Genomic DNA, 57671 nt, shown 5'->3' on the forward strand with positions numbered 1-57671 from the left:
TTTTACTCTTCAAGTCCGTTATCAAAAGTCTGGAAACTGGTTCCTATTTTTCTAGTACTCTTTTAATAGACTGAAAATAAGCGAAAAAGTTGCGAAATTGAGAGATTTCAAGCTTAATAGAGTCTCGTAACACAAACTATTAACATAAAAAAAAGCCCAGCAGAATGCCAGGCTTTACCAATCTATTTATTCTACAAATAATCTGTTTGCTTCAGCATCCGATGCAACATCACAGCAGCTTGTGCACGAGTGGCATTACCCTGAGGTTGGAACTCACTTGTGGTCATTCCCAAAATAATCCCCGATTGCACAGCTTTAGCTACGAATTCTGCACTTTGATTCTGAATTTTGGACTTATCCTTAAAGCGAGCCAGTGTTGAGGCAGAAGTGCCGCTTAATGTAATAGGATGTTTGGTGTATTCCATTGCCCGAATCATCATGATTGCCATCTGCTCACGAGTGATATTATCGTTAGGCCGGAAGGAGCCATCCGTGTTCCCTGTAATAATACCAGCCTTAGCTGCTGCACCAATATAGTCTCCAGTTTGTGTAGAAGGCTGCACATCCCGGAAGCGCTGTGCGGTCTCTCGATCGCCTAGCAAACCGAGTCCCCGGCTAAGCATTACTGCAAACTCTGCACGGGTAATCTTTTTTTCTGGACTAAATGTAGTCCCATAACTGCTATCGATAATAGTTTTTGCACTAAGCTCTGCTACGATCGAATTACTCCAATGCTTACTCATATCTGAGAAGGCCCGGGTTGATATAAAAGTTCCTAACACCTGATTACCCTCCGTACGAGCACGAATAATCGTATAGCTACCTACCGTACTTACTTTTGTTGGCAGATAGGCTGCATCGTAATAGGAAAGATCCAGTCTAGCAGCAGATGTCTGCGCATTGTTCAATGAAGAAGTTGTACGCACAGTGTATTCTCCAGGTACCGATAATGCCTTAGCATTAGAATAATTGCTGCTTACTATCGCAGTCACCCGGACATCCATAAGACTAGTAACGCTCTGCATCCCCATAGTTTTTAGCTTTTGCTCAAATGGGGAGAACGTACCTGCCGGAACCTTTTCTAAGCGGAACACCAGCGAGATATTTTTACTGTCTGCAATCAAGCTAGTCGCTAGTCCGTTCATATCGATATCGTCTAGTCCTACGCTATATAAGTGATCGCCATAACGTATCATAAATTTTGTGGTTTTACTACGATTTACAGCATCAAGCAAAGGCTTTAAAGGAACAGTCACATAGGCCGATTGTTCTGTAGCAGGCACCTCAAAAGCTAATGTATCACTACTTGCCTTATACAGATATTCATAACTGGCCGTCAGGCGATCTGTGTTTAAGGTATATCTTTTTACAGATTGATTGTATAACGAACGGTCATCCACGATTTGTGAAGAGTCACTCTTCAGCAGTGCGTATTCTTTTCCAAACTCACTTGTTGCAAGCGTCCCTAGATAGGATGGACGATTTCCCGTTCCGGTGCTCACGCCGGTTAGGTTCTTAACAGAGAGAGAAGAGAATGAGGACAGTATATTACCGTTCAAATCCTTGATCGTACCTGAACCTGACATATAGGACAAATCGATAGTTTGCCCGGTCTTTACTACTGAGGATGTTGTTATTTTCAAAATATCCCCTGACAAAGTGTAGTTTTGTACACCCATACTGCTCCCATCTGCTCTAACTCCGAACTGATTAGCGTAGAGGGAACCAGATGCCTGCATGTTTTTACTGAATGTAACCGTAAGCTCGTCGCCATTGATGGTGGCAGAACTAATCTCAGGTATGCTAGTTCCGCTGTTTTCCGAGATGGACACAGGCTGCAGGTTAATATAAGCTGCACGGTTTCCATTTAAATCGCTTATTCCGGTAGTCCCCGGAACATAGGATACAGTAACATTCTGATTCACCGTCAAAGCACTCTGGAGCGTTAGCGTGACCTGTGAGCCACTGACCGATACATTCGTAACATAGTTAGGAGTGGTGCCAACAAGCACAGAGAACTGGCTGTTCATCGGGAGGTTTGTCGTTGACAAGCCTTCATTGTAATTCAGAAGGATTTTATTGCCACCTCCGGTTGCACTTTGGAACACGGGTGGAATTGTATCATTGCTGTTGCGAATGTAGAAATCCGTGAAATCCGCAATATTTTGTCCAAAAGAATTCTGCAAAGGATAAGAGCCTGCATAATAGGAGACACGAACGGTCTGGCCATTAGAAGCATCGCTATTTAACCCTAAATATACAGTGTTCCCGCTGGAGCTTATGGAGTTGACCCCTAGGGATCCCCCATCTGAAGTCACTAGAAACTGACTATGTGCGTAAGAGGAAACTGCCTTTAAGGAGTCATTGAAATTCAACGCTACCGTTCTACCCGTGATCCGTCCATCTTTGGGTGTAGGCATGGAGGACTCGATAGTGTTAGTAACCTGCTTTGAGCTAAAGGTGCTGGCTGCATTTCCGCTTGGATCTTGAATGGTCCGCAGACCCCCTGTATAGCTAACCTTCACATTCTGTCCAACCGCTACCCCTGTACTGAGTACCACATAGGCGCTGTCTCCCTGGATATAGACACTTTCAATTGTACGACTCTCATCATTCACCGTAGCACTAAAACTGGAGATCAACAGTGCAATGGAAGAGTTGAGACTCTCATTGTATTTTAAACGAATGGTCCGATTGTTCTCGAGTGATGCAGATGTGAGCTGTGGAGCTGTTTTGTCCTGAGACAAGGTCCGGAAGCTCCATGAATTTTTTCCGCTTAGTCCATCATAGATAACATTAGCATCAATAGCGTCTACAAAAGCTCCTTTAGCAATATCAATATAAAAGGTTGAGTCGCTATCTAAAGCTGTTTTAGGTGTAATTACATATTCGTTTGCAGCAGTTGTACTCCGGTTAACAGTAACCGGAACCTGTGCGCCGCCACTTTTATAAAGTGCTACGCCATTTTCCACAGCACTGTTATAATTCACATTACGATTGAATGTGACAGAAAATGATCTGTTGTTAGCTATGGATTCACTCCGGTCAGCTGGATTTAGCGCACTTACGTTAAGTCCTGTCAAAGAAGCCGTTGTAAATGTCCAGGTATACGCACCCGAAGCCGGAAATACATTTCCGTCTTGATCGTAAAAAGCTCCCTGCGGTATCGTCACCGTATACTGCGTACTGTTTAGCAAGGGTGATGCTGCTGATGCTGGAAGCAATGTTATAGTTCTGCTGCTTCCTCCTGTAACGGCTGGGGAGTTTACATTAAGCCATCTCGTTCTAGCATCGTTAGCTGCACCTGGAGATACTGTTATGGTTCCAGCTGCAGGCATCATAGGACGATCAAATGTAAGCTGTAGGGCTCCAGTGGTAGATACCCCACCTGATCCGTTTGCCGGTGCAGGAGTCACTGGAATCTCTGCCACACCTTTAGTAGAGAAGCTCCACACATCACCGCTTGAAATCCCGGAATACGTTCGATTATCAACATCCTTAAAAGCATAAGAATCTATAAGAACATAATAGTTACTTCCGGAGGCCAATGTTTTATCCAATGTTAGTTTAACTGTAGTAGAGTTAGCATCAGTCTGAACGTTGACTCTAGTATCATCATCCTTAATTTTGAACTCTTGTACGGTTGCATTATCTGCAGACGACAAAATTCGAATGGAACCTCCACCTTTTATCAGGTTTTTATTTAAGGTTAGACTTAGCTCCTTAAGGGCTCCTGCATCCACTCTTGTATTATTAGCAGGTGAAAAGTTGCCTGCCGTAATCGCTGTATTACTCTCAGGCGCAGTAGTAAATGCCCATGAAGTAACACCTGACTCATTACCATCATTATCCTTGAACAACCCCTTAGGGATTGTCACTGTATAAGTCTTGTTTGAAGTAAACTGTTGATTTAGCTTAAGCTCGTAATCTTTTGAACTACCAATTAGACCATAACTACCAATAGGAATCGTTAAAAAAGGTGAGCTATCACCTTGACCCGTAATAGTAATTTCACCTGACTGCGGGTTTACTTGACGATCAAAGCTCAGTCTAAGGGATGATCCTATACTTACATAACTTGCTCCAGGCGCTGGTGAGACTGTTATACCAAACTCTGATGCAGCGTACACTGCTGAATTCCCTATTCCAATAGCAGGATAACCCGAACCAAGTACTAACTCTCCCGCTAGAATAAGTGCCGTCCATATTGAAATTTTTCTTTTCATTCCGTGATAGACTCCTCTCAAGCCATACTATCGTCTTTATGTATATTCTTATATTTCGGCTAAAAGGCTGGCAAAGTTTAGTAGTCTACTTCTCTATGGTTAGATTCACTAGCCTTGCTCGTTTTCGCACGCAAAATAACCCGCAGAGCTGACACCATGGCCAACTTGCGGGTTAACATATTATAAGACCGTATGATGAATTACAACCCTGCTTGATCTCTTAGCAATTCTGCTTTATCTACGCGTTCCCATGGAAGATCAACATCAGTACGTCCGAAATGACCGTAAGCTGCAGTTTGTCTATAAATCGGTTTACGCAAATCAAGCATAGAAATGATGCCCGCAGGGCGAAGATCAAAGTTGTTGCTGATCAGTTGAACCATTTTCTCTTCACTGATTTTACCTGTTCCGTATGTATCCACATTTATCGAGACAGGAGTAGCTACACCGATGGCATAGGCAAGTTGGATCTCACATTTGTCGGCCAAACCAGCAGCTACAAGATTCTTAGCTACATAACGAGCCGCGTAAGCCGCAGAACGGTCCACTTTAGTTGGATCCTTACCTGAGAATGCTCCGCCGCCATGACGAGCATATCCGCCGTATGTATCGACGATAATTTTACGGCCAGTTAGTCCAGCATCCCCTTGAGGACCCCCAATAACAAAACGTCCGGTTGGGTTAATAAAGTATTTGGTTTCTGCATCAAGCAGTTCCGCAGGAACAACAGGCAAAATAACATGTTCTTTAATATCCGCCTGAATTTGTTCAAGAGAAATTTCCTCTGCATGTTGTGTAGATACTACGATAGCGTCTACGCGTACAGGTTTTTCATCTTGATACTCAATCGTAACTTGTGTTTTACCGTCTGGACGAAGATAGTCCAAGGTTCCGTTCTTACGAACTTCAGATAAACGACGTGCAATACGATGTGATAAAGCAATCGGCAGTGGCATCAGTTCAGGTGTCTCGTTCGTAGCAAACCCAAACATGAGCCCTTGATCGCCTGCACCAATATTAGCAGTTTCTTCAGCTACTTGAGCAGGATCACGGTGTTCTAAAGCAGAGTTAACACCTTGGGCAATATCAGCGGACTGCTCGTTAAGAGAACTCAACACAGCACAAGTATTATAGTCGAAACCATATTTTGCACGTGTGTATCCAATTTCTTTGATGGTATTGCGTACGATGGCAGGAATATCAACATACTCTGATTTGGTACTGATTTCCCCGATCACCAGTACAAGACCTGTTGCTACTGCTACTTCGCAGGCTACACGTGCATTAGGATCATTAACTAAAAATGCATCCAATACCGCGTCGGAAATCTGGTCACAGATTTTATCCGGATGCCCTTCCGTAACGGACTCAGAAGTAAACAAATGACGCCCTTTAATAGACAAGTATAACAACCTCCCATATGGTTAGTCTGACACTGTATAAGGGATTCCTTAATGATAACAGGCCAAATAATAAAACTAAATAATATAAATAATTCAGGTTTGCCTGATTTCTTTTTATGAAGGATTTTTGCAAAATTTGATGCCTACATTCACTAAACTCTTCAAAAAATGAACCTTTTCCATATGGAAAAGGTTTAAGGCTTTCCTCAAAAGTCATATTATCTTATTTAGGGGGTGGTGTCAATTAAACACAGAACCCCCCGTGAGAGTATGAATATTGATTTCACGCTATAAAAAAGCAATATCAGATAAGGAATAAGGGCATCCTAACCCCTGATATTATTGAAAAAGAGACTGTTCAGCTTGCTTAATGAGTCTCTTCGTAATTTCTCCTCCAACAGACCCATTATCCCTTGAACTTAGATGCCCAAGGTACTGACTACGGCCAGAACCACTACCTCCGACTGCTCCTAACTCAGAAGCAAACTCCGTGTCTGCCCCGCCTCCATAATGAGCCCCATATAATCCAAATTCAGCTGCAATTTCATATTGCATTTGTTTCAGCATTGTCCGACTTTCAGGTACGACTGTACGATTATTACGTGCCATGTTACAGCACCTCCTGTGAATTTGTAAGATTACAGGAATATTGTGCGTCCATCACTTAATCTTCAATCGCGCCAATGATTTGTAACTTTGGAAAACAGTTTGAAGGTATGATTACGTCTGTTTACGGGCATTATGAATATATATCATTACACATTATTTCAAGGTATATCCACCACGAACCATCACAACAAGACCAAGTGTTTGACCCTCTTGAACAGTTATTCCACGACCATCACGAGGGAAGGACAATAAGTGGTTAGATGGTGCAGCTAGTCCATTTGTTAGATCTTTACCATCTGTTAAATCTGCCACACCATTCGCATCTTGTGAAACGATTACTGCTTTACCCGCGCGAACGATAAATTCAGCGCCTGCAGAAGCAATTAAAGTTTGGCCAGGCTTCACATCAACAATCACAGATTCATTACTGCTATTTTGACCAGGTGTAGCTACTGGCGCTGTGGTTGCACTAGGCGCAGGTGTAGCAGTCGCTACCGGAGTCGTCACTGTACCACCTGAAAGTGCTTTCTGAATTTGCTGATCTACGTAGCTTTTCGTAACTACAGGATCATCCGTTGTGCCAGGCTGAGAACCAACACCTGCACCTTCAGCAGTAATATTTAGCAGAGATCCAGCCCATAAACCACCAGCCAGCAATACGGCTGCGGTTGTTACTTTCCATACCGGTTTCAAAGAAGTTCCTCCTCATTATTGGGGATAAAAACCTATAAAAAAAGAATAGCCTCCGAAGAGGCTATTCTGTGCTTCGGTAATTCAAAAGCAATGATTATTTACCAGTAACTACAGTACCAGTTGTGATCAAGTTTCCAGCATCATCAGTGATGTTCGCACTAGCATTAACCTTAACTTCGATGGAGTTAACATCGTTAGCGTTGAGGTTTTGTTTACCAGTAGTTCCATCCAATTTGTCGAATGTTACATAGAACTTGCCAGCGTCAGATCCAGCACCAGGAGCGATGCTAGCAGGTTTAACGTTGGATTTGTCTGCGTTTTGGCTAACACCGTTAATCGAGAATTCGAAATCAGCAAGTTGAACTGTAGAAGCCTTAACATCTTCGCTGAATCCGATAACCAATACAGTGTTGTCACCACTAGAAACAGCAGCAGTTGTCAATGTAGGTTTAACGCGGTCTGTAAGTTCGGATTTCTTCTCAACAGCAATAATTCCGTTTCCAGCTTTATCCGCGATACCGAAGACTTGGAATGTATAGTCTTCTGTTTTGGTGATTGTGTTACCAGGGATGTAGACTCTTACAGTTGCTGTTTTAGGAGCAGCTGCATCATCACCTGTACCAATTGAAGTGATTACTGGGTAAGCACCAAGTGGCAATGCTTTGCTGTTCAAAGTATAGCTGTTAACATCAGTTAAAGTAGCTACATTCAAACCACTTGCATCGGAACCAGAATCTTTAACAACTACGTCGTAGTATACATCAGCAATTACAGTACCAGCCGCATCTTTGTCATGCGGAGTAATGCTAACTACTTCTGGTCTTGTTACATCACTAGTATTTGCAGCTTCAATAGCTAGAGCAACTGTTGTTGATGCAAACGGATTAGTTGAGAATGAATCATCTGTAACCAAACCTTGTGGTAGGCGTACAGTGTAGTCTGCACCAGACAAGGAAACAGCGTAAGTCAATGTTTTCTTATCAGCAGACAAGGATCCAGCTCTAACATTCAGTGTTGCAGCTTGTTGACCAGTCTTGTTGTTGATAACAAGAATTTGTCTGTTGTTAGTTCCAGCAGTATCAAGAATTACTTCTTCATTGAACTTAATTACCAAACCTTTGTTGGAATAAGTTGCAGAAGTTACACCAGGAGCACTAGTATCCTTAGTGAATGTAATTGCTTGAGTCGCAGCTGCACTCAAAGTGTTACCAAGAGTGTCACGTACGGATTGACCAAATACGATGGATCCTGTGAATGTGCCAGATGTAGGCAATGCACTCAATGGGGATCTCAATTTGATTGTGTCGCTATCGGAAGAAGTGCTCACATAGAACACACCTTTGCTTTCTCCGTTAGCATCAAGTAAACGAACATTACCTACTAGGGAATCTCTGTTTACCTTTTTGTCGAATTTAACTTCAACATAACGATCGCCGACTGGAGTCACGCTCTTAATTACAGGAGCTGCTACATCGGATACTACAGTAACACTAGTTTTGATTGGGTTAGGGTTCGCAACATTACCTGCGAAGTCAGAAACGTTAGTCAGAGATACATCATAAGTAGTACCGCTATTCAAGTTTCCAGTAGTCAAAACAAATGTGTCATAAGTATCTCTTTGAACAGTTGCAGCCGCACCGTTAACATAAGCGATAATACCCGCTGGTTTAACTGGTTCGCTAAATTTAACATATACTTTGTTAGTAGTTGCTTTAGCAACAGCATTTACAGTAGCTACTGTAGGAGCCACAGTATCAGCAACAGGTACAATGTTAGTGAAAGCTGGAACTACTTCACCACTTGTTGTTTTGATTTTATCGTTAACAACAACAGTGTATTGACCTTTCAAATACTCAAGTCCTGGGAAAGTGATAGTAGCTTCAGTGTTATCAGTGCTGAAAGATACTTCTGCGCCCGCTGCAGTTACAACTGGAGCACCACTAAGTGCAGTTACTTGAACTACATCTTTAATCAATTTTCCATCTTCAGCAACTGTATCTCCATCAACAGCACGGTTGAATTTAACAACCAATTGTTTAGAGTTTGGAGCAGTTACAGAAACAACTTTAGGAGCTTGTAAAGTTACTTTTGCAGTGAAATCTTTTTCTTGGTGTTTAAAGTTGATTGTAGTTTCAACACCTGCTACAAGAGCAGTAGTCAATTCTACAGTTGTAGTAGTTTTATCAGAGAAAGTAACAACTACTTTAGTTGGGCTTACTGCTTCAGCAGAAGCTACAGTCAATTGTGGAACTGTAAGCTTTTGATCAACAGCATAAGCTGTTTCAACTACCAAAGAACGGCTAGCGTTAGCTTTGAAGTTAGTGTCTTTAGCAACCAAACCTGCGTCGATTACTGCTTGAGCGTAACCTTTAGCCCATGCGGATGCAGAGTTATCAGTTGTAGTTGGTTGTTCCAGTTTCAAAGCACGGAACAATACAGCCGATACTTCTTCAACAGTCACTTTACCGTTGTAGTCAAAGATACCTTTAACAGTATCTTTACCTTGCATCAAGTTAGCTGCAGTAACAGCTTCGATGTAAGGAACTGCCCAGTTAGAAGCATTGTAACCTTTGTCTTTGTAAGACAATTTGTTAGTCACTTCTGAAAGATCAAACAATTTAGTAACGATCTTCGCGAATTCAGCGCGAGTAAGATCTTTTTCAAGGTGAGCTTGACCATCTGGGTATCCATTGAGAATACCTTTCGCTGCCAAAGCATCAAATTTTTGTTGCGGAGTTGTTGCTGCGTCACCAAACGCTACAGAGGCAAACATCGAGAATGCCATTGCTGTAGATAATGCTACGGATAAAATTTTCTTCATAACCTTTTTTTCTCCTCCTTGGACGTTCATAAACTGGGATTTTTCTTTAGTTGAGTAGCTCATATCACTCATTAGCCGATGCACCCCCTTTCCAGAGTTGAGCAAATTAAGTATAAATAATGTCTGTGACGGGTATCACAGAAACTGGTAAACGATTTTAGGACATGACAATACTAGATTCCTAATTATACCTAAGTATTATACAATGTGCCTCAAGTCACGTAAAGCTAATTTTTCCATTTGTTGAAATTGGCTTTACCAGCGGTTAATTTCAGCCCCTGTGTAAATGACTCTACACCTTAAACGCAGAAGATTTGAAAAAGTTGCGGTTTCTCAAAAAAAATCTTCTTTTTATATTTTCCGGTGTGATCCCATTAGAAGATACATATGTATGATCTACTAACTATTGTTAATCATGGGTGCCTACGGAAAATAGTATATCATAGTCGCTTTCTAAACGTCATTATGCAATATTTACTAAGAATCATTAACACTTGTACTATTAATTTAAACATTCCTACAAAAAACAAAAAAAGCGCCGTTGCCGACGCTTGCTTCTATTACATTGTTTCTAACGAATCTTCATAGATAATTGGATCAATTCCTGACGCTTCTCAGGACTCGAGTTCACATTGTCATACATTGCATCAATAGCTGCGCGGTTCTCGCGGTAGCTCTTCTCATGCTTGATTGTAGTATGAGACCATTCGATCAGAGCGTTCTCAGCAACAACAAGCTCGTTGTATGAATCGTGGAATCCTGTTGCTTGTACAAGCTCTTCCATGACCTCCTGAGTAATCTCCTGTAATGCGCGTTTAGCTGCAATTTCCTTTTCCAACACTTTTGCTCTATTCTCAAACATATTCTTGGCTTTCATGTAATCCAGCTGTGCTTTTGATAAAATCGGTTTCATCGATGGCTTTCACCTTTCAGAAAATAATATTTTCTACATTATTGTATCGTAAATCGGTGCAGATTACAAAATTTATGTCGCTGGTAATTGTTATCTTTACATCAAAACTCCGACCTGCGAATACTTTTCGCAGGCCGGAGCACTTTTTTTATTCTTTAGTTAAAGTTCTTAGGGAAGATGCTTGTACTCTTCTGTAAGAGTGCCACAGTAATCTTACCAGCCTCTGCTCTAGTCAACTTACCCTTCGGGTTAAAGTTATAGACGGGCTTCTTTTGGCCTGTAACGGTCACAGCACTTCCTTCCATAATCTTAGCTTTAGATATAGCTTCAATTGCAGGACGTGAGTAGAAATCCATGTTGCTTGTATCAACAAATGATTTGCTTAAGCTTGCCAACAGTTTACTGTCATTCAACGACATCTTGAGTTTCAACGCCCTAGCTATCATTACTGCGGCTTGTTCACGTGTTAAGGCTTGATCAGGCCCAAAGAAGCCATCACTGAGGCCTGTAACAATACCTGCCCTAGCAGCTGTCTCAATGTGTTTGAAATCCCATGTGGCCGCGACGGCTTCTGGCACAATATCAAAGAAGGTTTGTTTATTAGCATCATAGTTCAAAGGAATACTTAATGATTTCACCAACAATGTAGCAAATTCACCACGAGTGGTCAAATCATCCGCCCCAAATGCATCTGCTCGAAGATTAGTCATAAATCCTTTGGAATACAATCCATTCATTATATTTCTGCCCCATGGATGATTCGTAATATCAACAAAACCACGGCGCAGCTTCATAACAGTGTAATAACCAAATTCATCGAATGGAACGGTGATGGTATGTTTCTTCGTATCTACGACACCGCCCAAGTTCTCCCACTTACCTGAATCTGTATATCGGAATACTGTAATAGTCGATCCCACTTCATCCACAATGCTGGAGTTGAAAGTAAGCGTCAATTCACCACGTTGGGAAGGTACGATTTTTCTTGTTTGACTATACTGTGTAAAATATCCAGTCTTTCCACTGGCATCCACGAAATGCGGGGTAACCCCGTTGGTCTCAAGATTAACGCCATCATTTCCTAGACCACCACTAAGCCAATAGATATCCGATACTCTCGAAAAGTTATTAGTAGAGACGGTTGATGTAAAGCGCAGCGCAAGATCTTGTGGAATCACAAGCTGCCCGCCCCCGCCTTCGGTTCTGTCGTCACTACCCGTTACGTTGATAATGTTCCCGTAATCATTCTTACGTTCAACAACGCCATCAGCGGGATCCGCAATACCAAACAACAGTTTTGTATTAGGATAATATTTTGCAGCACCAGAGCTAGTATATCCCTTCATAATCGTGCCTTTAGGGAAGTTCAATTCCAAGGTTTTATTAAAGACACTATACTTCGTAGCTACCTTCTCCGCCATATATTGTGTATCAATCTGCACTGCACTAGCATAATACACATTTATAGTATCGCTTATTGTGGAGTTAGCACGAACCACTTGTATCTTAATGGGATTCGATTTGTCTGCTTTTAAGCCCACATAATCATAGGTGAAGCGATCTTGATTTGGCAAATCCGTACGTTTAATTGCTTCTTCTTTGCCAATTATTACTTTAGTGGCACCTTCAGCCTCAATATCAAAACGAACAAAGTTTTTGTTAACAACAATTTGCTCACCTACCGTCGCTACAGGTGACAGAAGACGATATGGAGCAACTTCCCGCACTACTTCAAGACGTTGTGTAGTTCTTGCTCCTGTTTTGTTAATAAGCTCTAGGGTATAAACTTGACTTCCTGGAGCATCAAATTTAATGTCACGTAATCTTAAAATAAAGTTTTTAGCACTGCCAATGTAGTCATAATACAAACCATTTGCAGCCACTTCATCAGGATAACGTTTAGGACCAATAGGTCCAGCGGATTCCGTACCGTCAATTAGCAGCTTATCCTGCCCCGTCGAAGTAAACACCAGAGTAGAGCCCTGATAAAGATTCAGCGTTGTAGCACCACTACCTTGTAGTACCAAGTCGAATTTATCTTTGCTTGTTGTATATTTTTCATCCTTATATACAATCTCAGCCGGCAATGCCAGCATGGCATTACGCTCGACTTCATTAGAAAGGGTTGTAGTTGTAAAAGGTAAACGATTATCCCCTAAAGTAGGATGGAATTGTTTTACCCCAGAAATGTTGGTATCAATGATGTAAATTTTAAGTTCTTTTTTGATAATACGTTGGTTACCAGCATTATCTCTTGAGACTCCAGTAAACACGATTTTATTCTCACCGTATACCAGTGGTCCCGTCTGACTGATTGTCACAGTGAAATTAAAAGTTGTTTTATTTACTGTTGAGTTTTTTTCTACTTCAAGCTTAAAAGGATTGCTAGATAATGAGTTACTGTCTGTACCGTTAATTTGCACTTGTGCATTTTCTATATTTTCGAACCCGATATATTCCCCAGCGACATTAAGTTTTCTTTCTACACTGGAATCGAATTCGTAGGTCTGACCATCTTGCAGATTACTTACATATATATAGTTTTTCGATACATATGAAATATCAGCATTATAGAAGGATTCTGATCCTTTATAACGGAATTGTACCTTTTGTTGACCATTAGAGAACCCTGATATTTTATAAATATATTCATTCGTTCCTGTGCCTGCAGTTACATAATCTATGGATAGTGGTTTATTACTCAAAGGCAAATAGTTTGCAGTTATATCTGCTGGGGTTGTTGATCTATTTGTCTTCGCCATTATATAGAAACTATCCGTCTCTAACTGTTGGCCATTTAAAGGCAATTTAGAGATATTGGTAAGATCACCTGAGCCTGTATATCCAGGAAGGTAGTACATTTCTGTTATAACAGTCTCATTTTTCAAAAATTTATATGAATAAAGATGAGAACTGCTGTGGCTGCCATAATCTACAGACAATTTAAAGTCATTTACACCCGCCAAGATTTCTAAATCAGCTGCAGTCTTAAATTTAACCAATTTATACGTTGGCGTAACGCCATCAGGACCAGGAATTGTTAATTCTTCTGTCACAGCACTAATCGTTACAACTTTTTCGGAACTATTACCTTTATTAAGAGTTAGCACAGCATTTGTTGCAAACGGAGCCACGTTATATGGAACTAAGATCTGTCCAGTAAAACCTGCAACACTTGGAGTCAAATCAGCAGTCAACGTAGGCACATTATCATTTAAGATATTATAGTCCGCATTGTCGTGGTTGATGTTCAAAGAAGCGTACGGTTGATCCTTATCAAAGAAATATACGGATCTGTCTATTGTTATTGAATCCGAAGCATTTTGAATAACAATCTTAAGCGTACTTAATCCCGGACTCAAGTTCAGAGCGGGGGTGAAAAATGTTCCGTCTTCCAATAGGGAAGTTTGTAATGCAGTTCCTCCATTCACGGAGACACTGACTTTAGTGGCATTCGTTACTTTACCTTGAAGAGTAACTGTAGATACTGGTACAACAACTTGTGTTCCTTCATTTAAATTAAGCGCAGAAGGACCACCCAAAACTTTTAATTCTGTTACATAGGGAACTTTATCGTAAAGAACATAAAATGATTCTGAACGTTGGAGATTCCCTTGCATACCAGAAAAGGTCACCTTATTAAACCCTGTATACAAAACAAGACCAGATGCTACAAAACGGTTATCCGGGCTATTGGTATCTGTTGTTACCGCTCCCGTAGTCAGGTGAGTAGCATCTGTTACCCATTTATTAGATTGACTATCTTTTGTAAGCTGCTCTACAGTAACCTTCATCGTGGAAGATGTTACCTGAGAGTAGGTTCCTGTAATTGAAAAGGTAGGGCTACTTACTTTGTAAACACTAGAACGGTCAATAAGTCCCTCAGGATTAGGATTAGCTGTTGTTGCTACAACATCCTGTTTCAACAGAACAGTATTACGTAATGTGAGATCATCCGGACTGAAGAAAGTCGTGGAGCTCGTGGTAGCCGCTGCCGCTATGGGCGTGTATTTACCTGGGAACATAGAAACGATCAAAGCCGCCAGCATCAGCCAAACGAACGGTCTCTTAAAGCGTTGCATGTGTTATATCTCTCCTTTGAGTATAAATTCTCGTAAACCTTCACTTTGTTCTTTATCGGTCATAGGAAGCGATATTTTTAGGGAAAACAACAAAAAACTCATCCGAAAAGGGATGAGTTTTGTTAGTTATAGAAAATATTAGAATAATACCATTAATAAATTAAGATTTGGAACCTCTTTCCGGATTAGCCTTCATACGAATTCTTAAAAAGAAATCAATCAGCGGACGTTTAGTCTTACCGATCAAACCTGTAACTTCCGCACCGATCTGCAAGAAGAAGAGCATGATGCAGATGACTACGAAGGTAACCCAGTTCGCCTCGTAAAGAGCGGCAGAGGATTGAATAACAGCTAAAACTCCAAAAAATGCAGCAATACCATAAATAATGAGCACAGTCTGACGATGACTAAAGCCTAGCTCGCGAAGGCAATGATGCAAGTGACCTTTGTCTGGTGCAAAGATTGGTTTCTTCTGCAGCTTACGGCGCACGATCGCAAAGAACGTGTCTGACAACGGTACACCAATAATAAGCAAAGGTGTAATAAACGAAACCACGGCAATCTGTTTAAACCCTAGCAAAGCAAGTAAAGCTAAGCAGAAGCCTAAGAACAGCGATCCCGTATCCCCCATAAAAATCTTGGCGGGATGGAAGTTGAAGAACAAGAATCCGATTATGCTACCCAGAAGCAACAGGCATAACATGGCAACCATCGTGTTACCCATCAAGAAAGCCATTACCGCAATCGTAGCAATCGCAATCCCTGATACACCAGCAGCAAGCCCGTCCAACCCGTCAATCAGGTTAACAGCATTGGTGACACCAACAATCCAGAAAATCGTAAGCGGGATAGCAATCCAGCTTTCCAACGAAGAATACGTATTGTTAAATGGAATATTCACAAAATCTACAGTAATACCAAAACCGAAAACTACAATACATGCTGCGACAATTTGGCCCAGCAGCTTCAACTTTGCTGATAATTCAAATCGGTCATCCAAACCTCCGATAAGTACAATCAGTCCGCCGCCACACAGCAGCGCTTTGATGAAGTTGGCCTCCCGCGGAGTGAACTCATATGGAATAATCGGCAATACGGCAAGCAGGCCTAACACAAACGCCAGAAAAATAGCTAATCCGCCAAGGCGGGGCATAATTTTCGTGTGCACTTTACGAGCATTCGGCACATCTGTCGCACCAATCTTAATGGCGAATTTCTTCACCAAAGGTGTGAGGCCAAGTGCGAGTCCCATGCATACGATAAATCCAGCGATGTATATGATTAACATTTGATCAGTCGACCCCCATTTCTCTACCGCATTGAATTATACGCTGTTACAAAAACAAATTCCAATCCCTTTTTTAGGCTATTCATCTGATTTTCTAGGTGAATATCGGCATTTGACTAGACTTTTGTTACTTTATCTTTCTCACGCACCACTTTTAATGCGAATTTCGGCAACGCAAGCATTCTTTTGTACCGCGTAGGCTCTTTTAATAAACGGTACAACCATTCAATTCTCATTTTTTGGAAAACTTTTGGTGCTCTCTTGCTCTTGCCAGAAATTACATCAAAGCTGCCGCCGACCCCCATCATGATCGGAACACCTAACTTGGATTTGTGTTTTGCAATCCATGGTTCCTGACTATCCGCGCCTCTGGCCACAAATAATAAGTCAGGATTGGTTTTAACAATTCCAGCAATAATCTCATCATCCGATTCCGGACCAAAATAACCGTCATGATATCCTGCAATAATAACACGCGGATATTGCAATTGTAACCTTTCAGCGGTTTCCTGAATCACCTCAGGTGTAGAACCAAGGAGATATACCTTCCATCCATATCTTTCACCCTGTTGCATCAATTCATGTAACAGGTCAAAACCAGCTACCCGTTCGGTTACAGGCTCCTTACAATAATTAGCAGCCCATACCACACCGGTTCCATCTGGGACAACTAATTCAGCTGACTTCATTATCTCCATATAAGCTGGATCTTCCAAAGCAGCCATAACCATAATCGGATTAGCTGTAATCACTTGATGCGGGATACGGGTATGAACCGCCTCTGTCAAATATGCAACAGTTGCTGCCATATCAACCTTGGAGACTCTAATCCCAAAAATAGGAACTGTAGGTACCGCGCTTTCTGCTTTCACTTTAGATCATCCTTTATGGTGGAAATATTCTACGATTTGCCGTGCTGGAGCCCCTGCTTCTTGAATCAACGAGGAGAGGATCGTCTCCCTCTCATTTCTCCATCCCTCTGCTGTTTCCAAAAGATGGCCTATCTCAGCAGCAACTTGTCCAGCATCTAATGATTGGGTCGTGCCCACAGGCTGACACCGAACTCTGTCTAGAAAATGATCAATTTTCGGATCATAAGAGATACCAATCAGCGGAACTCGCCGCCCTGCGGCATAAATCAGGCTATGAAGACGCATTCCGATCAGCACTTCACATTGCCCTACTTCCCGCAGCATGTGTTGCGGATGACTGGCATCTTCACAAATACTGACCTGCCCCCCATGCTGGCTTATATTTTCTTCCAGCTTCTCCATCACATAACGTGAGGCTTCAATATCAGATGGAAGATGAAACGGAAGGAATCTTAAATGCAATGGTTTTTCAAGATTCGCCTTAATCAAGCCTTGAGCAAGAGCGTCCAGCTCCTTGCGATCTTGTTCCCAATAACGTACCGAAATACCTACTACCGGAAGTGAATCTGAAGACTCTGGTAATTCAGCAGCATCAGTCTCTTCAGGTAAAGATAAGCCCATCACCGGGTCAGGAACAACCTCTATGTTCTTCTGTTCTAATCCCATAGAAAGTAAAAGCTCGCGGGATTGTTCATCCCGCACAGAGATATAAGTACATTTGCGAAACACTGATTTGATTAATGGGTGGAAAAGCTTACGATTCACAGGTCCGATACCTTGAGCATAAATAAAGGTCGGTTTACCCATCCACTGCGCAAGCTTAATAATACCTAAATAGTAAGGAATACTCTTGCTTCCTGTTACATCTTGCAGCAAGCTGCCTCCACCGCTAATCAGACCAGAACTCTCATAAATAGCTTGACGGACTTCAACCAGCTTCATCCGGTGCACAGATTTCACTCCATATGTGGCGCTAGTCCACTCAGGATCGATGGACAAGACAATGGGTTCGATCTCTATACCTGCAGCTTGAGCATGTTGTTGCAGTGCAATCAATATAGATTGCAGTACCGCCTCATCCCCGCTGTTATGGAAACCGTAATAACCGGAAATAACTATCTTTTTAGGAGTGGCGACCATCGTTTCCAACACCCTTCTGCAATTTGCCATACGATTACGGCAATCACACCAATAATCAGTCCTAATCCAAGACCGAGCAAGCCACGAATGAGCGAGATCAGAACTGGCGAGTGAATATGAGCAAAGGTATCTACCATCGAGAGCTGACCGATTACAGCAATAATCATGATAAACGCTGCATTCCGATATCTAAAGGCCAAGAATGCGCCAAGAATTAATAACGGATGCGCTAGCAAAAACTCTTTATTACGCGGTCGAACGCCAACCGTATTTTCCAAGAATGTACGTAAAACCATTTCCAACGGACTCACACTGCCACCGTTACCTGTACGGGTCATGTAATAATAGCCAACAACCGCCAAAACAAAGGCAATGATAATCATCGCAAATGTGATTGGTGTCCGCAGTAGCTTACCTGTCTTGTTAAAGACAAAATCCCCACGATACAAAAGCACGTAAAGTGCCACAAGACCGATAGGCGCCATATGAAGCAGACTGACACCACGGAACTGGTTGAGAACCAGGCTATAAGTTACATTATTAAGCAGTGCTATCATAAACGGCACAGCGCTCAAAGAGATCAGTGAAGTCTTAAAATAAAGCACTAAGCTATGTGTAAACCGGCGTTGCGGGCTCATAGCCTTATAGGTAAGGGGATTGCTCCGTAGAGGTGGCCCCATTTCATTAACCTTACGAATGGCAAGCACAACGGCAAGCGTTGGTGCACTTATCGCAGCGGCAAGCGCGAGCGCTTGTTCAAACATTTCAGGCTTCACTAGCATCAGGCCTGCACTTCCAATCAGACCTAACACCCAGGCAGCAAGCGTGAGCTGTGGAATGAAGTAAGAGACCAGCAGAGCCACTAAAGACACTGCTCCAACCACCGCAACTAGCTTAAAGTAACGTTGATAAGAGGAATCTACAACCTCAAATGCCGTAGCTTGTCCCAGTTTAAATCCATTGTCTTTAATCTGCTCAACTGCTCCGCCTGGTTCGCTTAGGCTGGTAATAAGGTTATCTAATGTATCTGTAACCTGTGCCTTAGCAGTATTTCTTGCAGGAATCGTGTTTAAGTAGATCATGCGGATATTCCGATCCTTTGTTGCCAGAGCGAAACGGTCCGAAATTACTTTTGGATCTAAGGCAGAATCTCCCTCACTAAGGGAATATAAACGTGTCACATTATAATCCAGCAAATAAGCGAGTCTGTTAAAGCCCTTTTGCTGTTTTTTAATATTCTCAATTGCTGCAATCCCCATTCCACGTTCCTTAAGGAGATTAGCAAAGTCAGTGATACTGCCAGTATCGGCATCATCATTAAACCCTTTAACAGACTCACCTTCAAATAGAATCCGTTTAACACCCAATTCCTCATAACGATCCAACAGCTTCTTTACCGTGGCTTCATTATAAGTCAGAGAATCCACAAGACGAGGTACAATACTGAATCCCTTGTTATGCAGCATGTCCAGTGTAAATGGATCGGGCTGCAGCGGCTTCAATGTAGCGTCTTCTAGCGGGGTCTCGATGATAAGCCCCTGCTGTCCGCGGAAACTCCAGTCTCTTGAATTAATCCCAAGATTACTAAATGCTTCTTTAATTACAGGCGCTAAAGTATCGCTGTAATCAGCACTGGTAAACAGAATATAGGTATAGTTTTCATTTTCAGGTATGATCGTGTCCGTAAGATTAGCTATATCAGCCGCACCCCATATCATTAGACGACGCGCCTTACGGTAATCTTCCAATGTGCTTTCGTAAATCGCCATGCTCTGTACACCAGCGTCTTTAAGGCGATCTAACTGTTCGGAAATATAATCTTGTGGATTTGCACGATAGCTGGCTACATCAACCAGATCACGATAATCAAATACAAATTCTACTGTCTTGGAAGACTTCTCCGTCTGCAGTCGATCATAGACCACAGGCAAGGCTGCTATAACGCCAACCACAACTATGATCCACAGCCACTTTCGGGAAGTAATATTCCAACGTTGCCATTTTTGCCGCACCAAAAGTACCTCCTCTTTCGCTTTAAAAACTCTTTTAACAAAAGTAGAAACGGATCGTCATCCTTTTAGAGACGGTACCCGTTTCTACGTAAAATATAATTCACAATATAGAAAGCACTCTATATTTATTATTGTCCCCCGTCAACGCGAGCCATAACCTGTTTCGACAGTGCAGCAACCTTATCCTTAGCATTCTGCAGGGAGTCACCCACTACTGCAAAATAAACTTTAATCTTAGGCTCTGTGCCGGAAGGGCGCAGGCAGAACCAAGATCCGTCAGCCAGCAAATACTTCAGTACATTTTCCTTCGGCAGTCCATTTAAGCCCAGGGAATAATCCTGAATTTCTGTTACGGCAGATCCAGCAATTTCTTGTGGTGCATTAGAACGCCAATCATTCATGATTCCTTGAATTTGCGCAACGCCATCTTTGCCTTTCAGCGTACGGGACTCCAAGCTTTCCAAGAAGTATCCGAACTGCTTGTACAATTCCTGAAGAACATCATATAATGTTTTGCCTTGAGCTTTATAATAAGCACCCGCTTCAGCGATAAGCATAGCAGCAAGAACAGCATCCTTATCACGAGCATAATTGCCTGCAAGATAACCATAGCTTTCTTCATATCCGAAAAGATATGTGTATTCTCCGGATTGTTCGAACTGGGTCATCTTTTCTCCAATATATTTGAAGCCAGTCAGCGTATTAAATACAGTTGCACCATAATGAGAAGCTACAGCAGCCCCCATTTCGCTAGTAACGATAGTCTTTACAACCGCACCATTGCTAGGCAGCTTTCCTTGTTCCTGCAAACGACTCAAATAGTAATGAATCATCAGTGCTCCGGATTGATTGCCGGACAGAACAACAAATTTACCTTCATTGTCGCGAACTACCGCACCCATACGGTCTGCATCAGGATCTGTACCAATCAAAAGGTCAGCATTCAACTCTTCGCCCAGCTTCATAGCCAGCGTAAAAGCTTCACGCTCCTCCGGGTTCGGCGATTTCACTGTAGAGAATTCAGAATCCGGCTGTTCTTGCTCAGGTACAACATGTACCTGGGTGAACCCGATTTTCTCAAGTACACGGCGGACTGGCAAATTACCTGTACCATGAAGCGGAGTGTATACGATTTTGAAGTCTTTTCCAAGCGTAGAGGCAATCTCTTCACTTGCAAGACTGACCGCAGCAACAGTATCGGTAAACGCTTCGTCATCCTTCTCTCCTAGCCAGTGCAACAGCCCTTGAGCTTCAGCTTCTTCTTGCGAAATCCGCTTTACACCATCAAAAGTGTCAACCTCTAGTATGTAAGAAATGACCTTTTCGGCTTCGTGTGGTACAAGCTGTCCGCCTTCCGAATTATAGACCTTATAACCATTGTATTCAGGAGGGTTATGGCTCGCGGTGATTACAATACCACCTGTTGCTTTCAAATAACGCACGCTGAATGATAGCTGTGGTGTTGATCGAAGGGAGGTAAACAAATGCGCCTCGATGCCATTAGCAGCCAGTACAAGAGCAGCCTCAAGTGTGAATTCAGGCGAGAAGCGACGAGAGTCATGCGCGATAACAACCGAAGGTCTGCCTTCTCCAGTATGCTTTTCTAGAATATAATTAGCGAAGCCTTGTGTAGCTCTGCCAACAGTATAACGATTGATACGATTGCTGCCCGCACCAATAACCCCACGCAAGCCGCCTGTACCAAACTCTAAGTCTCTGTAAAAACGCTCTTCAAGCTCCTGTGGCTCATTCTCCAGAGCGCGAAGCTCTGCCTTTGTAGCCTCGTCAACAGAAGGGTCCTGCAACCAGCGGGATAATGTGTCTGCCGCTTTCGCACTTAATTGAGTCATATGAATCTCTCCTTTAGATATATTTATAGAAAAATAAAATATTTAGCTCAGAGCAAACATAATTTCTCCAGAGGCTACAACCTTACCTTCAACGGAAGCAGTAGCTTGTCCTTTTCCGATGCTGCCCTTAAGGCGGGTGATCTCTACTTCAAGAGTAAGTGTATCGCCCGGTACCACTTGACCACGGAAACGGAATCCGTCCAGCCCAGCTAAAAAACCGATTCGGCCGCGATTAGCTTCTACTCCCAGGATAGCAACCGCACCCACTTGTGCAAGGGCTTCTGTAATCAGTACACCCGGCATTACCGGATAGCCCGGAAAGTGACCTACAAAGAACGGTTCATTGATCGTTACATTTTTGATTCCTACAGCTTTTTTGCCCATTTCAATCTCGATAATTTTGTCCACCAGCAGAAATGGAGGCCGATGGGGGATGATTTCTTGAATTTGGTTGATATCCAGCATTATGACAAAACTCCTTTCGGATGTTGCACATTTTCTTTTATTCTTTGCCGAAATGCATAAAATTAGGCAGGTTCGGTAAAAACTATATTTATCCTTCACCAACTGCAGAAGTGGAGGTTGAGATAAGGGGCTTTCTCCACCGGATGCGGCAGCATGGCGGAGAGGGCCCTTTTTGCTGCCCGAGGCCCCCCACCATTATACATTTTTCAGCATAAAAAAGAAAACTCCCTTATATAACAAGGGAGTGGTTAAATCATCTTCATTTATGGAGCAAAAACCAAATCATATACATGTCTCCACGTACTCCACTGCAGAGCATCGCTTAACTCTTTCTTACCCAGGACAACGTAACCGACGGCCAGGCCGCCTCCAAGTGCAGCTACGAGAAGCAAGGGAATAAGAACCCATTGTATCATGGTCCATTTGGAGATCCCTCGTGGAGAGGGTTCTTTCTTCTCTTCCGATTTAACTTTTTCCTGTCGATCCATTCCTTCACCTCTACGCGCGCATGTTATTGGCTAGACCAAACATCTGATCACTGGACGAAAGTGCCCGAGCTACGAGTTGATACGTGCGTTGAATCTGCATCATTTCTGTCATTTCTGAGGTCATATCGACATTCGACTGCTCCAGCCATCCTGAGCGCACTCCAATTCCAGATGCCTCGCCTGCCGCTCTTTGTACAAAAGCCTGCTGTGCTGTAACCCCATCTGCAAGCATATAGAAATTCCCGTCGACAGCCTTTAAGGCATTCTGTGTCTTAGGTTCTACTATCATTATAGTACCCGCTACCTGAACAGGTCCATTCTCCGTCTTTTTTGTTAACACACGACCAGATTCATCGATAGCAGCATTCACACCTACAGGAACCGTTAGAGGTTTGCCCTCTGTATTTAAAACCGAGTTTCCTGTGTTATCAACCAATACCATCTTTTTAGCATCAGTCGTGTCAGGAATAAAGTGAAAATCACCCTGACGTGTATACGCTGTAGTACCATTGACCTGAACACCAAAAAGCCCGTTGCCCTGAATGGCTAAGTCGGTCGGACTCCCTGTTTCTTTAAGGGGTCCCTCTTCCCAATTCGTTGAGATCGAAGGCACATAAGTCCCAAAACCCATATTAAAGCCTAGGGGTGTAGAACGGCCCGGTTGGTCATAATCATCTGATTGCTGTTGTACACGAGTCAGCACGTCCTCAAAAGAGCCCTGCTTGCTCTTATAACCATTGGTATCCATGTTGGCTAGATTATCCGCTATAATATCAAGCCGCTGCTGAAGGCTCGACATGGAGACTGCTGCACTAATCGTTGAGTTGTTCATAGATCAAACCTCCTATAAGCTCTACCTGTAAAGCTCATTCCTAAGCACTGCCTATACCCTGCCAACTTCACTTACAGCCTTCTGCAAGCTGCCATCATAATATTGAACAATCTTCTGGTTCGCTTCATAAGCCCGATAGGCGGCATTCAAATCCACAGTAACCTGAGTAGGATCTACATTGGAGCTTTCCAGGTAACCTTGGCGTACTTGCATGTTATCTGTTCCGTTAGAGAAACGGATATCTGCCGCCTCTACATCATCAGCGTGAAATACACCATTACCGTCACGTACAAGCTCCTGTGGCTTTGTTACTACACTCACACCAAGCTTGGTCCCTGTCGGAAGTCCTGTTACTGGATTAAGCAAATTACCCTGCCCGTCCACTTTAAGGGTGTCCTGATTTCCTGTCAAGACAAGGGGCTTGCCTGTGGAATCAAGAACCTTGAAGCCACCACTGCTCAGTACCTCTCCTGTAGCCGCGTTTATTGAGAAGCTCCCATTTCGCGTATACAGATTATTCCCTTCAGCATCCTGTACAGTAAAGAAGGCCTGTGGACGATAAACAACCTCACCCTCAGGGCTTACATATTTGCCTGAACCATCAAAGGAGATATTTTGACCTGTCACTGGATCAGCTACTTGCAAATCCGTAGATAAAGCAAAATCCATGGTCTTGCCGCTCTCCCTTAAATCACCCTGTAAATATTGGGATATCGATTGTTCTGCAAAAACCCCAGTGTTAAGGCGCCCCACTGGCTTTGTATTGCCATTACTCATAGCAGAGATCAGTACATCCGGAAAAGCATGATTGACACTGTCAACCTGCTTGTACCCCGTTGTATTCAAGTTAGCGATGTTCTGTGTTGCCGTATCATGTCTACGCTGCTGTGTAACCATACCTGCAGCGGCTGTATATAATCCTCTTATCATGAAGGTAGTCCCCTTCCGAATCTTTTGCTACCTTTTATATCGGCTGCTTAGAACTTTTTCTTAACGACCTTGTCCAAATTATCTAGCATTATTCCGGTTCCCTTAACTACACAATGCATCGGGTCTTCCGCTATCCACACCGGAACATGTAATTCTTCTGAGAGGAGCTCGTCCAATCCATTAAGTAAAGCGCCACCACCAGTTAGAACAACACCCCGGTCAATAATATCTGCGGATAGCTCAGGCGGTGTACGTTCCAGAACGGACTTAGCAGCTGCCACAATAGAAGAAACCGGATCCCATAGTGCTTCTTTTACCTCGCCTGAAGTAATAGTGAGCGTCTGAGGGAGTCCACTTACCATATCACGACCACGAATATCCATTTCAGCCTGCATCAGGCCTGGACGCACGGTGCCAATTGTAACCTTAATATCCTCTGCCGTACGTTCACCGATTAACAGCTTATACTTTTGTTTAATATATCTTAAAATGGCCTCATCGAACTTGTCTCCTGCGACTTTAATCGAAGAAGCGGTAACGACGTCGCCCATAGAAAGTACGGCTACATCCGTCGTTCCGCCACCGATATCGACGACCATGTTCCCACTAGGCTGATAAATATCCATTCCCGCTCCGATTGCAGCGGCTTTTGGCTCTTCCTCCATAAAAACTTCCTTAGCCCCGCTCCGCTCTGCCGCTTCCCGTATGGACTTCTGTTCCACAGATGTAATATTTGTAGGGGCGCAAATCAGAATACGGGGCCGTGCGTACCAGGACCGGCCGCCAACGCGGTCGATAAAATACTTGAGCATCATTTCTGTGATTTCAAAATCTGCAATGACACCATCCCGGAGAGGACGGATTGTTATAATATTTCCAGGTGTACGTCCAACCATGCGACGTGCCTGTTCTCCCACCGCAAGGACTCTCTTCGTATCACTTTCAAGTGTGACCACGGAAGGTTCATCCAGAACGACTCCCCTTCCCTTAACATGTATGAGCACATTGGCCGTGCCGAGGTCGATTCCGATATCCTTGCTAAACATAATGAAAGAGCCCCCAAAGTGTTATTTTAATTGAAAAAACAGCAGTTAGTACTAAATTTAAAAATACCATACTTTAGGGGAAGTACACAATGTATTAAAGCTGAATATTTCCTTAAATTTCCGAAAATCTCATGGCTTTGATGCTACAGCAACCTCACGTTTTTTCCCCGTCGATTTTTTATATTTGATTTTTGTGGCTTCTCCCCCCCGAAGATGTCGGATGGACTTGTGATATTCGAGAATGTGCTTCACCTGATCGGCCAGATCAGGGTTGATCTCTGGCAGACGCTCAGTTAAATCTTTATGCACCGTGCTCTTTGAAACGCCAAATTCCTTGGCTATGGTCCGGACCGTATGCCTGGTTTCCACGATGCAGCGTCCGATTTTGATCGTACGTTCCTTGATGTAATCGTGCACGCTCCCGCCTCCCAACTGTGGATAGTTTGGTACATTATATGAGGGGCGGGCTTATATATTCGCGCTTTCAAGACATGACAAGCTATGGAGGGCTCATTTTATTTAATGGACAACCTAATAACCCGTGTTATTAGCATGATGAAAAGCCGTCGTTCTTCCTTTAGAACAACAACCGTTTCCCGCGTAAACAAAAGGCTCATCACAAACACAACCTTAAAAATCCTTATATACACAAAAAAATAGGGGGCTTTCGCCCCCTGCTATAGAAATTTTTATCGCTGTGGCAGTAAATCCGATGGATTGACTACTTTGCCATCTTCGTACACTTCAAAGTGTACATGATTTCCAAGGTCCTTTTCGATCTCACTGCGACCAGCTGTGGCAAGAGTATCTCCTTGCTTCACTACATCGCCTTGTTTAACTTTTGTTTCACCAAGACTTTGGTATACAGTCTTCAAATTACCCTGATGGGTAATTTCAATCACTTTACCTAATACCGCAACATCTTCCACTCTGGTCACTTCACCGCTGAGCGCTGCTTTAACATCGAACGTATTGTTGTCTTCACGGGCAATATCGATTCCGACATTAGGAATAAATTTGTCGTTATATTGCACCATAGCGGCAACGTGATTGTCCTCTGTACCATTCTCATCATAATACGGCTTAACTACTTCTACTTCACCTGGATTAGCTACTGGCCAAGTCATACTTTCCGTTGAAGCAACAACTTCAAGTGCATCTGGACCTCCGGTTGTTGTACCAGCTTCGTTAGCGGAAGTTCCTACTTGCTGCGAAGTGGCGGCGGTGTCCTGGTTGAGCGGCTTCTGGCCGGCATCCTGATAGACCCACACCAAGGTTAGTATAATTGCCGCTGCCGCCGTGTAGACTGCTGGGAATACCCAACGTTTAGATACCAGTCTGTTCCATGAAGAAGGTTTTGCGCCAGGTAAATCTCCCTGAGTTTTTTTGAGAGATTCATCTTGGTTTGTTTTGTTTTTGTCTTGTTCATTCATATGGTTATCACCTCAGTAACCAGTGTTACCGGGGTTTTCTCTTTTATACGTATCTTTCAAGTTATTTTTTCAGAAGAGTTGAGATTTGTGTAAATGAGATACCACTATAATAGTGTTTGAGAATTTGGGTAGCAGTTCCACCCTCTTTAGCCATCCCATTTGCCCCCCACTGGCTCATCCCTACTCCATGCCCATTTCCGAAGGTCGTGATTAAGATCTTATTTCCCTTACGACTCCAACTGAATTGGCTGGATCGTAGGCCCAGCTTCTCTCTCACTTCACGTCCAGTAAATATAGAGCCTCCAATTGAGACCTCTTTAATCCGATGTCCAGTGGTAAGAGACAACACTTCCATAGGTAATCTCGAAGATGATGAAATCTTAGTTGTAGTTCCTGAATTGGTAGTTTCTTTGGAGGCTGGAATGACTTTATCGTTTAGACCCAATCTAGTAAGTATTTCAGCAACAGTAAAGGTGTTAGTCACTGCATAGTTTGGGGTAATCTCTTTCTCCCAAGGACTCGTCACGCTGCGCAGATAGGGAATCGCTGCATTCCAATACTCTTCTGAGTTCTCAGTATATCCTCCACTGGAGGCGAAAAAGGAGGCCGTTATCGGCTGCCCTTTATAAGTCATGATCACTCCGCGCGTCTCAAGGACCGCGCGCTGCAGCTTTGCGAGGTCGGCGCTTCTTCCGCCGAGCTTCCATTGCCGTTCCAGCGTGTCCTTAGATATGTAAGCCTGATGGCTTACCGTATCGGTTACATCCGCCTCCGGAACGGGTACGCCGCTTCTGTCGCCAGCCACCAGGCGGCGCATGATAAAGGTGCGGGCAGCTACGGCCTGCGCTTTGAGCGCTTCAAGCTCAAAGTCGGCCGGCATCTCGGCCGCAAGCACGCCGCGGACGTAGTCCTCCAGCGGCAATGTCTCTATTTGTCCGCTGTGCGACAAATAGACAGAGACGTCCGGCTGCGGCGCTTCCTGCGCAGCCGTCTCCGGCGCCGCCGGAGGGGCCGTGACCGTCGGCACGGCCACAGGCGCCGGTTGTCCCCGGTGTAGCGGGACAACCGCCAGCGGAATCAGCAGCGCCGCCAGGAAAGGCGCTGCGAGCCAGGCGACGGGGATGAGTCGCCTGCGCCGGGGAGCAAGGGGACGCGAGTGCCAGCGCGTTGTCTTGTTTCTTCGCAAGTAGCGGAAATCTTTCATCTCTATGGCTCCTTCCGTGAATCACTGGTGATTCTTATAGATATGAATTTGCAGCAACTGCTAGAACACAATTTGAGAGAAAGAGAGTTCCTGTCCTCAATCTATTACTAGACCACAGGCTATTAAATTGCATACAAAAAAATCCCCATCAAATGAGGATTCCATAAAAAAAGACCAAGCTGCAAACTGCAGCCTGGTCTCTCCTAATGATTGATATTATACCCAAGTTGGTTGAACCTGAAAGCGTGGTTTAACCTCTTCGTTTTTAGTCGATTCACTCTTGGATACTTCCGGTTTAAGAACTTCATCCTTCACGGTTTGCGCTGAAGTATCTTCCATGGAGATGCGCCAAATTTCCGCACCCAATCCGGACAGTTTCTCAGCCAAATGAACATACCCGCGGTCAATATGATGAGTTCCGCTTACTTCAGTAGTGCCCTCAGCAACCAGACCTGCCAAAATAAGCGCAGCTCCCGCACGCAGATCCGTAGCACAAACCTTAGCTCCGACCAATTGTGCATTACCTGTAACGATCGCCGAGCGACCTTCGATTTTAATCTCAGCATTCATGTTGTGGAATTCATCCACATGCATAAACCGGTTCTCAAATACGGTTTCTGTAACGACACTAGTACCTTCAGAACGCAGCAATAATGCCATCATTTGCGACTGCATATCCGTAGGAAAACCTGGATACGGCAAAGTCTTCAAATCAACAGCTTTGAGAGGCTTGTCACTGATTACACGAATACCGTTCTCGTCGGGAATAATGGTTACACCCATTTCTTCCATCTTAGCAATAACAGGACCTAAGTGATCAGCAATTGCGCCTTCCACATATACATCGCCACCGGTAATTGCTGCAGCCGCCATGTACGTACCTGCTTCGATACGGTCAGGGATTACATGATGTTTGACCCCATGCAGACGTTCTACCCCTTCAATACGGATAACGCCTGTTCCCGCACCGCGTACGATTGCGCCCATACCATTCAAGTAATTGGCCAGGTCGACAATCTCAGGCTCCTTAGCCGCATTCTCGATAACGGTCACGCCTTCGGCTAATGTAGCTGCCATCATTATATTTTCGGTCGCACCTACGCTTGCTACATCCAAATACACTTTGGCACCGCGCAGGCGTCCGTTGCTTTTCGCTTCAATGTAGCCCTGGCCGAGACTAATCTCCGCACCCAGTGCTTCAAACCCTTTCAAATGCTGATCAATCGGTCGTGTACCAATGGCACAGCCGCCTGGCAGGGAAATTCTTGTCTGACCAAGTCTAGATAACAGTGGGCCCATGACTAAAAAAGACGCCCGCATTTTTCGAACCCATTCATAAGGTGCTTCACAGGATGTGATATTTGTAGCATCCACCTGGATAATATCGTTCTGATATGTAACCCCTGCACCCAGAGATTCCAGCATTTTTGATATCGTCATCACATCATCAAGCGGAGGTGCGTCTACAATGACGCTTACTCCTTCTTCTGCCAATAGAGAGGCGGCTATGATCGGTAATACGGAATTTTTTGCGCCGCTAACTTTCACGCTCCCGGTCAATCTGTTGCCACCGCGGACGATAAATTTGCTCATTTTCGGTTTCCCTCCGCGTCCATTATTTCTTAAATTATTTTTTTAGATTAAAGTAATTGCAAAAAAGTTCTCTACTCCATCAATACGCCCATTTACTCGGGCATGTTCCTTAAAGTTCAGTGTTGACATAATAAAACCTTATTATTCGACACCTTTTGACCACTGCGACCTAAGACACTTATAACCAAACTACATCCCCTTAAAACATATATCGGATCATCCCACTCCAGCTCAGGTAATCCAGGAAGAACCCCGCTACAAAACGACCAAGTACAATGGCCAACAGCAAGTGCAGCAGCCTTCCCTGAGGACTCTTGGGATATCTTATGACCAAATCGAGCTTAAGGTTCTGCAATGCCCACCAAGATAATACAACACTGAGCAAAGATACAATCATTGAGACCATACTGCTGGTTCCAACTGCGCTAGACAACCCACCCGACAATATATCCTCCATGCTAACCCTCCGTGTTCGTATTACTCGGAAATCGACTCTTATATCATACTTGTGAAGGGCAAAAGAATCCAGTACTTTTACAAATTTTTAAACAATTCAACGCCATTATCCAAAATAATGAAGAAATTTTAACCTTTTTTCAATAGATTACTATAATAAAAAGCAGTCAAACCCTAAGGCTTGACTGCTTTTATCCTACTGTTGTCCTTTTCCAGTGGACACTTTAATCCGTGTAACAGCGCGTTGCAGCGCCAATTCCGCACGGCGGTGATCGATATCATCTTGTTTGCTCCGAGTCTGGAGACGGCGTTGAGCCCGTTCTCTAGCCGCTTCGGCGCGCTCAACATCGATATCTGTTGGCAGCTCGGCACTTTCAGCCAGCACGGTTACTTTGTCCTTATGCACTTCAACGAACCCGCCATGAACAGCGATGGAGATCGTAACACCGTCCGATTTGACGGATAACGGAGCAACCTGAAGTGGAGTCACAAGCGGAATGTGTCCCGGCAAAATACCCAACTCGCCTTCGACCCCTCTTACAATCAAGCTATTCACTTGCTTGGAGTAAACGAGATGCTCCGGCGTGACAATTTCCAACAAAAAGGTATTCACTTCCATTCCTCCTTAAAGCTTTACATTGTAAAGCTCGCTTCGAAAGCATGCACTAAGCTTTACGAAGTAAAGCTTGCATCGAAAGCATTAGCTAAGCTCAGGTTACATCGATTTCGCTTTTTCTACTGCTTCTTCAATCGTACCTACAAATAGGAAAGCTGCTTCTGGAAGATCATCATGCTTACCATCCAGGATTTCCTTAAAGCTGCGTACAGTTTCTTTGATTGGTACATATTTACCCTTAAAGCCAGTGAACTGTTCAGCCACGTGGAATGGCTGCGACAGGAAGCGTTCAACTTTACGAGCACGAGCTACGATAACCTTATCATCCTCACTCAATTCATCCATACCCAAGATGGCAATAATGTCTTGAAGCTCGGTATAACGTTGCAGCAATTGTTTAACACCTTGTGCCACGTTGTAATGTTCTTCACCAACAATTTCTGGAGCGAGCAAACGCGAGCTGGAAGCCAGTGGGTCAACCGCTGGGAAAATCCCCTTCTCGGAAATTTTACGCTCAAGGTTAGTTGTTGCATCCAAGTGAGCAAACGCTGTAGCCGGAGCAGGGTCAGTGTAGTCATCCGCCGGTACGTAGATTGCTTGAATCGATGTAACTGAACCTTTTTTAGTCGATGTGATACGCTCTTGCAGCTGGCCCATTTCAGTAGCCAGAGTCGGCTGATAACCAACCGCAGATGGCATACGGCCGAGAAGAGCGGACACTTCGGAACCCGCTTGGGTAAAGCGGAATATATTATCGATAAAGAGCAGCGTATCGCGGCCTTCCACATCACGGAAATATTCCGCCATGGTCAAACCGGTCAAAGCTACACGAAGACGTGCACCTGGAGGCTCGTTCATTTGTCCGAAGACCATTGCTGTCTTCTTAATAACGCCGGAATCCGTCATTTCGTGATAAAGGTCATTACCTTCACGAGTACGTTCACCGACACCTGCGAATACGGAAATACCACCGTGCTCTTGGGCAATGTTATTAATCAATTCTTGGATTGTTACTGTTTTACCTACGCCGGCACCGCCGAAGAGGCCGACTTTACCACCCTTAGCATAAGGTGCGAGCAAGTCGATAACTTTAATACCTGTTTCCAAGATTTCCGCTTGTGTTGACAATTCGTCAAATGTTGGTGCGAGACGGTGAATCGGGTTCTTTTTCTCAGCAAGAACTTCACCAGCGTTATCAATTGGATTACCAAGTACGTTAAATACACGGCCTAATGTCGCTTCCCCTACAGGAACCGAAATTGGACCTCCTTGATCGATTGCATCCAGTCCACGAACCAGACCATCAGTAGAAGACATCGCGATACAACGTACCAGATTGTCTCCCAAGTGATTGGAAACCTCAAGTGTTAGGTTAAGCTGACGACCATTGTCCAAGACGGTTTCAATTTTGATAGCGTTGAAAATCTCGGGCAACTGGCCGCGTTCAAATTCAATATCGACAACCGGACCCATAATGCTTACAACGCGTCCTTTGTTCATCTTCTTTTCCCTCCTCGAAAGCTGTTACATCAAGAAGAAACGACGTTGTCGTCATATAAAGATGACAACCGTTTCTCGTAGAAATATAAGCATTTTGTATAGTGTAAAACCATACTTTCTTATATTTTAAGAAGAACTTACAGTGCCGTTCTTAAGGAGCTATGCACCCTAAGCAAGCGACACTGTTTCTCGTAAAATACAAGACAAGTTAAGCACTTAGTTTAACTTTTCTTGTATTTTAAGACTGCGCGTTCGCTCCGGCCACGATCTCGGTAATTTCCTGCGTAATTGCCGCCTGACGGGCACGGTTGTACGTAAGGGTAAGTTCTCCGATCATTTTCGACGCGTTCTTCGTTGCACTGCCCATAGCTGTCATTTTCGCACCCAGCTCACTGGCCTTGCCATCCAGAATAGCGCTATAAATCAAAGTTTCAGCGTACTTTGGAAGCAATACTTCTAGCACGCCTTCCGGTGAAGGTTCATATTCGTAGTTTGCAGAAGCTTCATGATGCTCTTGATTCCCTACTCCATCCATAGGCAACAGTCGCTCAACGGTTGGGATCTGGGTGATAGCATTGACGAATTGATTGTAACAAACATACAACTCATCATACGTACCATCTACAAACTGCTGTACTGCCGAATTCGCGATAGACTTGATGTCAGCAAACTTCGGCGCATCCGATAGCTCAGTAACTTCCTGTACAATCGGATATTCACGGCGACGTAGAAAGTCACGGCCCTTACGACCAATAACAAATAATGCGTACTCATCTTTGGACTTATGCTTCTCCGCGATGAGCATCGTCACCTTACGCAAAATATTAGCGTTGTAACCACCTGCAAGCCCTCTATCAGAGGTAACGATTAGATAACCAGTCTTCTTCACAGGGCGGCTAACCAGCATAGGGTGTTGAACACCTTCGGTGCCAGCAGCAATGCTCGATACAACCTCTTTTAGCTTCTCAGCATAAGGACGGGCGGCAATTGCCTTCTCCTGAGCTTTTCTCAGCTTGGATGCGGCTACCATTTCCATCGCTTTTGTGATCTGTCTTGTGTTTTGAACACTCTTAATTTGACGTTTAATATCACGCATGCTTCTTGCCATGATTTCACCACCTTAGAGCTTTGACGGAGTCAAAGCTAACTTCGTAAGCATTCTCTTAACTTTGACGAAGTCAAAGCTACTTCATAAGCACAGCCTGAGCTTCGGCAGAGCCAAAGCTCACTTAGTAAAATCCGTTAAAGTCTATCTATATTAGCTAGTAGCGAAACCTCTTTTAAAGGTATCAATCGCTGCTTTAAGAGCGGCTTCGTTATCAGCTGTCAAATCTTTTGTATCCCTGATGGATTGAGCTACATCAGCAGCACTGCTATCCATATAAGCAAGGAATTCCTTTTCAAAACGTTTTACGTCTTTAACTGGAATATCATCCAAATATCCTTTTACAGCTGTGTACAAGCTAAGCACTTGATGCTCAACAGACAACGGCTGATTCACACCTTGTTTCAGAACTTCCATCATACGTGCCCCGCGATTCAGACGGGCAAGTGTAGATTTATCAAGATCTGAGCCGAACTGTGAGAAGGCTTGAAGTTCGCGATATTGGGCAAGATCCAGACGGAGCGAGCCGGCTACCTTCTTCATCGCTTTGATTTGAGCGGAGCCCCCTACACGGGAAACGGAGATACCGACGTTGATCGCCGGACGTTGACCAGAGTAGAACAGATCGGATTCAAGGAAGATTTGACCATCTGTAATCGAGATTACGTTCGTAGGAATGTAAGCTGATACGTCAGATGCCTGTGTTTCGATAAATGGAAGTGCGGTTAATGAACCACCACCGAGCTCATCACTAAGCTTAGCTGCACGCTCCAAAAGACGGGAGTGCAAATAGAATACGTCACCCGGGAATGCTTCACGACCCGGTGGACGACGAAGCAGCAAGGACAATTCGCGATAAGCCGAAGCTTGTTTCGAAAGGTCATCGTAAATGATCAGTACGTGCTCGCCCTTGTACATGAAGTATTCGCCCATTGCGCAACCTGCGTATGGAGCAATGTACAACAATGGGGACGGCTCGGAAGCCGATGCAGTTACAACGATTGTATATTCCAAAGCGCCATGACGGCGAAGAGTTTCTACAACCTGTGCTACTGTGGATTGCTTTTGACCAATGGCAACATAAATACATTTCATGCCGTTGCCTTTTTGGTTGATAATCGCGTCAATTGCGATTGCAGTCTTACCTGTTTGACGGTCACCAATGATAAGTTCGCGTTGTCCACGACCGATTGGTACCATCGCATCAATGGCTTTAAGACCTGTTTGCATCGGCTCATGTACCGATTTACGATCGATAACCCCTGGTGCATTATTTTCTACAGGACGGAATTCAGTTGTAGCAATTGGGCCTTTGCCGTCAAGCGGCATACCAAGTGCGTTAACTACACGACCGAGCAGAGCTTCACCAACAGGAACTTGCATAATTTGTCCTGTACGTTTTACTTGATCGCCTTCACGAATTTCCTTGTACTCACCCAGAATAACAACACCGACGTTGCTTTCTTCCAGATTGAGCGCCATGCCCACTACTCCGTTGGAGAACTCTAGCAATTCGCCAGCCATTGCGTTTTCCAGACCGTAGACACGGGCGATACCGTCGCCGACTTGAATGACGGTGCCGACTTCGGCAACTTCGATATCGGCTTTATATTCCTCAATTTGACTTTTGATCAAAGTGCTGATCTCTTCAGGTCTGATGCCCAATATCCTCACCCCTATCTTCTATGCTTATCATTAAAGGATTTCTCGAGACGCTCCAATTTGTTAGACAGACTGCCGTCATACAGCGTATCGCCGATATAAACTTTCAGTCCTCCCAACAGGCTTGGGTCCACCACATTCGTAATCCGGATTTTACGGTTTACGAGTTGGCCGAATTCTGCAGCTACAGCTGCTTTTTCTTCTTCACTTAAAGAATAAACAGAGTATACCTTAGCATCACCAATGCCAAGAGCGTCTCCTTCAATCTTGATATACGTATCCAGCAGATCGGCAAAAATATCGGTTCTGCCTCGCTCTACTAACAATTCTACAATGTTCATCACGATGGGAGAGAGCTTATCTTGAAGCGCTGTGCGCAGCACTTTCAGCTTGTCGGACTCCGAGATGCGCGGTGCAAGAATAAACCGCTTTATCTCTTGGTCGGAATGTAATAATCCAACCACTGCCTTGAGCTCTTCTTCTACTTCAAGGGTAATCCCTTTCTCTACCGCTGCACTGTACAATGCTCTAGCGTAGCGCTTGGCAACTACCGTATCGCGGCTCATGATTGGCCTCCTACCTCTTTGAGGTATTGGTTCACAAGTTGCTCCTGCTCGCCGTTAGCACTAACTTCTTTCTTAAGAAGTTTAGAAGCAATACGAACAGATGCCGTTCCAATTTCGCTGCGCAACTCTTCCACTGCTTTGTTCTTTTCGTTCTCGATATCGCGCACGGCCTCTTCTTTGACACGTGCTGCATCTGCTTTGGCTTGTGCCAAAGTTTGTTCTACCTGTAGATTGCTTGTGATTTGCGATTGTTGAATAATCTGTTGAGCTTCCTGGCGTGCACTGTTCAGCGCTTGCTTCTGCTCTTCCACATACGCGACCGCTTGTTCTCTAGTCTTCGCAGCTTCGTCCATTTGCTGCATTACCAGCTCACGGCGTTTCTCCATAACTGCAAAAAGTTTGCTGAACGCATACTTGCTAAGCAAGAAATATAAAATCCCAAAGGCGACAATTGAAAATACTATGTTTGTCCAAACAATATCCACTGAGGTCACTCCCTTCCGTTACCGCGTCATGCGGACGTATACAAAAGTAAGGCGCGGATGGCATCGGCCGTCCCCGCCAAACCGTAACTACGGTTTATTAAGTAAACATAATCAGGAATGCGATAACTGTTGCTGCCAACGGAATAACTTCGACGATACCTACACCAATAAACATTGTTGTTTGCAAAGCATTTTTCGCTTCTGGTTGACGAGCGATGGACTCAACTGTTCTACTAACGATCATACCGTTACCAAGACCTGCGCCAAGTGCACCCAATCCAACCGCTATTGCTGCTGCTAAAAATTCCATTTGTAAATATCCTCCTTTAATTTCGGTTCATATTTGTGTTTAATGATATAAGATATCTCCCACGAAGGAAAATCAGACGATAGCCGTTCTCTTCGCAGCAGTTCATTAATGTGCTTCTTCTTCGTGAATCGTCATCTGTGCGATATAAACCATCGTCAGAATCGTAAAGATAAACGCTTGTAGTGCCCCGACGAAAATACTGAAGCCCTGCCATACAGCCAGGAACGGAATACTGAGAATCCCCAGCTTCAAAATGACTGTAATCAGTACTTCTCCGGCGAAAATGTTAGCGAATAGACGAATAGCCAACGCTACAGGTTTTGCCAGGTTTTCGATAATGTTCAGTGGCAAAAAGATTGGAAACGGCTCGATGTAGTGTTTGAAATAATGTTTGCCGTTGAGCTTAATGCCCAGAAAGTTCATCAGTACAAATACTATGATTGCCAATCCTGCAGTGACGTTAATGTCAGCAGTTGGCGACTTGTACCATAAAATTTCTGCATGCTCACCATTCGCCAAGTTCTTAGTTGCTTCAATCACGTGGCCAAACACTGTTACAGGTCCATGCGCCTCAGTTACAACGGAGAAAGGCAATCCAAGTAGATTGGAAACAAAGATAAACAGAATCAATGTCAACCCTAAAGATATGTAAGGTTTTCCTTTCTTCAGATCCATGGCACTGCTTATGACACCCTCTACAAATTCCACAACCCATTCCATGAAGTTCTGAAGCTTGGATGGATTTTCAACGGAAAGCTTACGAACCGAAAGCATAACCAGAACAAACACCACTGTACAACTGATCAGAAGCATCAACACGGCGGATAAATCTATCGGTATTCCCCCGACAAATATTTTCGGCATGTCATGCATAGTATCATCCCCCTTTCTCTTTAATCTGGTTAAAGCTTATTCTTCACACTCAGATATATCCCCGCAGGAATGGCGAGAAGCTGAGGAATGAATACGCCCGAAACAGTTGCTACCAGGGAGAAATGCTCAATCTTGACCGAGAACATGGTGACCAAAATTGCGAAGCTAATCCGTGTAACAAAACCGAGGCTGAAGGCATTCCCTTCGTTGCTCGCAATCGACTGCGTAACCCGTCGAACCTTGACGGCCAGATAACGAAAGTTTACCAATCCCGCCACCAGACCCAGAGTCATGCCCAGTGTAATTGCCCGGGTCTCATGATGAAGCACCCAGCCCATTAAGAGTCCTGCCATAAGGACGAGCGTAACTCTAGTGACGGTATTGATCATGGGAGTCATATTATCCATTCTGCTCCCCCAAAAATTTTTTAATTAACAAGGCGACATTCACAATTCCCAGAATCATTCCAGTTATAGTGCCAATGGCGAGCCAATATTTCGGCCCCTCCATCAGGTCTTTCAGCCATCTTGCCGCAAAAAAACCAATAAGAATGTAAGCGGCAAGCAAAGTGCCTGCACTTCCAATGACAAGCGCGGTCTGTAACAAGCTGTCCTTGCTATTTTGTTCTTTCATGGGCTACAATCCCAACTAATTTTACTGAATTTCCTGAGTCTTTGTCAATTCATTGAACATTGCCTAAAAACCCTTGAAAACATGAAAATAATCACAGCAAAACGTTCCAAAACCATATAAACCGTACAGTTTCACTGTATGTTGATTTTAATCAGATCAGATATTAGTTTAATTGAAATTATTTATTTTTTGTGAACATTCTGTGAAACTCTTCAGGACGTTCCTTATTAACACCAAAATGGTGCAAAATCGCATTGACAATCCGTTGGGAAGCCTTGCCATCTCCATACGGGTTGGCGGCCCGACTCATCGACTGATAGAGCTCATTATCAGTCAAAAGAGCATGTGTCCGTTGATACACCTTCTCCTCGTCCGTGCCCACAAGTTCCAGCGTTCCAGCCTCTATCCCTTCGGGACGCTCCGTTGTATCACGAAGCACAAGAACAGGCACTCCATAAGAAGGAGCTTCCTCTTGCAGACCGCCGGAATCGGTCAATATCAAGTGGGTATGCGGATAAAAATTATGCAGGTCCACGACATCCAGCGGATCAATCAGCTTAATTCTCGGATGTCCTCCCAGTATCTCATGCGCAGGTTCCTTAACGGCAGGACTCGGATGCACAGGGTAAACAATGGCGACATCTTCGAATTCATCAGCGATTCTTTTAATAGCTCGGAAGATATTACGATGCGGTTCACCTTGAGATTCTCTGCGGTGAGCGGTCATCAAAATAAGTCTTTTTCCTGAAGCAAAATCCAAAACAGGATGCCGGTAATCCGGCTGTACGGTATATTGAAACACATCAGTTACGGTGTTGCCTGTGATATAAATACTTGATTCTTTTTTGTTCTCGTGTCTCAGATTGTTAGCTGACAAATCGGTTGGAGCGAAATGCAGATCAGCTAACACACCTGTGAGTTGACGGTTCATTTCTTCAGGATACGGAGACAATTTGTTCCATGTCCTAAGTCCTGCTTCTACGTGCCCAACCTGAATTTGCTGCAGGAAGGAAGCGTAACTAGCTAAAAACGTTGTTAAGGTGTCCCCATGCACCAGCACGAGGTCAGGTTTAACTTCTTTCAGTACAGGTTCCAAACCTTCAAGCACACGAATAGTAATCTCATTCAAGGTCTGACGGTCCTTCATCACGTCCAAATCGTAATCAGGGGTGATATTAAACACTTCCAACACTTGATCGAGCAGTTCTCTATGCTGTGCTGTTACACATACTATTGATTCGATATGCTCAGGATGCTTCTTCAGTTCAAGAACCAGAGGAGCCATCTTGATCGCCTCGGGGCGCACTCCGAAAATAGTCATTACTTTGATTTTGGACATAACCCCTACCCTCTCATCAAATATTCTCGCATTACTATACTTAATACTTAATTACTTATTACTTGGTTCCATAAAGACGGTCACCAGCATCACCAAGACCTGGCACGATGTAACCATGTTCATTCAAATGATCATCAAGCGCTGCTACATAAATATCAACATCCGGATGAGCTTCCTGAACTGCAGCAACACCTTCTGGCGCTGCAATCAAGTTCATCATTTTGATCTGTGTACAGCCACGGTTCTTCAGTGAGGTAATCGCAGCAATTGCGGATCCGCCTGTAGCAAGCATCGGATCAATTACTATCAATTCACGTTCCTGTACGTCCGTTGGAAGCTTGATATAATACTCCACTGGTTGAAGAGTGTCTGGATCACGGAAAAGCCCTACATGTCCTACTTTAGCCGCAGGTAGAAGCTTCAGTACACCTTCAAGCATACCTAAACCCGCACGAAGAATAGGAATAAGCCCCAGCATTCTTCCCGAAATCACTTTGCTTTCCGTCTCAGTGACCGGTGTTTGTACCGTAATGGTCTCTAGTGGAATATCACGTGTAATCTCATAAGCCATCAATGTGGCAACTTCGTCAACATGTTCTCTGAAATCCTTCGTGTTTGTTCTAACGTCGCGAATAAATGTTAGTTTGTGTTGAATTAAAGGATGATCGCAAATCACCAATTTTCCCATTTACTGTCCCTCCGGTAATTGTAAGTCTTGTCTATAGCCATAGAAAGCGCTTTGCTTCTCAGTGGCTAAATCCTGTCTATTATAGCACTCCCGCCGCTGCATTTCACCTCAGAATGGTACTTGAACTCACATTGAACATATTCCTTTGTATTTCCTTGTTTTTAAAGGTAATGATTGGCTTAATTAGGAAACCAATCACTTATAAAACCTAGATTATGTTGTGCAACTTTGGCTTTTTCATACTATTCACATTATTTTCACTAATTTTATTGAAAATTCCATGAACTTTCATGATTAATTTCATTCAATTTCATCTATTACCTACAGTGATATTTGTGAACAATATGCAACAAAAAAGCCTCCATCAAACCCGGAAGAGGGTATGGATGGAGGCAGAATCATTTCTTATTAGAAGCAAAGATTTAGTATTTCAACTCTGGATAAAGAGGGTATTGGTCAGTCAACTCAGCCACTTGACGCGCAGATTCTGCCAAGTTTGCCTCATCCTTCGGATTCTTTAGAACATTAGCAATGATACGTCCAATAGTGACCATCGCCTGCTCGTCCATACCACGGGATGTGACTGCAGGTGTACCAATACGAATACCACTTGTTACGAAAGGACTTGTAGGATCAAATGGAATTGCGTTTTTATTCACAGTAATCCCGATGGAATCTAGTACTTTTTCCGCATCTTTTCCGGTAATGTTCAGATTACGGGTATCCAGCAGCATCAAGTGGTTATCTGTACCTCCGGATACAATGTTAACCCCTTCGCTGATCAACGTTTCTGCAAGAACATTAGCGTTCTTCACTACATTTTGAGCATAAGTCTTAAAGGATGGCTGCAATGCTTCACCAAATGCGACTGCTTTTGAAGCAATTACATGCATCAGAGGTCCACCTTGGGAACCAGGGAATACCGCTTTATCAATAGCAGCTGCCCATGGCTGTCTGCACATAATCATACCTCCGCGGGGACCGCGCAAAGTCTTATGCGTAGTAGTTGTAACGAAATGAGCATGAGGAACCGGGCTCGGATGAAGACCAGCAGCAACCAATCCTGCGATATGGGCCATATCTACCATAAATAGCGCACCCACATCATTGGCGATAGCGCCAAGTTTTTCGAAATCAATAATACGCGGATAGGCACTAGCACCAGCTACAATCATTTTCGGACGGTGTTTGAAGGCTGCTTTACGTACTTCATCATAATCAATTAGGAAAGTATCTTCTTGTACTCCATAAGCAACGAAGTTATAAAGCAATCCTGAAGCATTAACTGGGCTACCATGTGTCAAATGACCACCGTGCGCCAAATTCATTCCAAGAACAGTGTCGCCAGGCTTAAGCGCAGCCAGATAAACTGCCATATTTGCTTGAGCCCCGGAATGTGGTTGTACGTTGACATGATCCGCGCCAAACAATTCTTTTGCGCGATCACGAGCAAGGTTCTCAACGATATCTACATCTTCACAGCCACCATAATAACGTTTGCCTGGATAACCTTCTGCATATTTGTTCGTAAGCACGGAGCCCATAGCTTCCATTACGGCTTCGCTAACGATATTCTCTGAGGCAATAAGCTCAATGTTGGCACGCTGACGTTTCAGTTCCAGTTCCATCGCTTCCAGTACTGCCGGGTCACTCTTACGCAATTGTTCCATGTTCTTATTTCCTCCCTAGTGTGTGTAGATATGTTGTATTTAAGTAGAAACGATTTGCCCGCCATAAAGAGACTTAGGTCTACGTTTCTGCAAAAAATATAAAAACTAAAGTTCGTTAATCACAAAACTGTGAACCACTTTGTTCTGGAGCACGATATACCGCACGTTCACCACCAATTAGTGGGGGTCTGGTCCATGCCGCATTCACTCTGGCTGCTCCAATGTATCGTAGAGTCGGACGGAAAGGAACGGCTACCCGCCGTAAATGCATTCCTATCAGTGTCTCGCCAATATCTAAACCAGCATGAGCTTCTATCGTTTCCGCCAAAACAGGATCTTTCATAGCGTGATAAGCAGCCGTAGCCATCGAACCTCCAGCACCTCGTATAGGTACAGCTGATACTTCCTTCAGACCAAGTGACTCTAGCAGAGAGCGTTCCATGACAAGTGCACGATTTAAATGCTCGCAGCACTGATACACCGGATGAAATCCTTTTTCCGCTGCTACTAAACGAACACCTTCAAGCAGTTGTTCTGCAACTTCAAGTGCACCACCAGTTCCAATCCGGACACCAGCAACCTCACTTGTGCTCACTCCGACGACAACAATTTTGCCTGACCCAAGGTTACCAGCCTCCGCCAACTCCCTTAACACAGTGACGGTGGCTTCAGTTAATGATAGCTCCACAACTTCGTCCATCACTCTACCTCCTCAAACTTCAAACAAGCTTATTTTAAACAAAAAAGAGCAGTCCGCAGGTAGCTGCGGATTTGCTCTTTTGCCCAGGCGACCGGCCGTTTATTCCGATGCTCCATCGTGGTTTGATCCACATTTGTCGCCAGTTACATCGGAACCGATTATTTGTAACTTCATCTTAAAGCAAAGTGAACTGAAAATCAACCATTTACAAATGGCGGAAGGTTTCCAGCTTATCCAGCAAACTGAATAGCGCAGTGCGAATCTCAGCAGCAGTTAGCTCATAGTCCTCACGCGTGCCACCAAATGGATCAGAAATATCGAAGCTCGGAATACGCTGGCGAATCTCAATCATCCGCTGCAGATCCGTTGTATTCGGTTCACCACCAAGAGCTAAGCTCAACTCCGCATCTGCGTAGAGGCTGTCCAATTCCTTGATATCTTCCGTCACCGACTCTTCATCATGCACGTATTCCTTCAATGTATAGGTTTTCGTTACAGCATCCGGAAAATACTGCAATAAATGCTGCTTATGCCCACCCGTCAAGGTCAGCACAAGGTCGGCCCAAGCGACAGCTTGACCTGTCAATTGTGACGACTCCATTGAATCATGAATTCCTTCTTCCTGCAGTATAGCCGCAGCATGTCTTGATATAGAAGTACCGGAAATGGCGGATACACCTGCAGACCGCACTTCCAGGTCGATTCCACGTTCCTTCGCGAGCTTTCGTAAAAGCCCCTCAGCCATAGGACTTCGGCATGTATTCCCGGTGCAGACGAATAAAATATGCAGCATGTTTTGCACCCCCATGAAATTAAATATTCTAATGCCGTTATTGTATCAAAAGATGAATAGCAAGCCAAACCCCAGAAGTATTGCACCGCCTAGCGCTTCTCCATAATCCCCGAGACCACGACTGACATGCCGTCCAATTAGCAACCCTAGAATCGACATTATTCCCCCGCAAGCACCGAAGGCTAAGATGGTCAAAAGTACTCCATTCACAAACATCCCCAGTGATACACCCACGGAGAAAGAGTCAATACTGACACTGAGCGAAAGAAGTATCATTCCCCACAAGGTTCGATGATCCATAGCTCGTGAGCTTCCTGTATCCGGACGAAAGGAGTTGTACACCATATGCCCGCCCAAAAGAACTAGAAGACCTCCAGCAGCATAAGTCGTTACTTGACCTAACAGGTGTCCGACATAACTTCCTGTCAATAAACCCAGGAGAGGCATCAGCATATGAAAAACAGCAATGAGCAGACTCATTTGCAGAACATGCAGCAGACGAATACCTTTCATCCCGATCCCTACACCGAGCGAAAAGGCATCCATCCCTAATGCAACCGCCATTATAGTAATGGTAACAATCTGCCCCCATTCGGTATATACATCTCCTAAGCCCATGCTTAACCCCCCAAGTCCGAAATATCTTGTACAACAACGATATGCGGACAAGGGGGTATTCATGACTTCATATGGGAGTCATATACGAAAAAGCAATGCCGTGGTTATCCGGCGTCGATGACAGATCCGCCGGCGGCTTTCATAAGCCGGTTCATGATTGCAGCGCCGAGGCCGGTATACGGGCAAGCCTCGGCTAAGATGTAAGTCGCTCCCGCTTCATCGAAGCGCCGCAAGGCGGCATATAGGGAGCGAGCCCCTTCCTCCGGCGAGGATAACGAGCCGAGGGAAAGAACACAGGCGGCAGGGTCGGCGGGATAAAGGGCCTTATGCTCCTCGAAGAGGAGCAAGCCCGTGACCTCGCCGTTTAGCTGCGCCGCCTGAAGTTGACTAGCGGCTTCATCCGCCACGCGCTGCGGGGAAGAGCCGCGCACTACACCAAGCCAGCCGCGCGGTGCGTAGTGCGTGTACTTCATGCCCGGCGCGCGCGGCGCCGAAATATCGCCAGCAGCATCCGCACCATGCTGCTCAATAGATGCGGAAGCCCTTTCGAAAGGCTCACGATTGTTAACATTCAGGCAATCCGCTGAAGATTGCGCGGTAGTTGCTTTAGCTGTGATTGGCTCAGCAGTACTGAAATCAATAACAGAGTTTGTCGTCCCCGAATCAGCCAAGACAGTAGCGGTTGCGGTAGCGGCAGCAGTTGTCTCAGCATTACCGGGCTCTGAGCTTACAGCTTCTGCTCCCACCACTGCAGCCAATTGTTCCGAAGTAATCCCGCCGGGGCGCAGCACAGCAACTTTTCCGTCAGGCTGTACCTGCACGACTGTTGACTCTAGTCCAACTCCAGCAGCACCACCATCAAGGACGCCATCAATGTATCCAGCCAAATCTTCCATCACATGCGAAGCTAATGTCGGGCTCGGGCGACCCGAACGATTAGCACTGGGCGCCGCAACTGGACAACCTGCGGCACTTATCAGTGCTAGAGCTACCGGATGATCCGGCATCCGCACACCAACCGTATCCAAACCCGCCGTCACACAGGGCGACAGTACACCTTCACGAACAGGAAGCACAACTGTCAGCGGACCAGGCCAATAAGCTGCCATCAGCGCGGCCGCCTTAGGATGCACCTCTGCAACAAGCTCGTCCAAAGCTGCCGTATCCGCAATATGCACAATTAACGGATTGTCAGAGGGCCGTCCTTTTGCCGCAAAAACAGCCTCAACTGCCGCCGTATTTCGGGCATCCGCCCCTAGCCCGTAGACGGTTTCGGTTGTAAAAGCCACGGTTCCGCCTTCACGAAGCATTGTTGCTGCCTCCGCTATCGCCAGCTTGTCAGCTTCATTCGGCTGAAATACCTCAGAGTTCGTTCCCTCAGCGGAATTCAACTTCCAGTATACAGTCTCATCTCTATTTCCACTCCGCCGCTGAACGGCGAATAAAGGATTATTGTGTTCATTCATTCTCATCACAGGCTTTCTAGAAGATATAATTTAGCTTAGCAAAAAAACGGCCCCTGTAGGGAGCCGTGATAGATCTGCTTATAAAATAGTAACACATCTGGGGTCTTACGACCATAATCCACTGATCCAGTTCCAAAGGTTTTGCAGCAGCTCCCAGACGAAGAACCGTACCTCTGGCTCAGCAGCAGTTTCTCCTGATGAAGCACTTCCTGCCGAGGAATCAGCCTGCACTGTTTTTGCAGCTGCTGATTTCACCTTAGCACTGTTATCCGCACCAGCAGCGGACACTGTTTTTGTACCTTTGTCAGCAGCAGGTGCTGCCGCATCTCCAGAGCCTGCATCGATAAAGCAAAGCGGAGGAAACAGTACACACCACCAATTTTGCCCCTTGCCCGCACCAAGTGTGACCCGAACAGCTTCATACTCCCCAGCAGGATAGACGGTGCCACCGTATAATTTGGTTGGAAAAGGGACTACGCCCAGCTCCACTTTATAGGAATATTCAATGCCCCGTTTCTCCAGCTCTGATCCAACCAACGCGTTAAGCTCCGGCAGATGATTTCTAATCAGAGCACGTGCCTGCTCCAAGCTCTGCGGATCCTCAAGAGCAGATACCCACTGGTTCATTTGCTCCACAATTTTATCGCGAATTTGCCGTTTCACCAGCTGATCTTGCGCTCCGTCAGAATTAGCTAGAATACGTAACCGTATAGATTCTTGGGGAATAGATACTTCAGCTACTGCAGCATCGGTTTTTTGACCTTCCCAAGCCATCATGAGGACCATAAAAAAACAAATTAAAATGGCAGTATACTTAAAAGTCACACGTAAGGAATCTCTTTTATCCATATGATTATCATTCATTTGTTGCAGCCCCTCTCCTCTTAACTCTCATGCTAGTAGTATGCCCGGAGATAAGAGACTGCAAACCTATGAATCTATTAAATTTATAACTTCAATGCCAGCTCCTTATGCAGCTGCAAATCTTCCTCTACATCCTGCCCATAAAGATGCACGCTCATCACGACCCCCATGCTGGCCATATTAATCAGAAGAGACGTGCCTCCATAACTGATAAACGGAAGTGTTATTCCTGTCAACGGCATCAGGCCGATAAAAGCTCCAACATTCTCAAGAATTTGATACAACAGCATAGCCGTAATTCCAATGATTAGAAATGGACCGCTACGCTCCTTACTCTCGAGAGCAATCAATATCATCCGATGCAGCAAAATAAAAAAGAGCAAGAGAAGCAGCGCAGATCCCACAAATCCAAACTCCTCGGCAATCTGCACGAATATCGCATCCGAATAGGTATATGGGACACGATTATTCTGCACAGAGCTGCCCTGCATATATCCCTCTCCACTCATTCCCCCGGAGGCTATAGCTAATTTGGCATTTTTCGTGTGATAGCTTGCCTTATCTGTCGCTAAATCAGGTACCAGCCAAGGGTCAAACCGCTCCACTAAATGATCCTTACCAATGCCTTCAAAAAAATTGACTGCCTCATCATGATAGTTTATGTAGCTCAAAATCCCAGCAAGGCCGATCCCACCCACTATAAGCAAACCGATGAGCGCATGCGACAATTTGATATTCCCGATCCATAGAAGCCCAATCAATATTACGATGTAGCTAAGGGCATTTCCCAAATCATTTTGCATAATGACTATACCAAATGGAATGAACGTAAGAATGGTGAGAGGAACAATCCCTTTCCAGAAGGTTAAGGTAGACCCTTGTTTTCGAATTAAGATCGATGATAAAAAAAGAATTAATACCAATTTAAACAGCTCGGCAGGCTGAAACCTAAGTCCACCAATCTCAAGTCCCAATTGAGCACCGTTCTCTACTTTACCAATAAAACTAACCGACACTAACAAGACTAAGCCCAAGAGATAAATATAAAGTGCATGTTTAACAAATATCTTAAAGTCCACAAAAGCGAGCACAATAAAAACTACAAAACCTAAAATATAGTATTTAAGCATTTGTAAATGAAATCCATCCAATTTCATCGGAGGCGTTATTCTTCCATTGGTTACACTGTATATTGAAAAAATACTAATCACCATCAGCAAAATCAGAACAGTAACAATTACCTTATCAATCCTTTTGAACTTTTGAAGCATCTGCAAGCCCCTTACTCTGTTAAGGTTTCAACTCTCCTCTCTCAGGGAAAGTCGTTCCTTTCTATTGTAGAACATTCGTGAATATAATTCCAAATTTATGTAGCCAATCTATAAAATATCTTTCTATTAAAATTATACTCTGACGTGATTTTACTCTATGATCCAAACCTAACGGACTCCGTAGACTTTATTTATGGATTTATTGCTTCACGGGAACTTTTGCGGACTCCAGAGTCGTTATTACTTGCCATTTTGCAGTAAATCCAGTCTTTTTGATCAAATAACGTCTTTGCGGTCCGATACTATCCAATACGTAGTTAATATTCGAGTATAAGGGCATCTGAGTCCGAGTCAGGATACAAATACAAATACGAATACGATACAAATACAAATACGAATTGCTTCCAGCCTGCTTACCTGAAACGGCCCGTATTACGTATTACACCAATCCGACGAAGCCGTCCTCCATCAAAAAGAACCGCCAGCACCCCTATTAAACAATAAGGACCTGACGGTTCTACTTTATTTCATGGTTACACCTGTTTGGCAGCTGCATAAGGAGTAGGTTTAGGAAAATCCTCTTCCACTTCTTGCCCGTGCAGGCGCACACTCATTACCAGCCCGATGCTGGCCATATTAATGAGCAGTGATGTACCCCCGAAGCTGATGAAAGGTAACGTAATACCAGTCAATGGCATCAAGCCGATAAATGCGCCGATATTCTCAAAAATCTGATACAACATCATCGCGACAACACCGACAATCAGGAAAGGGCCAGCTCTATCCCTAGACTCCAGCGCAATCAGAATCATCCGGTGAATCAAAATAAAGTACAGCAGCAACACAAACGCCGAACCTACAAACCCAAATTCTTCGGCAATCTGCACAAAGATAGAATCTGAATACGTATATGGCACCCGATCCGTCTGAACGGAGCTGCCGTTCATGTAGCCTTCGCCACTCATTCCACCTGATGCAATCGCCAGCTTGGCGTTTTTAGTATGATAAAGGGCTTTGGCTGTTGCCTTGTCTGGAACAAGCCAAGGATCAAAACGTTCAATCCAGTGAGATCGTCCAATATCCGTAAGAAAGGTTTTAATTTCATCATGATAATGGATATAACTCATAATTCCCGCAATCGCAGAACTAGCCACGATGACCAGCCCGATTAATGCATGCGTGTATTTAATATTGCCAATCCACAACAGACCCGCAAGAATCACAACGTAAGACAAGGCATTCCCAAGGTCATTTTGGGTAAGGACAATAAGGAACGGAAACAAGGTCAGAAGGCCGAGCGGCACAACATCCCGCCAGAACAGAAGCTTACTCTTATTCTTGCGGACAAGCATGGCTGCCAGAAAAAGAATTAATATCAGCTTGAACAGCTCTGCAGGCTGCAGACTCAGGCCCCCCGGCAGGGTCAACCAGCCTTGCGCATTATTTTTGGTCTCGCCCAAAAAGCTGACGAGCACCAGCATCCCTATCCCAAACAGATAAATATATATCGCATATTTCACTAATATTCTGTAATCCAAAAAGGTCATTCCAATAAAAGCTACAAAACCAATAGCATAATACATCATCATACGAATATGATGTCCGTCCAGCTTCTCTCTTCCATGAGTAACGCTATATATGGCGAAGATGCTGACCACCATGAGTAATAACAGAACGACTACAATAGCACCATCAATCTTTTTAATCTTCTGAAGCACGCTCTGCCTCCCTACTCTATATCTGGGCTTTCTTTATGATCCCCTAAGAAATCCTGCTAAATTCTATTGTAAAGGAAGTCGGATTGAAAATACAATTTCTCTACTCCGGACAAAATGAACCCTCTGCATAGCAGGCAATATTATCTCGTTATGCCTAGCACATGACGCGGGATTCCAGCCAGATCATTAATGGTGATAATCTCGGTCCAATGGCCCGCTGCCGCAAGGAGTGCAGCGACTTGCTCAGCTTGACCGAAGCCAAGCTCAAAGCCGATCAGGCGCGGCGGTGCCGGGAGCAGCGTCAGCTGCTCCATCATGCGGCGGTACGGGTCCAGCCCGTCCGCTCCGCCATCCAGCGCAGTGCGCGGCTCATGGTCGCGCACCTCACGCTGCAGCCCGGCGATATCCTCGCCGGGGATGTATGGCGGGTTGGAGACGAGAATATCCGTCTCCATCCCCGCGAACGGCTCGAGCAGATCGCCGAGCCGAAAGTCCACAGCTGTGCCATTGCGCAAAGTGTTGCGCTCGGCCACAGCCAGAGCCGCCGGCGAAATATCGCCGGCGCAGACCCGCCACGCCGGCGCTTCCGCCGCCAACGTGACGGAGATCGCACCGCTGCCGGCGCCGATATCGACGGCGGTCAGCGGTCTTGCGGCGCGCACGTCCCCCGCGCCGCCCGCGCTATCCAGCGGCGCTTCGCCCGGCGTTACGATGCCGTCCGGCCAAAGCTCCGCGCCGTAACGTAAAATCGCCTCGACGAGCAGCTCCGTCTCCGGCCGCGGAATAAGCACGTCAGGCGTCACCTCAAAAGGCCGCCCGTAGAACTCTTGCTCGCCGATGATATACTGCACCGGCTCACCAGCGCCCCGGCGGGTAACTCCCGCCTCAAATGCTTCCTTAACCGCAGCTGGAAAAGGATCTGCCAGCGCCATGTAATAAGCTGCGCCAGACACTCCAAGCACATGCTCCAGCAGCAATTGTGCACTGCGCTGCGGTTCATTGCAGCCGCTCCGGCTCAAAAAAGAAGAAGCCTCCGCAAAGGCTTCCCGGATGCTTTTGACTTCCGACATGACATATACGCCATCGTTCAAAGCATTATTCTCCATTATCCATATTATCCATCAAGTCAGCTTGTTCAGCGATTGAAAGGGCTGAGATAATTTCAGTGATTTCTCCGTTCATAACCTGCTCCAAACGGTGCAGTGTCAGGCCAATACGATGGTCTGTAACCCGGCTCTGCGGGAAGTTATACGTCCGAATGCGCTCACTACGGTCACCCGTACCTACTTTGCTCTTCCGTTCCCCAGCATACTTCGCTTCTTCTTCCTGCCGTTTCATATCAGAGATACGGGCACGAAGCACTTGCAGCGCTTTTTCTTTATTGGAGTTCTGTGACTTACCGTCCTGACAGGTAGCAACGATGCCTGTAGGTACATGGGTTACACGTACTGCAGACTTGGTCGTATTTACAGACTGTCCGCCTGCACCACTAGAACAGAAGGTATCCACGCGAATATCTTTATCATGGATCTCGATCTCAAAAGCCTCAGCTTCCGGCATCACAGACACCGTAGAAGTAGAGGTGTGAATACGACCTCCGGATTCGGTCGCTGGGATACGTTGTACGCGATGCGCACCACTTTCGTATTTCAGCTTACTGTACGCACCACGGCCGTTAATAAGGAAGATTACCTCTTTGAATCCACCAAGATCACTCGCGTTAACATCCATTAACTCAACGCGCCATCCTTGTGCATCAGCATAACGAGTGTACATCCGGTAAAGGTCTGAAGCGAACAATGCTGCTTCATCTCCACCCGCTGCACCACGAATTTCAACGATTACGTTCTTATCATCATTCGGGTCTTTAGGCAGCAGCAATACGCGGATTCTCTCTTCCAGCTCCACTTGACGTTTGGAAAGGTCATCAATTTCCATCTTGACCATTTCTTTCATCTCATCATCAAGCTTTTCGCCTTGCATCTGCTTAGCAGCTTCAAGCTCTTCCATTACACTCTTATATTCAGTATACGCCTCAAATGCGGGCTGTAGGTCTGATTGTTCTTTGGAATAGTCCCTCAGTTTCTTACTGTCGTTTGCAACATCCGGATCACAAAGCAGTTCACTGAGCTTCTCATAGCGGTCCGCCAGGGATTGCAATCGGTCCAACAAGGGAATTCACCTCTCCTGATTCAATTTCAAATTCGCAAATATAACATCAAATTTGTACTGTCATAAAAATAGATATACGACTTTATATTATACCAAAGATATTGTGAAATGGCTACAGTTCCGTACGCACAATACCTTAATAAAAAGCTTATATTTTTAAAAAGGATCATCCCAGCAATAGAAACTCCCACTGCTCGAGATGACCCCTTTATCATTCGTACACTTAAAACTTCTTAAACGTTAAAACGGAAATGCATTACGTCGCCGTCTTGCACCAAATATTCTTTACCTTCAAGACGTAGTTGACCACGTTCCTTCGCACCGTTCATGGAACCAGCTGCCACAAGATCCGCGTAAGCCACTACTTCAGCACGGATAAATCCGCGTTCGAAATCTGTATGAATCACACCGGCAGCTCCAGGTGCCTTGGTGCCGCGGCGAATCGTCCAAGCCCGAACTTCCTGAACGCCTGCTGTGAAATACGTATACAAGCCAAGCAGTTTATAAGCCGCTTTAATCAACCGGTTAAGGCCGGATTCTTCCAGTCCCAGCTCTTCCAGGAACATAGCTTTATCTTCGCCTTCAAGCTCAGCAATTTCTGCTTCCACCTTAGCACTGATCGGAACCACTTCTGCACCTTCAGTAGCTGCAAAATCGCGAACTTGCTGTACATAAGGATTGTCCTCAGCACTTGCCACTTCATCTTCACTTACATTCGCCGCATACAGCACTGGCTTCAATGTTAACAGATGAAGATCGCGGATAATAAGCTTCTCGTCATCAGACAATTCTATACTGCGTGCAGGTTTATCTTCGTAGAGCACTTCTTTGACGCGTTCTAGCAGTTCAACTTCTTGAGCGTATTTCTTGTCGCCGCCTTTGATATTCTTACGGGAACGCTCAATCCGCTTCTCAATGCTCTCAATATCAGCAAGAATCAGCTCCAGATTAATGGTCTGGATGTCGCTGATCGGATTTACTTTTCCATCAACGTGGGTAACGTTCTCATCTTCAAAACAACGAACCACATGCACGATAGCATCTACTTCACGGATATGGGCCAGGAACTTGTTGCCTAGTCCTTCTCCTTTACTCGCACCACGCACGAGACCCGCAATATCAACAAATTCAAAAGCAGTAGGTACGGTCTTGTTCGGCTGTACCAGCTCAGTCAGTTTATCAAGACGTTCGTCTGGAACTTCAACAACACCCACGTTAGGGTCAATGGTACAAAAAGGGTAGTTAGCGGATTCTGCTCCCGCTTGCGTTATCGCATTAAACAATGTGGATTTTCCTACGTTAGGAAGACCGACGATTCCAGCTTTCAAAGCCATTTATATGACAACTCCTATTTTCAGCTAAATTGATCATCCGAATAAGCTATACGATCTAAACCATTATATATTAGAACATATTCGCCAGCAACACCGGATGTCAAGCAGATGTGTCCGAACGCGCAAGCTCTAATACCTTTTTTATCGCCGACTGGTCCAGTAATGGCTTAGATTTATCTGGATCAACCTCCACATCAGGCACAGTCTTTACCTCTTCATTACAACTCCCATCAGAATTCAGACCCATTTCAAAGGAAAATCGGAAGAGATAACCGCTATTAGGCAATGCAACGACAAGCGGATCTATCCCTAGTCCATCCCCACCTGTCCTGCCGCCTACAACCGTTGCAAACCCGGTGCCTTTTGCAAAGGCTGCAAGACCTTCCGCTGATGAATACACAGAGCTATCTACCAGCAAATAGATTTTCCCTTTAAATCCAACAGATTTATTAGGAGTTACTACATCAGTTATTTTTCTATATGTCTTGAACATCTTTAAGGCCTCAGATGGCAGATTAGGCAGTTGCTCATCTTTGATGCCGGAAATAGGTTGTTGCCCGGCTGTGATCTGACGTGCCTGCATAAAAGTCTCCGCATATTTGCCTCTTGTATAAAGGAAGTAAGTATTATATTCGATAGGTTTATTAATCAATAGAGGAACAATATGAATTCTCCAATAATTACTGTTTCCTCCGCCATTTCCGCGGATATCTAATATTAAGGTCTTATAGTCCTTTACCTCTATTAAAAAATCATGGATCTCGGAGCTGTCCATCTCCATGAGACTCCCGTCAAAGCTTTGCATGCCGAGATAAGCGATTCGATCGGGCTCTATAATGACTTTTTTTACATTCCCAGAAGTCTTTTTTGTTACATCTCCTACTCCATCTCCACCATTATGCATATCATTATTGAGTTCATTAGAGCTTTGCTGCTCCGCTAAAGGTTTCTGGTTGTAACGGGCCAATACGTTAGGCTGTTGAACCACGTCGATCCAAGGTTCATAACCAAAACCTGCTTGAACATAGGTATGTAGATACCAAGGATATTCCTCCTTGGATATAAAATTCGTATGCCCATTGTTTAATCTGCTAAGGACAAATCTCATTCGTCTCAAAAACTCATCATCCGATTTCACGGCTGCTATTTTATTGCGGTATTCCTCTTTTTTAGCAAGCCAATCCTCTCCATTGAGACGTTTATTCACCTCTAGGAAAGGATAGTTCTCCTCAATAATCTTCCACATGTAATCAAAATCTTCTAGCCTTTTTTCCACTGTCAATGAAGGCAACGCTACTTTCGATTGTTCTTCAACTACAGCTGAAGAGGCTAGCGGTGCAACCGGACTTGCCTGAACTTGCTCAGACTCAGATTTCTTCTTTCCTGGTAAATCGCCACTGTTGCAGCTAACCAGTAATAGTAATACTACTGCGGAAACAACCACCCACGATACAGTCCTTGGCCTCACCTTAATCCCCCCTTTTCTCTCTTTATGACTTAATCCATTTTCAGGAAGTTATTTTTTAATCATATTTTCCTAATCATCCTAAATCAAATATATTTATCACAATTATTTACATAATAATTCAGTAGAACAACAAAAAAAAGACCTCTTTCGAGGTCCTCACACTTATGGACTACAGATCTTTAGACATCGTGATGTCAGTTACGATATACCCCATTTTTTTGTATAGCTCAAATGCGCGATTGTTCTGGCCGAAGACGTGCAACCCGATTTTGGTAACATTCATCTCCCGGGCTTCTTCATCGAGTGCGATCATAGCCTGCTTGCCATAACCCTTACTCTGGAACGGTTCAAAAACATAAAAATCATAAATGAAAGCCTCGCGGCCACCACGACCTTCACTTACGTTAAACCAGATATAACCCACCTGTTCATCACTGCTTATTTCTACTATGGAATATAGATAAGCACCATCTGTGTGCAGCCCTTTTGGCAAAGAGCGTGTTATAGCTTCCTCAGACAGCTTCATCGCGATCTCTGGATCCCAAGCACCGGCGCTGATCTTATCTTCCGCATAATCCCGGGTAGCTTGACCTAAGAAAAATTGAAAGGCCGACTCATCCATATGGATCAGTTTAATCATAATCTTACTCACTTCCTCGCTTCAATATTTACCATCCTATTTACGTATTAAACGGGAAGTTCCACGTAAAGTTGCTAAATCTGGAGCGCCAATACCAAACATTGCTATTTTCAGCTCCAGTTCTACCTGTGCTAATGCAGCATCCAGCGCCTCTTCAGAATCGACAGCCGGCCCTAACAGATTGCGGCCAAAGCCTGCCAGATCAGCTCCAAGTGCCAATGCTTTCGCTGCATCCACGCCATGTTTCAGTCCGCCGCTGCCAATCAAAGCGCCCTGCGGAGAAACTGCACGCACCTCTGTGATACAATCAGCTGTTGGAGTACCCCAATCCGCGAAAGCCTCCGCCGCTGCCCGCCGTATAGGATCTACACTGCGGAACTTCTCCACCTGACTCCAGGATGTCCCGCCTGCACCCGCAACATCAATAAAAGCCGCTCCTGCATTATAAAGACGTGCAGCTGCATCTCCATCAATGCCCCAGCCTACTTCTTTCACACCTACAGGGACTTCAAGTGCCCGGCATACCTTCTCTATCTGCGATAGCAAAGAGGCAAAACCAGTGTTCCCTTCCGGTTGAAAGACCTCTTGCAGGCCATTCAGATGTAGTACAAGAAAATCAGCACCTGCGATATCCACAGCCCGGCGACATTCCTCAATCCCAAAACCATAGGACAGCTGTACAGCACCAATATTGGCGATAACCGGAATATCAGGCGCTTGATCCCGCACATAAAAGGTTGCCGTAAGCTCAGAACGCTCCACTGCCGCCCGAACCGAACCTACACCCAGCGCCCAACCCCGACGCTGCGCAGCTGCGGCTAACCGGGCATTAATCGCTCCTGTAGCTGCACTGCCACCTGTCATCGAGCTGATGAGCAGCGGCGTACGCAGCTTACGATCCAAAAACGTAGTCTGCAATGATATATCGTCGAAATTCAGCTCTGGCAGAGCATTATGCTGAAATCTGTAATGTTCAAACCCTGTAGTCACACCGACGCCACCTACTTCCTCATTTAGGCAAAGGCGTACATGTTCAATTTTGCGTTCGCCTGTCTTCGATGTAGGCAATAAAGATCTTTTGTCAGAAGCCTCTGCAGCCGGTAGGTCCTTGCCATGATCTGCGCCAGACTGCCTAGTCGCATCATATGGCACGGCCTCTTCTGGCGTATGATTCATGCTGCGTTCCTCCTATTTCCAAACTCGATTTATTATAACATATCCCTACAGATGAATTTACAATATGAGGTTAGCGATTACAATTCTCCGGTTTCGTAATCATTAATTTCATAAACATCGTACTAATCGCTCAAACTCATTATAGCTAGCCGAATGTTATTTCATTACTGTTAAGGATATTTGGGCTGCTTCATTTCGCTCCACTAGGTGTTAATAGGTTGGTAATACACCGGAGCATAACAATCACAAGGAAGTGCTCTGCAATAATTTCAGGAGGAACTTCCATGAATTCAGATCGTCAGCAACCCGTTCACCCCTATAAACCTAAAGAAATAAACTACGCTCCCGGTTTAACTACGAAGAAACGTTCCGGTTCACGCCACCGTACACGGGTGTTATGGGCTTTCGTCATTCTAATCCTCTGGCTAATCGGCGTAATGACTTACCAGACGCACAAACCTTTACCCCGCGGCATTTCCTATGAAAGCCCTATATACAAAACGAATCATGTATCCTTCTGGCACGACCTGACCTATTCGGACGGTACAGCCACGGGCACTCAAGAGAGTCAGATTCTTTCGAGGATTCTACAAATTATCGAGGAGTCCAAAGAATTTTTGGTGATTGACCTCTTCCTTTTCAATGATTATACCCATAAAGATCAGTCATTTCCTCCGGTCAGCCGAATGTTGACGGACAAGCTTATTTTACAAAAAACAACTTATCCTGAGATGGAGATCGTCTTCATTACAGATGAGGTTAATACCAATTACAACTCTGCACCCAATCATCTTCTGGAAGAATTGAAGGCTGCGGGGATTAAAGTGATTTTGACCGATGTAAATGCTCTACGCGATTCTACGCCTGCTTATTCCGCTGTCTGGCGTACCTTTATTCAATGGTTCGGCCAGTCGGGCGAAGGCCGGATTCCCAATCTTATGGCCAGCGGAGGACCGGATATTACCGCACGTTCTTATTTGAAGCTACTTAATGTGAAGGCTAACCACCGTAAGGTAGTTGTTAGTGAGAATACCGCTCTAGTCTCCTCAGGAAATATCCATGATGCCAGCGCCTATCATTCCAATATCGCTCTGGAAGTACAAGGCCCAATTATTGCTGATATTCTCCAGACGGAACAAGCCGCGGCCAATCTTTCGGATGCAGGGCCACTACTCACTTATGAGCCAGACTTCACCAAAGAGAAGGATCAGCACTCTGAAGAATCTATGGAGGTCCGCTATTTAACGGAAGGAAAGGTATATAAATATGCACGGCAAGCCCTCCAATCTGCGCAGAAGGGTGACACCATTTGGATGGGTATGTTCTACCTTGCCGATGATGCCATTCTCGATGAATTGGTAGAGGCTACCCAACGAGGGGCTACGGTAAAATTGATACTGGACCCCAATCAAAACGCCTTCGGCCGTGATAAAATCGGCATTCCTAACCGTCCAGTTGCCATGAACTTGAACAAGCGTACAAACGGAGAGATCTCTATTCGCTGGTACAATACGACCAAAGAGCAATATCATCCAAAGTTGCTCTTCATTGCCAAACAGACTGGAAGTTCCATCATACTTGGCGGTTCCACCAATTTCACGACACGTAATCTGGATGACTACAACCTGGAGAATAATCTGTGGGTATC

At 44.7% G+C, this 57671-nt stretch carries 49 protein-coding genes and 1 riboswitch (1 of these 50 only partly in view); of the genes, 1 reads left to right on the forward strand and 48 read right to left on the reverse strand.

Going from position 1 to position 57671, the window contains the following annotated elements; all coding sequences use genetic code 11:
• Nucleotides 1–191 precede the first annotated feature (191 nt).
• The 48 genes from MHH50_RS28775 to fni form a co-directional block, all read right to left on the reverse strand.
• Nucleotides 192–4226 (reverse strand): Ig-like domain-containing protein, encoded by a 4035-nt coding sequence (locus MHH50_RS28775; protein WP_076305779.1) that lies wholly within the window; start codon nucleotides 4224–4226, stop codon nucleotides 192–194.
• A 200-nt stretch (nucleotides 4227–4426) separates the two neighbouring features.
• Nucleotides 4427–5629, reverse strand: coding sequence for a methionine adenosyltransferase (gene metK / locus MHH50_RS28780; protein ID WP_036681514.1), 1203 nt, complete (start codon nucleotides 5627–5629; stop codon nucleotides 4427–4429).
• A 339-nt stretch (nucleotides 5630–5968) separates the two neighbouring features.
• Nucleotides 5969–6238, reverse strand: coding sequence for an alpha/beta-type small acid-soluble spore protein (locus tag MHH50_RS28785; protein ID WP_036681516.1), 270 nt, complete (start codon nucleotides 6236–6238; stop codon nucleotides 5969–5971).
• 153 nt (nucleotides 6239–6391) lie between these two features.
• Nucleotides 6392–6931, reverse strand: coding sequence for a hypothetical protein (locus MHH50_RS28790; RefSeq protein ID WP_076220753.1), 540 nt, complete (start codon nucleotides 6929–6931; stop codon nucleotides 6392–6394).
• 94 nt (nucleotides 6932–7025) lie between these two features.
• Nucleotides 7026–9824 (reverse strand): Ig-like domain-containing protein, encoded by a 2799-nt coding sequence (locus MHH50_RS28795; RefSeq protein WP_076309998.1) that lies wholly within the window; start codon nucleotides 9822–9824, stop codon nucleotides 7026–7028.
• Between the two features lie 499 nt (nucleotides 9825–10323).
• Complete coding sequence (locus MHH50_RS28800; RefSeq protein ID WP_076201899.1) at nucleotides 10324–10665, reverse strand: hypothetical protein; 342 nt, start codon at nucleotides 10663–10665, stop codon at nucleotides 10324–10326.
• A 155-nt stretch (nucleotides 10666–10820) separates the two neighbouring features.
• Complete coding sequence (locus tag MHH50_RS28805; protein ID WP_036681521.1) at nucleotides 10821–14747, reverse strand: S-layer homology domain-containing protein; 3927 nt, start codon at nucleotides 14745–14747, stop codon at nucleotides 10821–10823.
• A 160-nt stretch (nucleotides 14748–14907) separates the two neighbouring features.
• Nucleotides 14908–16035, reverse strand: coding sequence for an MraY family glycosyltransferase (locus tag MHH50_RS28810; RefSeq protein WP_036681523.1), 1128 nt, complete (start codon nucleotides 16033–16035; stop codon nucleotides 14908–14910).
• 116 nt (nucleotides 16036–16151) lie between these two features.
• The gene (locus tag MHH50_RS28815) at nucleotides 16152–16907 is read right to left on the reverse strand and encodes a WecB/TagA/CpsF family glycosyltransferase (RefSeq protein WP_036681526.1); all 756 of its coding nucleotides are present in this window, start codon (nucleotides 16905–16907) and stop codon (nucleotides 16152–16154) included.
• A gap of 6 nt (nucleotides 16908–16913) precedes the next feature.
• Nucleotides 16914–18047: a polysaccharide pyruvyl transferase CsaB gene (gene csaB / locus MHH50_RS28820; protein ID WP_076279125.1), complete on the reverse strand. Its 1134-nt coding sequence runs from the start codon at nucleotides 18045–18047 to the stop codon at nucleotides 16914–16916.
• Nucleotides 18023–20059, reverse strand: a complete 2037-nt coding sequence (locus MHH50_RS28825; protein ID WP_076219972.1) for a DUF5693 family protein — start codon at nucleotides 20057–20059, stop codon at nucleotides 18023–18025. Before MHH50_RS28825 ends, csaB begins: the two co-directional genes overlap by 25 nt.
• A 128-nt stretch (nucleotides 20060–20187) precedes the next feature.
• Entirely contained in the window at nucleotides 20188–21909 is a 1722-nt protein-coding gene (locus MHH50_RS28830; RefSeq protein ID WP_076219973.1) for a phospho-sugar mutase, read from the reverse strand.
• A 42-nt stretch (nucleotides 21910–21951) separates the two neighbouring features.
• Entirely contained in the window at nucleotides 21952–22374 is a 423-nt protein-coding gene (fabZ, locus tag MHH50_RS28835) for a 3-hydroxyacyl-ACP dehydratase FabZ (protein WP_036681536.1), read from the reverse strand.
• Between the two features lie 263 nt (nucleotides 22375–22637).
• Complete coding sequence (locus tag MHH50_RS28840; protein ID WP_036681538.1) at nucleotides 22638–22862, reverse strand: DNA-directed RNA polymerase subunit beta; 225 nt, start codon at nucleotides 22860–22862, stop codon at nucleotides 22638–22640.
• Between the two features lie 10 nt (nucleotides 22863–22872).
• Nucleotides 22873–23694, reverse strand: a complete 822-nt coding sequence (locus MHH50_RS28845; RefSeq protein ID WP_076099680.1) for a flagellar hook-basal body protein — start codon at nucleotides 23692–23694, stop codon at nucleotides 22873–22875.
• Between the two features lie 51 nt (nucleotides 23695–23745).
• Complete coding sequence (locus MHH50_RS28850) at nucleotides 23746–24624, reverse strand: flagellar hook-basal body protein (protein WP_038573634.1); 879 nt, start codon at nucleotides 24622–24624, stop codon at nucleotides 23746–23748.
• Nucleotides 24625–24671: 47 nt separating this feature from the next.
• Nucleotides 24672–25670 carry a rod shape-determining protein gene (locus MHH50_RS28855; protein WP_036681546.1) on the reverse strand — a complete coding sequence of 333 codons (999 nt, stop codon included), beginning with the start codon at nucleotides 25668–25670 and terminating at the stop codon, nucleotides 24672–24674.
• Between the two features lie 129 nt (nucleotides 25671–25799).
• Nucleotides 25800–26087 carry a sporulation transcriptional regulator SpoIIID gene (gene spoIIID / locus MHH50_RS28860; protein ID WP_036681548.1) on the reverse strand — a complete coding sequence of 96 codons (288 nt, stop codon included), beginning with the start codon at nucleotides 26085–26087 and terminating at the stop codon, nucleotides 25800–25802.
• Between the two features lie 272 nt (nucleotides 26088–26359).
• Nucleotides 26360–27103 carry a M23 family metallopeptidase gene (locus MHH50_RS28865; RefSeq protein ID WP_076123922.1) on the reverse strand — a complete coding sequence of 248 codons (744 nt, stop codon included), beginning with the start codon at nucleotides 27101–27103 and terminating at the stop codon, nucleotides 26360–26362.
• 61 nt (nucleotides 27104–27164) lie between these two features.
• Nucleotides 27165–28307: a stage II sporulation protein D gene (gene spoIID, locus MHH50_RS28870; protein ID WP_076179796.1), complete on the reverse strand. Its 1143-nt coding sequence runs from the start codon at nucleotides 28305–28307 to the stop codon at nucleotides 27165–27167.
• 216 nt (nucleotides 28308–28523) lie between these two features.
• A complete protein-coding gene (gene murA, locus MHH50_RS28875) occupies nucleotides 28524–29900 on the reverse strand; it encodes a UDP-N-acetylglucosamine 1-carboxyvinyltransferase (protein ID WP_076123926.1) in 1377 nt (458 codons plus the stop codon).
• Nucleotides 29901–30099: 199 nt separating this feature from the next.
• Nucleotides 30100–30357, reverse strand: a complete 258-nt coding sequence (locus tag MHH50_RS28880) for a DUF1146 family protein (protein ID WP_036681556.1) — start codon at nucleotides 30355–30357, stop codon at nucleotides 30100–30102.
• A gap of 195 nt (nucleotides 30358–30552) precedes the next feature.
• Nucleotides 30553–30969, reverse strand: a complete 417-nt coding sequence (locus tag MHH50_RS28885; protein ID WP_036681559.1) for a F0F1 ATP synthase subunit epsilon — start codon at nucleotides 30967–30969, stop codon at nucleotides 30553–30555.
• Between the two features lie 102 nt (nucleotides 30970–31071).
• The gene (atpD, locus tag MHH50_RS28890; RefSeq protein ID WP_036681562.1) at nucleotides 31072–32472 is read right to left on the reverse strand and encodes a F0F1 ATP synthase subunit beta; all 1401 of its coding nucleotides are present in this window, start codon (nucleotides 32470–32472) and stop codon (nucleotides 31072–31074) included.
• A 238-nt stretch (nucleotides 32473–32710) separates the two neighbouring features.
• A complete protein-coding gene (gene atpG / locus MHH50_RS28895; RefSeq protein WP_036681564.1) occupies nucleotides 32711–33580 on the reverse strand; it encodes an ATP synthase F1 subunit gamma in 870 nt (289 codons plus the stop codon).
• A 150-nt stretch (nucleotides 33581–33730) separates the two neighbouring features.
• Nucleotides 33731–35242 (reverse strand): F0F1 ATP synthase subunit alpha, encoded by a 1512-nt coding sequence (gene atpA, locus MHH50_RS28900; RefSeq protein ID WP_036681566.1) that lies wholly within the window; start codon nucleotides 35240–35242, stop codon nucleotides 33731–33733.
• 11 nt (nucleotides 35243–35253) lie between these two features.
• Nucleotides 35254–35805, reverse strand: a complete 552-nt coding sequence (locus MHH50_RS28905; RefSeq protein ID WP_076123928.1) for a F0F1 ATP synthase subunit delta — start codon at nucleotides 35803–35805, stop codon at nucleotides 35254–35256.
• Nucleotides 35802–36290 (reverse strand): F0F1 ATP synthase subunit B, encoded by a 489-nt coding sequence (gene atpF / locus MHH50_RS28910; RefSeq protein WP_076123930.1) that lies wholly within the window; start codon nucleotides 36288–36290, stop codon nucleotides 35802–35804. The genes MHH50_RS28905 and atpF overlap by 4 nt, the downstream gene beginning before the upstream one ends.
• A 97-nt stretch (nucleotides 36291–36387) precedes the next feature.
• Nucleotides 36388–36600, reverse strand: a complete 213-nt coding sequence (gene atpE / locus MHH50_RS28915) for a F0F1 ATP synthase subunit C (protein WP_036681574.1) — start codon at nucleotides 36598–36600, stop codon at nucleotides 36388–36390.
• Between the two features lie 105 nt (nucleotides 36601–36705).
• Entirely contained in the window at nucleotides 36706–37473 is a 768-nt protein-coding gene (gene atpB, locus MHH50_RS28920) for a F0F1 ATP synthase subunit A (protein WP_036681575.1), read from the reverse strand.
• Nucleotides 37474–37502: 29 nt separating this feature from the next.
• Nucleotides 37503–37880, reverse strand: coding sequence for an ATP synthase subunit I (locus MHH50_RS28925; RefSeq protein ID WP_036681578.1), 378 nt, complete (start codon nucleotides 37878–37880; stop codon nucleotides 37503–37505).
• Nucleotides 37873–38106: an AtpZ/AtpI family protein gene (locus MHH50_RS28930; RefSeq protein ID WP_036681579.1), complete on the reverse strand. Its 234-nt coding sequence runs from the start codon at nucleotides 38104–38106 to the stop codon at nucleotides 37873–37875. The genes MHH50_RS28925 and MHH50_RS28930 overlap by 8 nt, the downstream gene beginning before the upstream one ends.
• 178 nt (nucleotides 38107–38284) lie before the next feature.
• Entirely contained in the window at nucleotides 38285–39445 is a 1161-nt protein-coding gene (wecB, locus tag MHH50_RS28935; RefSeq protein WP_076123932.1) for a UDP-N-acetylglucosamine 2-epimerase (non-hydrolyzing), read from the reverse strand.
• A 58-nt stretch (nucleotides 39446–39503) separates the two neighbouring features.
• Nucleotides 39504–40133 carry a uracil phosphoribosyltransferase gene (gene upp, locus MHH50_RS28940; protein ID WP_036681583.1) on the reverse strand — a complete coding sequence of 210 codons (630 nt, stop codon included), beginning with the start codon at nucleotides 40131–40133 and terminating at the stop codon, nucleotides 39504–39506.
• 422 nt (nucleotides 40134–40555) lie between these two features.
• Nucleotides 40556–41803, reverse strand: coding sequence for a serine hydroxymethyltransferase (gene glyA / locus MHH50_RS28945; protein ID WP_038573642.1), 1248 nt, complete (start codon nucleotides 41801–41803; stop codon nucleotides 40556–40558).
• 115 nt (nucleotides 41804–41918) lie between these two features.
• A complete protein-coding gene (locus tag MHH50_RS28950) occupies nucleotides 41919–42503 on the reverse strand; it encodes a TIGR01440 family protein (RefSeq protein ID WP_076099682.1) in 585 nt (194 codons plus the stop codon).
• Between the two features lie 74 nt (nucleotides 42504–42577).
• Nucleotides 42578–42660: riboswitch (ZMP/ZTP riboswitch) on the reverse strand.
• Between the two features lie 48 nt (nucleotides 42661–42708).
• On the reverse strand, nucleotides 42709–43296 hold the full coding sequence (locus MHH50_RS28955) for a low molecular weight protein arginine phosphatase (protein WP_340033767.1): 588 nt from the start codon (nucleotides 43294–43296) through the stop codon (nucleotides 42709–42711).
• A 45-nt stretch (nucleotides 43297–43341) separates the two neighbouring features.
• The gene (locus tag MHH50_RS28960) at nucleotides 43342–43914 is read right to left on the reverse strand and encodes a manganese efflux pump MntP family protein (RefSeq protein WP_076309993.1); all 573 of its coding nucleotides are present in this window, start codon (nucleotides 43912–43914) and stop codon (nucleotides 43342–43344) included.
• A gap of 104 nt (nucleotides 43915–44018) precedes the next feature.
• The gene (locus MHH50_RS28965; RefSeq protein ID WP_076192503.1) at nucleotides 44019–45380 is read right to left on the reverse strand and encodes an L-threonylcarbamoyladenylate synthase; all 1362 of its coding nucleotides are present in this window, start codon (nucleotides 45378–45380) and stop codon (nucleotides 44019–44021) included.
• A 105-nt stretch (nucleotides 45381–45485) separates the two neighbouring features.
• Nucleotides 45486–46244 carry a stage II sporulation protein R gene (spoIIR, locus tag MHH50_RS28970; RefSeq protein ID WP_081382511.1) on the reverse strand — a complete coding sequence of 253 codons (759 nt, stop codon included), beginning with the start codon at nucleotides 46242–46244 and terminating at the stop codon, nucleotides 45486–45488.
• A gap of 83 nt (nucleotides 46245–46327) precedes the next feature.
• Nucleotides 46328–47515 (reverse strand): FtsW/RodA/SpoVE family cell cycle protein, encoded by a 1188-nt coding sequence (locus MHH50_RS28975; RefSeq protein ID WP_038573648.1) that lies wholly within the window; start codon nucleotides 47513–47515, stop codon nucleotides 46328–46330.
• A gap of 533 nt (nucleotides 47516–48048) precedes the next feature.
• Complete coding sequence (locus MHH50_RS28980) at nucleotides 48049–49233, reverse strand: FtsW/RodA/SpoVE family cell cycle protein (RefSeq protein ID WP_076123938.1); 1185 nt, start codon at nucleotides 49231–49233, stop codon at nucleotides 48049–48051.
• A gap of 140 nt (nucleotides 49234–49373) precedes the next feature.
• A complete protein-coding gene (gene prmC, locus MHH50_RS28985; RefSeq protein WP_340034649.1) occupies nucleotides 49374–50303 on the reverse strand; it encodes a peptide chain release factor N(5)-glutamine methyltransferase in 930 nt (309 codons plus the stop codon).
• Between the two features lie 25 nt (nucleotides 50304–50328).
• Nucleotides 50329–51405, reverse strand: coding sequence for a peptide chain release factor 1 (prfA, locus tag MHH50_RS28990; RefSeq protein ID WP_036681601.1), 1077 nt, complete (start codon nucleotides 51403–51405; stop codon nucleotides 50329–50331).
• Nucleotides 51406–51638: 233 nt separating this feature from the next.
• Nucleotides 51639–52739 (reverse strand): redox-regulated ATPase YchF, encoded by a 1101-nt coding sequence (ychF, locus tag MHH50_RS28995; protein ID WP_036681604.1) that lies wholly within the window; start codon nucleotides 52737–52739, stop codon nucleotides 51639–51641.
• A gap of 100 nt (nucleotides 52740–52839) precedes the next feature.
• Nucleotides 52840–54207: a S41 family peptidase gene (locus MHH50_RS29000; protein WP_340033768.1), complete on the reverse strand. Its 1368-nt coding sequence runs from the start codon at nucleotides 54205–54207 to the stop codon at nucleotides 52840–52842.
• Between the two features lie 169 nt (nucleotides 54208–54376).
• Complete coding sequence (locus tag MHH50_RS29005; RefSeq protein WP_232061473.1) at nucleotides 54377–54847, reverse strand: GNAT family N-acetyltransferase; 471 nt, start codon at nucleotides 54845–54847, stop codon at nucleotides 54377–54379.
• Nucleotides 54848–54883: 36 nt separating this feature from the next.
• Nucleotides 54884–56023, reverse strand: coding sequence for a type 2 isopentenyl-diphosphate Delta-isomerase (fni, locus tag MHH50_RS29010; protein ID WP_081383175.1), 1140 nt, complete (start codon nucleotides 56021–56023; stop codon nucleotides 54884–54886).
• 284 nt (nucleotides 56024–56307) lie between these two features.
• Between fni and MHH50_RS29015 the strand changes: the two genes are divergently transcribed.
• On the forward strand, nucleotides 56308–57671 hold the 5' portion of the coding sequence (locus MHH50_RS29015; RefSeq protein WP_081386183.1) for a phospholipase D family protein. It continues 172 nt past the right edge of the window; the window shows 1364 of its 1536 coding nt (coding positions 1–1364); it begins with the start codon at nucleotides 56308–56310; the stop codon falls past the right edge of the window.

Source organism: Paenibacillus sp. FSL H3-0302 (genome assembly GCF_037982245.1).
Classification (GTDB): domain Bacteria; phylum Bacillota; class Bacilli; order Paenibacillales; family Paenibacillaceae; genus Paenibacillus_AQ; species Paenibacillus_AQ odorifer.

Bases quoted from the DNA above. Each gene is read 5' to 3' on its own strand.
- MHH50_RS28775 (WP_076305779.1), bottom strand. From the start codon at position 4,226: ATGAAAAGAAAAATTTCAATATGGACGGCACTTATTCTAGCGGGAGAG.
- MHH50_RS28785 (WP_036681516.1), bottom strand. From the start codon at position 6,238: ATGGCACGTAATAATCGTACAGTCGTACCTGAAAGTCGGACAATGCTG.
- MHH50_RS28795 (WP_076309998.1), bottom strand. From the start codon at position 9,824: ATGAGTGATATGAGCTACTCAACTAAAGAAAAATCCCAGTTTATGAAC.
- MHH50_RS28800 (WP_076201899.1), bottom strand. From the start codon at position 10,665: ATGAAACCGATTTTATCAAAAGCACAGCTGGATTACATGAAAGCCAAG.
- MHH50_RS28805 (WP_036681521.1), bottom strand. From the start codon at position 14,747: ATGCAACGCTTTAAGAGACCGTTCGTTTGGCTGATGCTGGCGGCTTTG.
- MHH50_RS28810 (WP_036681523.1), bottom strand. From the start codon at position 16,035: ATGTTAATCATATACATCGCTGGATTTATCGTATGCATGGGACTCGCA.
- csaB (WP_076279125.1), bottom strand. From the start codon at position 18,047: ATGGTCGCCACTCCTAAAAAGATAGTTATTTCCGGTTATTACGGTTTC.
- MHH50_RS28830 (WP_076219973.1), bottom strand. From the start codon at position 21,909: ATGACTCAATTAAGTGCGAAAGCGGCAGACACATTATCCCGCTGGTTG.
- fabZ (WP_036681536.1), bottom strand. From the start codon at position 22,374: ATGCTGGATATCAACCAAATTCAAGAAATCATCCCCCATCGGCCTCCA.
- MHH50_RS28840 (WP_036681538.1), bottom strand. From the start codon at position 22,862: ATGGATCGACAGGAAAAAGTTAAATCGGAAGAGAAGAAAGAACCCTCT.
- MHH50_RS28845 (WP_076099680.1), bottom strand. From the start codon at position 23,694: ATGAACAACTCAACGATTAGTGCAGCAGTCTCCATGTCGAGCCTTCAG.
- MHH50_RS28850 (WP_038573634.1), bottom strand. From the start codon at position 24,624: ATGATAAGAGGATTATATACAGCCGCTGCAGGTATGGTTACACAGCAG.
- MHH50_RS28855 (WP_036681546.1), bottom strand. From the start codon at position 25,670: ATGTTTAGCAAGGATATCGGAATCGACCTCGGCACGGCCAATGTGCTC.
- MHH50_RS28865 (WP_076123922.1), bottom strand. From the start codon at position 27,103: ATGAATGAACAAGACAAAAACAAAACAAACCAAGATGAATCTCTCAAA.
- spoIID (WP_076179796.1), bottom strand. From the start codon at position 28,307: ATGAAAGATTTCCGCTACTTGCGAAGAAACAAGACAACGCGCTGGCAC.
- murA (WP_076123926.1), bottom strand. From the start codon at position 29,900: ATGAGCAAATTTATCGTCCGCGGTGGCAACAGATTGACCGGGAGCGTG.
- MHH50_RS28880 (WP_036681556.1), bottom strand. From the start codon at position 30,357: ATGGAGGATATATTGTCGGGTGGGTTGTCTAGCGCAGTTGGAACCAGC.
- atpD (WP_036681562.1), bottom strand. From the start codon at position 32,472: ATGAACAAAGGACGCGTTGTAAGCATTATGGGTCCGGTTGTCGATATT.
- atpG (WP_036681564.1), bottom strand. From the start codon at position 33,580: ATGGCAAGAAGCATGCGTGATATTAAACGTCAAATTAAGAGTGTTCAA.
- MHH50_RS28905 (WP_076123928.1), bottom strand. From the start codon at position 35,805: ATGAGCCGCGATACGGTAGTTGCCAAGCGCTACGCTAGAGCATTGTAC.
- atpE (WP_036681574.1), bottom strand. From the start codon at position 36,600: ATGGAATTTTTAGCAGCAGCAATAGCGGTTGGATTGGGTGCACTTGGC.
- atpB (WP_036681575.1), bottom strand. From the start codon at position 37,473: ATGCATGACATGCCGAAAATATTTGTCGGGGGAATACCGATAGATTTA.
- MHH50_RS28925 (WP_036681578.1), bottom strand. From the start codon at position 37,880: ATGGATAATATGACTCCCATGATCAATACCGTCACTAGAGTTACGCTC.
- MHH50_RS28930 (WP_036681579.1), bottom strand. From the start codon at position 38,106: ATGAAAGAACAAAATAGCAAGGACAGCTTGTTACAGACCGCGCTTGTC.
- wecB (WP_076123932.1), bottom strand. From the start codon at position 39,445: ATGTCCAAAATCAAAGTAATGACTATTTTCGGAGTGCGCCCCGAGGCG.
- upp (WP_036681583.1), bottom strand. From the start codon at position 40,133: ATGGGAAAATTGGTGATTTGCGATCATCCTTTAATTCAACACAAACTA.
- glyA (WP_038573642.1), bottom strand. From the start codon at position 41,803: ATGGAACAATTGCGTAAGAGTGACCCGGCAGTACTGGAAGCGATGGAA.
- MHH50_RS28950 (WP_076099682.1), bottom strand. From the start codon at position 42,503: ATGGACGAAGTTGTGGAGCTATCATTAACTGAAGCCACCGTCACTGTG.
- MHH50_RS28955 (WP_340033767.1), bottom strand. From the start codon at position 43,296: ATGCTGCATATTTTATTCGTCTGCACCGGGAATACATGCCGAAGTCCT.
- MHH50_RS28960 (WP_076309993.1), bottom strand. From the start codon at position 43,914: ATGGGCTTAGGAGATGTATATACCGAATGGGGGCAGATTGTTACCATT.
- MHH50_RS28965 (WP_076192503.1), bottom strand. From the start codon at position 45,380: ATGAATGAACACAATAATCCTTTATTCGCCGTTCAGCGGCGGAGTGGA.
- spoIIR (WP_081382511.1), bottom strand. From the start codon at position 46,244: ATGAATGATAATCATATGGATAAAAGAGATTCCTTACGTGTGACTTTT.
- MHH50_RS28975 (WP_038573648.1), bottom strand. From the start codon at position 47,515: ATGCTTCAAAAGTTCAAAAGGATTGATAAGGTAATTGTTACTGTTCTG.
- prmC (WP_340034649.1), bottom strand. From the start codon at position 50,303: ATGTCGGAAGTCAAAAGCATCCGGGAAGCCTTTGCGGAGGCTTCTTCT.
- ychF (WP_036681604.1), bottom strand. From the start codon at position 52,739: ATGGCTTTGAAAGCTGGAATCGTCGGTCTTCCTAACGTAGGAAAATCC.
- MHH50_RS29005 (WP_232061473.1), bottom strand. From the start codon at position 54,847: ATGATTAAACTGATCCATATGGATGAGTCGGCCTTTCAATTTTTCTTA.
- fni (WP_081383175.1), bottom strand. From the start codon at position 56,023: ATGAATCATACGCCAGAAGAGGCCGTGCCATATGATGCGACTAGGCAG.